Raw genomic sequence first — 57671 nt, forward strand, 5'->3', positions numbered from 1 at the left:
CACCTTCTTCACCCGTGGCGTCGCATAGGTGCGCACTTTCGACGTGCTCAGCCCCAGTCGCACCAGCGATTCGGCGATGGTCACCGCCGCACTCACGCCATCAACCACTGGCACGCCGGTACGCTGGCGAATCTGTTCGTCGAGCCCGGCCATGCCGCCGCAGCCCAGGCAGATCACCTCGGCCTTGTCGTCACGCACGGCACGCTCGGCCTGTTCGACGATGGCCTCCACGGCGCGCTGCGGATCAGCTTCCAGCTCCAGCACCGCCAGACCGCTGGCCCGCACCGAGGCGCAGCGGTCATACAGTCCGGACAGCTTCAGGCGATCCTCGATCAGCGGCACGGTGCGGTCCAGCGTGGTGACTACCGAGTAGGCATGGCCCAGGTACATCGCGGTGCTGGCGGCGGCATCGGTGATGTCCACCACCGGTACATTGAGCAACTCCTGCAAACCTTCGCGGCCGTGCTCGCCGTACCCGGCCTGGATCACCGCGTCGTAGGGCTGGTCGTAGGCCAGCACCCGGTCCATCACGGCGATGGCGGCCAGATAGCTCTCGAAATTTCCCTCCACCGACTCTGCGCCGAACCAGGGCGTCAGCCCGACGATCTCGGTGCCGGGCGCTGCAACGCTGCGCGCCTGTTCGGCAATGGCCTCGGTGATGGCTTCGGTGGTGTTGACGTTGACGATCAGAATACGCATCAAAGAACTTCCCTTGATCAATGGCTGCTGTGGTCGACGGCGATGGCTTCGCCGCTGACGTCGAGGTATTGGCGATTGCGCGGTGCGATCAGCAGGTAGAGCGCGGCCGCGGTACCTGCACCGATCAGCCAGGAGAATGGCGCGACGCTGTGGAAGTGCGGTACCAGTGCCAGCACGATCGCCAGCAGGGCCGATGGAATGAACGCCGCGAGTGCGCGCAGGTTGACGCCCCGCGAATAGTGGTAGGCACCGGCCGGGTTCTCGCTGTACAGCTCCGGCACGTTGATCCGGCCTTTGCGCAACAGCCAGTAGTCGGACATGATCACCCCGTACAGCGGGCCAAGCAGGGCGCCCAGGCCGGACAGGAAGTACACGATCACCAGCGGGCTGTTGTACAGGTTCCACGGGAGGATCAGCACCGCCACGGTGGCACTGATCAGCCCGGCGCGGCGGAAGTTCAGGTGGCGTGGTGCCAGGTTGCTGAGCACGAAGGCCGGGGCGACGAAGTTGGCCATGATGTTCACCGCAACGGTGACGATCAGGAAGGCCATGCAGCCCAGGACCAGGAACAGGGTGTTGGGGATGGTAGCGACGATCTGGGTCGGGCTGTCGATCACCTGCCCGTTGATCTGGAACTGTGCGCCGCACAGCACCACGGTGATCACCGCAAATACCAGGATGTTCACTGGCAGGCCCCAGAAGTTGCCGACACGGATGGTCCTGCGGCATGGCGAGGACCGGGCGAAGTCGCAGAAGTTGAGCACCAGGGTGCCGTAGATTGCCAGCCAGAGCGCGCCGCCGGCAAAGATGTTGCGCCACATCTCGTAGCCGGTCAGCGGATCGGCCACCGACCAGGCGATGCGCGCATCGTTCTTGAAGAACATCCAGGCGGCCAGGCTCGCCACGGTCAGCAGGATCACCGGCCCGGCGAAACCTTCGTAACGGCGCACCATCTCCATGCCGTAGGCGAGGATCACCAACTGCACGATCCAGATCGCCACGAAGCATACCCAGCCCAGGCTCGACAATCCGAGAATGCTGTCGTGGTCATAGGCGGCTACCTGTGGCCACACGGCGGTGAGCAGCACGCGCAGTACCACCGAGGCCAGGTAGGTCTGGATACCGAACCAGGCGATCGCGATCACCGCGCGGATCAGCGCGGGAATCTGCGCGCCATGGATACCGAAGGCGATGCGGCTCATGACCGGGAACGGTACGCCGGTCTTCTGGCCCATGTAGCCGGAGAGGTTCATGAAGAAGTAGACAAGCGCGGCACCGATCGCCAGAGAGACCAGAATCTGCCAGCCGCCAAGGCCCAGGGCGAACAGCCCCATGGCGAAAGAGTAGTTGGCGATGTTGTGCACATCGTTGGTCCACAGGGCGAAGATGCTGTAGCCACCCCAGCGCCGACCCTCGATGCGGGTTGGCGCAAGATCACGGTTGTGCAGGCGTGGACTCAGCTCGTACGGTCCGGCGGGGTTTTCCAGCGTGGTGGCGGTGGGGCTGGTGCTGGCAACGGAAAGTTCAGGGGCAAGGTCGAGACTGCTACTCATTCCGGCGGCTCCTGATGCGCTAGGACTGCGATGAGGCGGGCTTGCGCACGGGCTCGCCTTCTCGTCTGTGCAGCATTGGCATCACTGGGTTCTGGGCGCTAGCGGCCTGCGGGGCAGGCGCTGCGTGTTCTTGTGTATTTATGTTTTGTTTAAGTTGTATACAAAACACAAGTTCACTTAAGCCAGTTCCATGCCAGAGAGGGCACAGTTTATGAGTTGCTATTGCTTTGACTTTCTCCTTTTGTTTGGTAACTTTATGAAAATAAAGAACTATAAATTGACCATTTGATCAGTATTTATTTTGCATTCGCTTATTAGTTGATTTTAGAGTCAATTTTTATCGGCTTTCCGGTGTAACGTGTTGGGGCATGTCCGTAACCAGTGCACACAAAAATGGCACTCTAGGTGACATTCTTGTGTACAAGTCTTGGGTCATGCCATCGGCGGCAGGCGCCGCTTGACCGGTGTCTTCTTGATGATCGCGGTGTTGGTCTCGGCGAGGGTGTTGAGCCGGTCAAGCAGGGTGTCCAGCTGTTCCATCGAGCGCACATGCAGGCGGGCGATGAAGCAGTCCTCGCCGGTAACCTTGTCGCATTCGGTGAACTCGGGAATGGCGACGATCTGCCGCTCGACTTCCTGCAATTGCCCCGGCAGCGGCCGGATTCGCACGATGGCCTGTAACTGGTAACCGAAACAGCGTGGGTCGATTTCCACGGTGTAGCCGCGAAGCACGCCGCGTTCCTCCAGGCGGCGCAGCCGCTCGCTGACGCTGGGGGCGGAGAGGCCGCTGATCTGCGCCAGGGCCTTGAGCGAGCGGCGCGAATCCTCCATCAGGGCATTGATCAGCAGTTGGTCGATATCGTCGGTCATACTTGCCTCGTCAGGTAAAAGTGCAAATCTGCCTTGATAGTAAAGGCGATTGGTGATTCTGGCCTTGTTTATCCGCTGGAGTGCCCATGTCCGCGCCAGCATACTGTTGCCATCTTCGACAGGAGGCATGAGATGGACAGTTCGATTCGTCGCGGCTCGCTGGAAATGGTCGCCGCCATGCTGATTTCCGGAACCATTGGCTGGTTCGTGCTGGTGTCCGGGCAGCCGGTGCTGGACGTGGTGTTCTGGCGCTGCGTCCTGGGCGCTGGCACCTTGCTGCTGATTTGTGCGGTCATGGGCTTCCTCAAGCCGGGTATCCTGAGCCGCACCACCTTCCTGTTGGCGGTGCTCAGCGGGGTCGCCATCGTCGGCAACTGGTTGTTGCTGTTCGCCTCTTATTCGCGCGCCTCGATCGCCATCGGCACGGCCGTGTACAACGTCCAGCCGTTCCTGCTGGTGGGCCTGGCGGCGGTGTTTCTTGGCGAGCGGATTACCGCAGCCAAGCTGACCTGGCTGACACTGGCCTTCCTCGGCATGCTGGCGATCGTCAGCGCTCACGGGCAAGGGCAGGGCGGCGATGAGTACCTGCTGGGTATCGGCCTGGCATTGGGGGCGGCGCTGCTCTATGCCGTGGCGGCATTGATCATCAAGCGCTTGAGCGGGACCCCGCCGCACCTGATTGCCTTGATCCAGGTAAGTACCGGCGCACTGCTGCTGGCCCCTTGGGTCGGGTTCGGCGGGCTGCCGGCAGCGCCTGCTGCGCTGGGTAGTCTGGTGACACTGGGGGTGGTGCATACCGGGTTGATGTACGTGCTGTTGTACAGCGCCATCCAACGCCTACCCACGGCGCTGACCGGCGCCCTGTCGTTCATCTATCCGATTGCCGCGATCCTGGTGGACTGGGTAGCCTTCGGTCATCGCTTGGCACCGCTGCAGTGGCTGGGCGTGGCGCTGATCCTGCTGGCGGCGGCAGGGATGCAGCAGGGCTGGTGGTTCAGGTCGCGCAGGGCGGCCTCGGCCTCACAAAGCAGGTAGAATGGCGGTTTTTCGCTATGCGGCCCGCCATGACCTCCCCGATCCACACTCTGGAGCAGCACCTGCTCACCGCCCTCGACCCCGCGCCTGTCGAAACCCGTCGTCTGTTCCATGGGCGTGGCCGTTGCTGGCCGGGCCTGGAGCAGATCACCGTCGACTGGCTCGACGGGGTGCTGTCGGTCGCGCTGTTCCGCGAGCCGCCCGATGGCCAGTTGGCCGAGCTCGAGGCGATGCTGCGTGCCCTCGCCGAGCGCCCGCAATGGAGCGGCCAGGCGATCCTGCTGCAGCACCGCTACCTGCCCGACAGCCCTGGTCAGTGGCTGCTCGGCGAGCCCTGCCTGCAGCGCGAGGTGATCGAGGACGGCTTGAAGTACCTGCTGGATCTGGGCGTTCGCCAGAACAACGGATTGTTCCTGGACATGCGCTACGGTCGCCGCTGGGTGCGGGAGCAGGCGGCGGGCAAGCGGGTGCTGAATCTCTTCGCCTACACCTGCGGGTTCTCTGTGGCGGCCATCGCCGGTGGCGCACAGCAGGTGGTGAACCTGGACATGGCCAAGTCGGCGCTGTCGCGTGGGCGCGAGAACCACCGCCTCAATGGCCATGATGCGTCATGCGTCGCTTATCTCGGGCATGAGCTGTTCAAGTCGTGGGGCAAGGTGCGCAAGTACGGCCCGTACGACCTGATCATCATCGACCCGCCGACCTTCCAGCGTGGCAGCTTCGTGCTCACCCAGGACTACGCCAAGATCCTGCGTCGTTTACCCGAACTGCTGAGTGAGGGCGGGACAGTGCTGGCCTGCGTGAACGATCCGGCGATCGGCCCGGAATTTCTCATCGACGGCATGGCGCAGCAGGCGCCGCAGCTGGCGTTTGTCCAGCGTCTCGAGAATCCACCGGAGTTTCCCGATGCCGACCCACAAGGCGGGTTGAAGGCGCTGGTCTTCCAACGGCAGGGCTGAACCCGAGGACTCGGGTTCGGCCTGGTCGCTGATCAGTATTCGGACAGCGAAAACTCGGTCAGGCAGAAAGTCGGCACCCCGGCGGCTTGCAGGCGGCGCGAGCCTTCGAGTTCGGGCAGGTCGATGATCGCTGCAGCTTCGAATACCTTGGCACCGGTACGGCGCACCAGGTTGGCGGCCGCCAGCAGGGTGCCGCCGGTGGCGATCAGGTCATCGAAGATCAGCACCGAATCGCCGTCGCACAGGCTGTCGGCATGCACTTCCAGGAAGGCTTCGCCGTATTCGGTCTGGTAGGGCTCCGAGAGTACGTCGGCCGGCAGTTTGCCCTGCTTGCGGAACAGGATCAGCGGCTTGTTCAGTTGGTGGGCGATGATCGAGCCGATCAGAAAACCCCGTGCATCCATGGCACCGATGTGGCTGAACTCGGCCTCGACATAGCGCTCGATGAACTGGTCGGCGACATAGCGCAGCCCGCGTGGCGACTGGAACAGCGGAGTGATGTCACGAAAGATCACGCCCGGCTTGGGGAAGTCCACTACCGGGCGGATCAGGGCTTTGAGGTCGAAGGTGTCGCTGTGCATGGGGCGGGTATCCTGGAAAAACGTGGCGTCAGTATACCTTGCCGTGGCAGCGATCAGACCTCCATCGCACCACCGGCCAGCGCGCACAGTTGGATCGGGTCGAGGATGTGCACTTCCTTGCCTTCGGCCTTGAGCAGGCCGTTCTGCTGGAAGCGGGTGAACACGCGCGACACGGTTTCCACCGCTAGGCCCAAATAGTTGCCGATCTCGTTGCGCGACATGCTCAGGCGGAACTGGTTGGCCGAATAACCGCGGGCGCGGAAGCGTGCCGAGAGGTTGACCAGGAAGGTGGCGATTCGCTCGTCGGCGGTCTTTTTCGACAGCAGCAGCATCATCTGCTGGTCGTCGCGGATCTCGCGACTCATCACCCGCATCAGTTGGCGGCGCAGTTGCGGCAGTTGCACCGAGAGCTCATCGAGGCGTTCGAAGGGGATTTCGCAGACCGACGTGGTTTCCTGGGCCTGGGCCGAGACCGGATAGGCTTCTGTGTCCATGCCCGATAGCCCGACCAGTTCGCTGGGCAGGTGGAAGCCGGTGATCTGCTCTTCGCCGGCATCGCTGAGGCTGAAGGTCTTGAGGGCGCCGGAGCGTACAGCGTAGACCGAGCCGAAATTGTCACCCTGGCGGAACAGGAACTCGCCCTTCTTCAGTGGGCGACCGCGCTTGACGATTTCATCCAGTGCGTCCATGTCCTCGAGATTGAGCGACAGGGGCAGGCACAGAGGGGCCAGGCTGCAATCCTTGCAATGGGCCTGGCTGTGAGGGCGCAGTTTGACTGGCTCGGACATTTCTTTCGATCCTTGTGATAAAGCACACATAAGCTGTAAGGGTAACCTACAGCTGGACTAGAGGCCAGCCTGCACTTTTTTGGTGCGGCTTGGCGACGCCCTGCGTGGATGACTTCGGGCGCCTTCTACCAATCCATGGTGTGCCTGACAAGGCGGACTGTCCATGCGGTGTAACGTCTCGGAAAAACGACTAGATGACCCGGGAAAAACGTTGGCGATTGTGCAGGTCCAGGTAGGCATCGAACACCATGCAGACCGAGCGCACCAGCAGCCGACCTGCCGGCAGCACCTTGATACCGCGGCTGTCGAGAGTGATCAGGCCGTCGCGCTGCATGCCCTGCAGTTGCGGCCAGAGCCCTTTGAAGTAACCACGAAAGTCCAGGGTGAAAGCCTGCTCGATCTGCTCGAAGTCCAGTTCGAAATGACAGATCAGTTGCTGGATCACGGCCCTGCGCACACGGTCATCCTGATTGCACAGCAGGCCACGCTGGGTCGCCAGTTGGGCGCTGGAGAGGGTGTCCTGGTAGGTGTTCAGGTCGCTGCTGTTCTGGCAGTAGAGATCGCCGATCTGACTGATGGCCGAAACCCCCAGCCCCACGAGGTCGCAATGACCGTGGGTGGTGTAGCCCTGGAAGTTGCGTTGCAGGGTACCTTCCTCCTGGGCGATGGCCAGTTCATCGTCGGGCAGGGCGAAGTGGTCCATGCCGATATAGCGATAGCCGGCGGCGGTGAGTTGCTCGATGGTGTTGTGCAGCATTTCCAGCTTGGCGGCCGGAGCTGGCAGCTCGGCGGCGTCGATGCGGCGCTGGGGCATGAAGCGTTCGGGCAGGTGCGCATAGTTGAACACCGACAGGCGGTCCGGCTGCAGGCGGATCACTTCATCGACGGTGCGGGCGAAGCCTTCCGGGGTCTGGCGTGGCAGGCCGTAGATCAGGTCGAGGTTGACCGAGCGGAACTGCAGGGTGCGTGCGGCTTCAACCAGGGCGCGGGTCTGCTCCAGGCTCTGCAGCCGGTTGATCGCTCGCTGCACCGCCGGGTCCAGGTCCTGCACGCCGAGGCTGACGCGATTGAAGCCCAGTTCGCGCAACAGGCCCATGGTCGACCAGTCGGCCTCGCGCGGGTCGAGCTCGATGCCGTAGTCACCCGAATCGTCATCCAGCAGGTTGAAATGCTGGCGCAGGCAGGTCATCAGCTGGCGCAGTTCCACATGGCTGAGAAAAGTGGGGGTGCCACCGCCGAAATGCAGTTGTTCGACCCGTTGCTTGGGGTCGAGGTGACAGGCGATCAGCTGGATCTCCTGCTCCAGGCGCTGCAGGTAGGGCGCGGCGCGGGCGCGGTCTTTGGTGATGACTTTGTTGCAGGCGCAGTAGTAGCAGATGTTGGCGCAGAACGGCACGTGCACGTACAACGACAGCGGGCGCACCGCACGGCGGCTTTCGCGCAGGGCATGCAGCAAGTCGAACGAACCCACTTCGCCATGCAATTGCACGGCGGTCGGGTAGGAGGTGTAGCGTGGTCCGGCCAGATCGTAGCGACGGATCAGGTCGGCATCCCAACGTAGGTCGTCGAGCATGTGGGCAGTCCCCGGATAGAGCAGCAGTGCCCGGAGTCTAGATATGTCTGTAGGAAGGGGTCTTGACTTGTATCAAGCCGAGTCGGCAGTCACCTGGTGCAACACTCTCAGGCGATCAATGCCCCATCAGCCAGTGCTGGTGCGGCCCAGGTAGCGTCCACAGGCCGAACAGCATCACCAACACTCCGCCCGCCATGCGCACGCTGCGCCGTCGTAGCAGCGAGTTGGCCCGTTCTGCGGCCAGGCCCGTGGCCAGCAACACTGGCCAGGTGCCGACACCGAATGCCAGCATCAGCGCCGCGCTGTACGCGGCGTTGCCCTGGCTCGTCGCCCACAGCAAGGTACTGTAGACCAGCCCGCAGGGCAGCCAGCCCCACAGTGCGCCGAGCAGCAGGGCCCGCGGCAGGCTCGAGACCGGCAGCAGACGCGACGCCAGCGGCTGGATGTGTCGCCACAAGCCTCGGCCCAGGGCCTCGATACGGGTCAGCCCGCTCCACCAGCCGGCCAGGTACAAGCCCATGGCGATCAGCAGCAAGGCTGCCACCACTCGCAGCAGTTGGGCGGCAGGGCTGCTGGCCAGGGCCCAGCCGGCCAGGCCCAGCAGCAGACCAGCGGCCGCATAGCTGAGTACGCGGCCGAGGTTGTAGGCGACCAACAGGCGCAGGCGGCGGGCGCGCTGTTCGGGCGGGATGGCCAGGGTCAGGGCGCCCATCAGGCCGCCGCACATGCCCAGGCAGTGGCCGCCGCCCAGCAGGCCGAGCACCAGGGCGGAACCGAGCAGCGGGAGCAGGTCAGACACGCGGGGTGGGATCCTTGTCGTCGGGCTGTTCGGGCTTGGCTTCTTCGGGTTTCACGGCGGCCTGGTGGCGCGGGTCCTGATCGTCGAACAGGATGCTGTGGGCAGGGCCCTCGAGGTCATCGTACTGGCCGCTGTCCACGGCCCAGAAGAAGATGTACACGGCCACGCCGACGAGCAGCAGGGCGGCGGGGATCATCACATAGAGGGCGGGCATCGGCGATTCCTGCTCAGGCCATGACGGGACGAGGGACAGCATTGGCAGCCTGCACGGTTGGCATGCGCGTCAAGCGCAGGGCATTGAGCACCACGATCAGCGAGCTTACCGACATGCCGACCGCCGCCCACACCGGCGTGATCCAGCCCAGCGCGGCAAAGGGCAGCATGAGGCCATTGTACAGCGTTGCCCAGAGCAGGTTCTCGAGGATGTTACGGCGCGTGCGGCGCGCCAGGTCGAAAGCCTGTGCCAGTGCCTGCAGGCGGTTGGACAGCAGCACGGCGTCGGCGCTGGTCTTGGCCAGATCGGTGGCCGAGCCCATGGCGATGCTGATGTCGGCGGCGGCCAGCACCGGCACGTCGTTGACGCCGTCACCGAGCATCAGCACCTTGCGTCCTTCACTCTGCAGGGCCTTGACCCTGGCCAGCTTGTCGTCCGGACGCAGGCCGCCGATGGCCTGGTCGATGCCCAGTTGCGCGGCGACTTCCCCGACCATCGGCGAGCTGTCGCCCGACAGCAGCAAGGTCTGCCACCCGCGCGCCCTGCACGCGGCCAGCAACTCGCTGGCATCGTCACGCAGGCGATCGTCAAGGCTGAACCAGGCCAGGGGGCCCATGCGGTCACCCAGGAGCAGCCACTGCCCGCGTGGCTCTGGTACCGCCGGCACTTCGGCGCCGCTCAGGGCGCAGACGAAGGCGGCCTGCCCGATGCGCAGCCGCTGCTGGTCGACCTGGCCCTCAAGGCCCAGCCCAGGTACGGCCTGGACATCGTCGGCAGGTTCGGCACTGTGGCCGAAGGCACGGGCGATGGGATGTTCCGAGCGGTTCTCCAGGGCGGCTGCCAGGGCCAGGCAGCGGTCAGGCGCAAGGCTGCCCAGCGGGCGGATGCTGCGCAGGGCCAGGCGTCCTTCGGTCAGGGTGCCGGTCTTGTCGAACACCACGGTATCGATCTGGTTCAGCCCTTCGAGCACGTGGCCGCGGGTCACCAGCAGGCCAAGTTTGTGCAGGGTCCCGGTGGCCGTGGTCAGGGCGGTCGGGGTGGCGAGCGAGAGCGCGCAGGGGCAAGTCGCGACCAGCATCGCCAGGACGATCCAGAACGCGCGCTCGGCATCCAGATGCCACCACCACAGGCCGATGGCCAGCGCGGCAGCCAGGCTGAACAACAGGAACCACTGCGAGGCGCGGTCGGCGATCTGCGCCAGTCGTGGCTTTTCCGATTGCGCGCGCTCGAGCAGGCGCACGATGGCCGACAGGCGCGAATCCTGGCCGAGGGCGTCGACCTCTACGGTCAACGCGCTCTCGACGTTGAGCGTGCCACCGGTGACCCGCTCGCCAGCCCGTCGGGCCTGGGGCAGGTATTCACCGGTGAGCAGCGATTCGTCGATGCTCGAACGGCCTTCGAGGATGCGACCGTCAGCGGGAATCACGGCGCCCGGCAGGACCTGCACGTGGTCGCCGCGGACCAGCTCGGCCAGCAGGATGCGTTCGGCACGCCCCTGCTCGTCGAGGCGCAGGCACGAGGCCGGCAGCAGGTTGACCAGTTGCGCGGTAGCCGCTGCCGTGCGTTCGCGGGCGCGCCGCTCCAGGTAGCGGCCGGTGAGCAGGAACAGGGCGAACATGCCCACGGTATCGAAGTACAGCTCGCCGCTGCCGGTGATCGCGGTCCAGATCCCGGCGCCATAGGCCAGGGCAATGGCCAGCGATACCGAGACATCCATTGTCAGATGGCGGGTGCGCAGGTCACGAGCAGCCCCTTTGAAGAACGGTGCGCAGCTGTAGAACACGATCGGCGTGGTCAGGAACAGCGCAACCCAGCGCAGGATGGTGTGCAGTTCGGGCGATAGGTCGATGTTGAATTCCGGCCAGGTCGCCATGGTCGCCATCATCGCCTGGAACCACAGCAGGCCCGCCACGCCCAGGCGTCGCAGCGCCGTGCGGTTTTCCCGGGCCAATTGCTCGGCGGCCTGGTCGGGCTGGTAGGGGTGGGCGGCGTAGCCGATGCCGCGCAGTTCGGCGATCAGCCGCGAGAGCGGCAGTTGCCCGTCGTTCCAGCTGACGTGCAGGCGGTGGTTGGACAGGTTCAGGCGCGCCTCGCCAACGCCTTCGAGATTGCGCAGGTGCTTCTCGATCAGCCAGCCGCAGGCCGCGCAACTGATGCCTTCGATCATCAAGGTGGTTTCGGCCAGGGCGCCCTGGTGCTGCACGAAGTTCTGCTGGACGTCGGCGCGGTCGTACAGCGCCAGTTCGTCCTGCAACTGCCGCGGCAGTGCCTCAGGGTTGGCACTGGTCTCGCTGCGGTGCTGGTAATAGTGCTCGAGCCCGCCTGCGACGATGGCTTCGGCGACTGCCTGGCAGCCAGGGCAGCAGAACTGCCGGGGCTGGCCGAGTACCACAGCGCTGAAGCGGTTGCCGGCGGGGACGGGCAGGGCGCAGTGGTAGCAGGGGGTGGGTTGGGTCATCGGGGTCATGCCTGGCCGTGGGCAACAGCGCAAAACCTGTGGGAGCGGGGGGGGGGGGGGGCCGGGGGGGCGGGGGGGGGCGGGGGGGGGGGGGGGGGGGGCAACAGCGCAAAACCTGTGGGAGCGGGCTTGCCCCGCGATGGCGATCACCTGGGCAACATCATTGCCTGGGCTGACGCTATCGCGGGGCAAGCCCGCTCCCACGGGGTCGGTGCTGTTGCAGCGGTTCATTCTTGATGCTCGGCGCCTTGCAGGGCTTCGTCGCCCAACTGCAAGGTCACGCCATGCTCGACCTTCTCTTCCTCGAACAGGCGCCATACCTGGCCGTTCTCGGTACCCAGCAACTCGACGAAGCGCCGGCCCTCGACCTTGTCGTCGAGCTGACCGACATAGCGCCCGGTTTCGCTACGGGCAAGCTGGACCTTGCGGTCCTTGTCCGGCTGGGTCGGCGAGATCAGGTTCAGCTCCAGGGTCTGTGGATCGCTGTTGCCGGTCAGGCGCAGTTCCACCTCGCCGGTCAGGTCGTCCAGATGCACGCTGGCCTTGAGACCAAGCGTCTGGGCCAGCAGCTCTCGGTCCAGCGAGCGGTTGATGCCTTTGCCTGCCTCGTAGTAGTTGTCGTTGACCAGGTTGTCCGGGTTGCGCACGGCGATGCTGACCATGGTCAGGCTCAGGCACACCGAGGTGGTGAGGATGCCGATGATGATCCAGGGCCAGAGGTGCTTGTACCAGGGGCTGTTGGCGGTGGCGGCAGTCATTGTCGAACGTCTCTCTCAGCGGATCTGTGGGCCGATGAAGCGGCTCTTGGCTTCAACCTGGGTGCCGTTGTCGTCGGCATCCTTGAGGATGAAGGTGATGTCGTTGGTGCTCGAGGGCAGTTTCTCGGGGGCGACCGACAGCTGCACCGGCAGGCTGACGATATCGCCGGCGGCCACGCGGATCTCGCGTTGCCCGGACAGCTGTAGGCCAGGCAGGCCGGCGGCATCGAGCACGTAGACGTGGTCGCGCTGGTCCTTGTTCATCACCTTGAGGCTGTAGACGTTCTCGATCCAGCCTTGGGCGTTCTCGCGGTATAGCACGCGGTCCTTGCTGACGTCGAAGCCGACCAGCGAGCGGGTGGCGAAGGCGGTGGCCAGTGCACCGATCATCACCAGCAGCACCAGGGCGTAGCCAATCAGGCGCGGGCGCAGCATGTGGGTCTTCTGCCCGGAAAGGTTGTGCTCGGTGGTGTAGCTGATCAGCCCGCGCGGGTAGTCCATCTTGTCCATGATGCCGTCGCAGGCGTCGATGCATGCCGCGCAGCCGATGCATTCGATCTGCAGGCCGTCGCGGATGTCGATGCCGGTGGGGCAGACCTGCACGCACATCGTACAGTCGATGCAGTCGCCCAGGCCCTGGGCTTTATAGTCGACGCCTTTCTTGCGCGGGCCACGGGCTTCGCCGCGGCGCGGGTCGTAGGAGACGATCAGCGTGTCCTTGTCGAACATCACGCTCTGGAAGCGCGCGTAGGGGCACATGTACACGCACACCTGTTCGCGCAGCCAGCCGGCGTTGCCATAGGTGGCGAGGGTGAAGAAGCCGACCCAGAAATAGGCCCAGCCATCGGCCTGGCCGGTGAAGAATTCGATGGCCAGTTCGCGGATTGGCGAGAAGTAACCCACGAAGGTCAGGCCGGTGACGAAGCCGATCAGCAGCCACAGGCTGTGCTTGGCCAGCTTGCGCAGGAACTTGTTGCCGCTCATGGGCGCCTTGTCGAGCTTCATGCGCTGGTTGCGGTCGCCCTCGGTGACTTTTTCGCACCACATGAAGATCCAGGTCCACACGCTCTGCGGGCAGGTGTAGCCACACCAGACACGGCCTGCGTACACGGTGATGAAGAACAGGCCGAAGGCGGCGACGATGAGGATGCCCGACAGCAGGATGAAGTCCTGTGGCCAGATGGTGGCGCCGAAGATGTAGAACTTGCGTTCGGGCAGGTTCCACCAGACGGCCTGGTGCCCGCCCCAGTTCAACCATACGGTGCCGAAGTAGAGCAGGAACAGCAATGCGCCGCCGACCATGCGCAACCTGCGGAACACGCCGGTGAAGGCGCGGGTGTAGATTTTCTCTCGGGCGGCGTAGAGGTCGACGGAATCCTTTCCTTTGTTGGCAGGCGGGGTGACGTCATGTACCGGAATCTGCTTGCTCATCATCAAGTCCCACGGCAGTGGAGAAATGCCAGGGCCAGTGCATGCCGGCCGTGGTCGCGCGCCTGTGTTGGCGCTCTGCGGCCCATGATACGCCTGTGATGGCAGGGTAGGGCTTGGCTGCGACGTTTAGTCGCGTTGGGTGGTCGTTTGAATCGTGTTATGGCGAGTGTCAATTGATCCAGGTCAGCCAGTGGTGCATTTGCCGGCCTCATCGCGGGCAAGCCCGCTCCTACAAGTACTGCACCAGCCTTGTGGGGGCGGGCTTGTCCCGCGATGAGGCCAGCCCAGGCTTACTCAGCCGGTTGAGCCGGATCCGCCTGCTGCGACAGGCTGTACACATAGGCCGCCAGCAGGTGCACCTTGTCGTTGCCCTGGATTTCGGCCTGGGCGGGCATCTGCCCCTGACGACCGTAACGAATGGTCTGCTGCAGCTGGGCGAAGCTCGAGCCGTAGATGAACGCCTGCGGGTGAGTCAGGTTGGGTGCGCCCATGGCGGGGGTGCCCTTGCCTTCAGGGCCGTGGCAGGCCACGCAGTTGGCGGCGAAGAGTTTCTGCCCGTTGGCCGCGTCGGCCTTGATGCCCTCGGGCAGGCTGCGCCCGTCCAGGTTGGTCAGCACGAAGGCGGCAACGTCCGCCACGCCCTGCTCGCCGATCACCTCGGCCCAGGCCGGCATCACACCATGACGGCCATTCATGATGGTGGTCTTGATGGTTTCCGGTTCGCCGCCCCAGCGCCAGTCGCTGTCGGTCAGGTTGGGGAAGCCGTACGCTCCCTTGGCGTCCGAACCATGGCACACCGAGCAGTTGGAGGCGAACAGGCGTGCGCCCATCTTGAGGGCCTGCGGATCCTTGGCGACGTCTTCCAGCGGCATGGCCGCGAACTTGGCGAAGATCGGCCCGAAGCGCGCATCGGCCTTGGCCATTTCCTTTTCCCATTCGTGCACGCCGGTCCAGCCCGACTGGCCATTGCTGAATTCGGTCTGCTTGTCGTTATCCAGGTACGTGTAGCCTGGCAGGATGCCTTTCCAGTTGCCCAGGCCCGGATACAGCGCCAGGTAGCCGAGGGCGAATACGATGGTGCCGACGAACAGCCAGAACCACCATTTGGGCAGCGGGTTGTCGTACTCCTCGATACCGTCGAACGCATGGCCGACGGTTTCGTCGGTGATCTCTTCGCGCTGGCCCTTGCGGGTCGACAGCAGCAGCCAGGTCAAGGCGAAGATGGTGCCCAGGGTCAGGACGGTGACGTACAGACTCCAGAAGGTTGTCATTGTTGTTTGCTCCCAGAAGCATTCTTTTGCGCGTGCTCGACATGCCGGCTGGCCTCGGGATCATCCGCGAAGGGCAGTTGCGTGGCCTCGTCGAAATCCTTCTTGCGCCGCGGGCTGAACACCCACAGCGCCAGGCCCACGAAGGCCACCAGCACGACGACGGTGCCCAGGCCGCGAATCATCCCGATATCCATCAGCGTCACCGTTTGCTCTTGATGAGGGTGCCAAGGCCTTGCAGGTACGCCACCAGGGCGTCCATCTCGGTCTTGCCCTTGACCGCATCGCGGGCACCGGCGATATCTTCGTCGGTGTAGGGCGTGCCGAGGGTGCGCAGCACTTCGAGCTTCTTGGCCGTATCCTTGCCATCGAGGTGGTTTTCCACCAGCCATGGGTAAGCGGGCATCTTCGATTCCGGCACCACGTTGCGCGGGTTGTACAGGTGTGCGCGGTGCCAGTCGTCGGAGTAGCGTCCGCCGACGCGGGCCAGGTCCGGGCCGGTGCGCTTGGAGCCCCAGAGGAAGGGGTGGTCCCACACGCTTTCACCGGCCACCGAGTAGTGGCCATAGCGTTCGGTCTCGGCACGGAACGGACGGATCATCTGCGAATGGCAGCCTACGCAGCCTTCGCGGATGTAGATGTCGCGCCCTTCGACCTCCAGCGCGGTGCGCGGCTTCATGCCCTCGACCGGCTTGTTGGTGACGTCCTGGAAGAACAGCGGGACGATTTGCGTCAGGCCGCCGATGCTCACGGCGATGACCATGAAGAAGGCCAGCAGGCCTATGTTCTTCTCGACTGCTTCATGCTTCATCAGTGCGCTCCCACGACGACGATCTTGGCGGCTTCATCGGCCTGCGCCGGATTGGCAGCGCGTACCGTGCGCAGCACGTTGTAGGCCATCAGCAGCATGCCCGAGGCGAAGAAGGCGCCGCCCAGTGCGCGGACGATATAGCCCGGATGGCTGGCCTGCAGCGCTTCGACGAAGGAGTAGGTGAGGGTGCCGTCATCGTTGATCGCGCGCCACATCAGGCCTTGGGTAATGCCGTTGACCCACATCGAGGCGATGTACAGCACGGTGCCGATGGTCGCCAGCCAGAAGTGCGCGTTGATCAGGCCGACGCTGTGCATCTGCTCGCGGCCGTACAGCTTCGGAATCATGTGGTAAACCGCGCCGATGGAGATCATCGCCACCCAGCCCAGGGCGCCGGCGTGGACGTGGCCGATGGTCCAGTCGGTGTAGTGCGACAGCGAGTTGACCGTCTTGATCGCCATCATCGGCCCTTCGAAGGTCGACATGCCGTAGAACGCCAGCGACACCACCAGGAAGCGCAGGATCGGGTCGGTGCGCAGTTTGTGCCAGGCACCGGAGAGGGTCATCATGCCGTTGATCATGCCGCCCCAGCTCGGGGCCAGGAGAATGATCGACATCACCATGCCCAGCGACTGCGCCCAGTCGGGCAGGGCGGTGTAGTGCAGGTGGTGGGGGCCGGCCCAGATGTACAGGGTGATCAGCGCCCAGAAATGCACGATCGACAGGCGGTAGGAGTAGATCGGACGTTCGGCCTGCTTGGGCACGAAGTAGTACATCATCCCCAGGAAGCCAGTGGTAAGGAAGAAGCCCACGGCGTTGTGGCCATACCACCACTGGATCATCGCATCAGTGGCACCGGCGTAGGCCGAATACGACTTGAACAGGCTGACCGGCAGCGAGATGTGGTTGACGATGTGCAGCATCGCGGTGACCACGATGAAGGCGCCGTAGAACCAGTTGCCCACGTAGATGTGCTTGGTCTTGCGCTTGACGATGGTGCCGAAGAACACCACTGCGTAGGTGACCCAGACGATGGCCAGCAGGATTGCGATGGGCCATTCGAGCTCGGCGTATTCCTTGGTGGTGGTGTAGCCCATCGGCAGGGTGATCAGCGCGCCGAGGATCACCGCCTGCCAGCCCCAGAAGGTGAAGGCGGCCATGCCGTCGGAGATCAGCCGGGTCTGGCAGGTGCGCTGCACCACGTAGTAGCTGGTGCCGAACAGTGCACAGCCGCCGAAGGCGAAGATCACCAGGTTGGTGTGCAGCGGTCGCAGGCGTCCGAAGCTGGTCCAGGGCAGGTCGAAGTTGAGCTGCGGCCACACCAGCTGCGATGCGATAAAGACGCCGAGGCCCATGCCAAGGATCCCCCAGACCACCGTCATGATGGCGAACTGGCGGACGACCTTATAGTTATAAGCAGTCGGACTGATTGCTGTGCTCATGCTAAGGTTCCACGGTTTAGGTGTTCTTGTTGGTGGAAAAATCGGCGCCAGTCTCGATAGCCGCAATGGCTATGGCAACGCAAGGTACCCTGCGCCGACCCGTGTCCATACCCTTCCCACCACCGTCCCGTGGCGTTTCGGGTCGAACGATTGTACACAAATAAATATCTGTAATGTGTACCGTTTTTCACCTTTTTCTGATCGATCGGTCAAGCTTTTTTTTCGATGTCTTTTTAACGCGCGGCGTCAGGCAATGCGCCGCGTCGAGGCCATCGCTGCAACGCGCGGCCACTGTGGCAACAAGCTTAGTTCCGTTCGGAGGGGGTGCAAGGGAGGGGGAGCGGCGCGCCCCTGTGGGAGGGCGAGTCGCCGCTCCCACAGGAGGGTTTTGCGGGGTATTACTGGGCTGTCAGCGTTTCAGCGTTTTCATCATGGGACAGGCTGTACACGTAAGCCGCCAGCAGGTGCACCTTGTCGCTGCCCTGGATCTCGGCCTGGGCCGGCATCTGGCCTTGGCGACCATAGCGGATGGTCTGCTGCAACTGGGCGAAGCTCGAACCGTAGATGAACGCCTGCGGGTGAGTCAGGTCGGGTGCGCCCATGGCGGGGGTGCCCTTGCCTTCCGGCCCATGGCAGGCCACGCAGTTGCTGGCGAAGATCTCCTTGCCCTTGGCCACGTCGGCCTTGGCCCCTTCAGGCAGGCTGCGGCCATCGAGGTTGGTGAGCACGAAACCTGCGACATCCGCCACGCCCTGTTCGCCGATGACCTCGGCCCAGCCTGGCATCACGCCATGGCGGCCGTTCATGATCGAGGCCTTGATGGTCTCGGGTTCACCGCCCCAGCGCCAGTCCTTGTCAGTCAGGTTGGGGAAACCATAGGCCCCTTTGGCGTCCGAGCCATGGCACACCGAGCAGTTGGAGGCGAACAGGCGTGCGCCCATCTTCAATGCCTGCGGATCCTTGGCCACTTCCTCCACCGGCATGGCGGCGAACTTGGCGAAGATCGGCCCGAAGCGGGCGTCGGCCTTGTCCATTTCTTTCTGCCATTCGTTGACCTGGGTCCAGCCATTCTCGTAGCCAGGCAGGATGCCTTTCCAGTTGCCCAGGCCCGGGTAGAGGATCAGGTAGCCGACCGAGAACACCAGGGTGCCGACGAACAGCCAGAACCACCATTTGGGCAGCGGGTTGTCGTACTCCTCGATGCCGTCGAAGCTATGGCCCATGGTCTGGTCGGTGGTGTTGTTGCTCTGGCCCTTGCGGGTGCCGAGCAGCAACCAGGTCAGGCCGATCAGGCTGCCGATGGTCAGTACGCTGATGTACGTACTCCAGAAGGTGGTCATTGCCCGTTACTCCTCATGGCAGGTTCCTGCCCGGCAGGGGGCAGGCGGTCGTCGTCGAAGGGCAGCAGGCGCGCTTCGGCGAAATCACGGTCGCGGCGGCGGTTGAACACCCAGAGCGACAGGCCGATGAAGGCGATCATCACCACCAGGGTGCCGAGGCCGCGGATCATGCCGATGTCGAATTCCATCGTGCTTACCTCTTGTTCTTGATCGAGGTGCCCAGCACCTGCAGGTAGGCGACCAGCGCATCCATCTCGGTCTTGCCCTTGACTGCGTCGCGGGCACCGGCGATGTCTTCGTCGGTGTAGGGCACGCCGAGGGTGCGCAATACGCGCAGCTTGGTGTCGGTGTGGCTGTTGTCGACCGGCTGTGCGACCAGCCACGGGTAGGCCGGCATCTTCGATTCCGGTACCACGTTGCGCGGGTTGTACAGATGCGCGCGGTGCCAGTCGTCGGAGTAGCGTGCGCCGACGCGGGCCAGGTCCGGGCCGGTGCGCTTGGAGCCCCAGAGGAAGGGGTGGTCCCACACGCTTTCACCGGCCACCGAGTAGTGGCCATAGCGTTCGGTCTCGGCGCGGAATGGGCGGATCATCTGCGAATGGCAGCCCACGCAGCCTTCGCGGATGTAGATGTCGCGGCCTTCCAGTTGCAGCGCGGTGTAGGGCTTCATGCCCTCGACCGGCTTGTTGGTGACGTCCTGGAAGAACAGCGGGACGATCTGCGTCAAGCCGCCGATGCTGACGGCGAACACCATCAGCAAGGCCAGCAGCCCGACGTTTTTCTCGATGACTTCATGTTTCATCAGGCGTGTCTCCTCAAGCCAGCTGGGCGTTCGCAGGGGCGGCGTCAAGCGCTGGCGAACGTACGGTGCGCCAGGTGTTCCAGGCCATCAGGAACATGCCGCTGAGGAAGATCGCCCCGCCGACGAAGCGCACGATGAAGCCGGGGTGGCTGGCCACCAGGGTTTCGACGAACGAGTAGGTGAGCGTGCCGTCGCTGTTGACCGCACGCCACATCAGGCCCTGGGCGATGCCGTTGACCCACATCGAGGCGATGTAGAGCACGGTGCCGATGGTTGCCAGCCAGAAGTGCGCGTTGATCAGGCCGATGCTGTGCATCTGCTGCTTGCCGAACACCTTCGGAATGGTGTGGTACAGCGCGCCGATGGAGATCATCGCCACCCAGCCCAGGGCGCCGGCGTGGACGTGGCCGATGGTCCAGTCGGTGTAGTGGGAGAGGGCGTTGACGGTCTTGATCGCCATCATCGGGCCTTCGAAGGTCGACATGCCGTAGAACGCCAGCGACACCACGAGGAAGCGCAGGATCGGGTCGCTGCGCAGTTTGTGCCAGGCACCGGAGAGGGTCATCATGCCGTTGATCATCCCGCCCCAGCTCGGTGCGAGCAGGATCAGCGACATGATCATGCCCAGTGACTGGGCCCAGTCGGGCAGGGCGGTGTAGTGCAGGTGGTGCGGGCCGGCCCAGATGTACAGGGTGATCAGCGCCCAGAAGTGCACGATCGACAGGCGATAGGAATACACCGGACGCTCGGCCTGCTTGGGCACGTAGTAGTACATCATCCCCAGGAAGCCTGCGGTCAGGAAGAAGCCTACGGCGTTGTGGCCGTACCACCACTGCACCATGGCGTCGGTGGCCCCGGCGTAGACCGAGTATGACTTGGTCAGGCTGACTGGCATCTCCAGGTTGTTGACGATGTGCAGGATCGCCACGGTGAGGATGAAGGCACCGAAGAACCAGTTGCCCACGTAGATGTGCTTGGTGGTGCGCTTCATCAGCGTGCCGAAGAACACGATGGCGTAGCAGACCCAGACGATGGTGATCAGGATGTCGATCGGCCATTCCAGTTCGGCGTATTCCTTGGAGCTGGTGTAGCCCAGTGGCAGGCTGATCGCTGCCAGCAGGATCACCAGTTGCCAGCCCCAGAAGGTAAAGGCCGCCAGTTTTGGCGCGAAGAGGATGGTCTGGCAGGTACGCTGCACCGAATAATACGAGGTGGCGAACAGGGCACAGCCACCGAAGGCGAAGATCACCGCGTTGGTGTGCAGCGGTCGCAGACGACCGAAGCTGGTCCACGGAAGGTCGAAGTTGAGGCTCGGCCAGACGAGTTGCGCGGCGATGAAGACGCCGAGCCCCATGCCGACGATGCCCCACACCACCGTCATGAGGGCGAATTGGCGGACCACCTTGTAGTTGTAGGCGGTACTGCTGGTTGTGTTCATGTATGGGTTCCCATCCACGGTTATAGGCAGGCTAAACAGCGAGGCAAGCATGAAAGATGGGCAATGTGCCGGTATTGACGGGGATCAATGGGCCCAAGTGGGAAATGTCCCAGGCTTGCGCGTCGATCCGCCGCAAATCCGGGGCGATCAGGGGCGTTCCTGCAGCCTGATCCTGGCCCACGGCGCCGGTGCGCCGATGGACAGCGCGTTCATGGACGAGATCGCGCAAAGGCTGGCGGGGCTTGGGGTCGGGGTGATCCGCTTCGAATTTCCCTACATGGCCGAGCGCCGGATAAACGGCGGCAAGCGTCCGCCCAATCCGCAGAAGGTGCTGCTCGAGTGCTGGCGCGAGGTGTATGGGCAGGTGCGACCATTGGTCACGGGCACCTTGGCCATCGGCGGCAAGTCGATGGGCGGGCGCATGGCCAGTTTGCTGGCCGATGAGCTGGAGGTCGATGCGCTGGTGTGCCTGGGGTATCCGTTCTATGCCGTGGGCAAGCCGGAGAAGCCGCGGGTCGAGCATCTGGCCGAGCTGAAGACGCCGACGCTCATCGTCCAGGGCGAGCGGGATGCGCTGGGGAATCGGGAGGCGGTGCGAGGGTATGCGCTGTCACCGGCGATCGAGGTGAACTGGCTGGTGGCGGGGGATCATGATCTGAAGCCGCTGAAAGCTTCAGGGTTCAGCCATGAGCAGCATCTGCAGGCGGCGGCTGAGAAGGTGGCGGGGTTTCTGAAGGGTTAGCGCTGGATTCTTCGCGGGCAAGCCCGCGAAGAGCCTGATGCTTAGTCGCGATACTCGCACAGGTAGGCGGTATCGACCTTGACCTGCAGCTGGAACTTGCTGTCGGCAGGTACATTGAATTTGTCGCCAGCGTTGAAGGTTTCCCAGTTGTCGCTGCCTGGCAGCTTGACGATCAGGGCGCCGGAGACCACGTGCATGATCTCGCGCTTGGCGGTGCCGAACTCGTATTCGCCCGGGGCCATCACGCCCACGGTGGCCGGACCTTCTTCGCCTGCGAAGGCGATCGACTTGACGGTGCCGTTGAAGTACTCGTTGACCTGGAACATGGGCGACTCCTGAACAGAAGGGCTGAAAAAAGGCTGGCCAGTATGCCCAAGCCCTGCGCGGCCGTCATCTGCTTTCAGGTGAGGCTCAAGGGCAGCAACCGCGCTGTATTGCGTGCATCCTCCAGCGCCCGGTGCTGCTGGCCGACGAACTGCATGCCCGCCAGTTGCAGCGCACCATTCAGGCCGGTGGGGCGCTGCAGGTGGCGGGCCTTGGCGAAGCGCTGCTTGAGGTTGATGTGCGGCAGCTGCGCCAGCAGGCTGCTGACCTGATGCTGCTGCCATTCCTGCAACAACTGCTGGCGGTCGTAGTCGCCCCAGCTGACCCAGGCCTGCAATTGCGCCTGGTGATGACCCAGCCAGCGCTCGAACTGCGCCCAGATTTCGGCGAACGGCGCCGCGCTGTCGATACTGGCCTGGCCGATGTGCGTCAGCTCGCGGCAGAACGGTGTCAACTGCGGACGCCGCCGCGGCTTGACGAAGCGCTGGAAGTGATCGACCTCGCGGCCTTCGCGGGTGACCAGGCTTGCGCCGATTTCAATGATTTCCATCTCGGTGACCGGCCAGCCACCGTCGTCGGTCGTGGCTTCCAGGTCGATGACCAGCCAATGGCCCATACCAGGCTCCCTTGCAAGACGCTGTGGTCCGCGGCGTCAGGCATGGGCCAGGGCCGCGGGCCCTTAGGGTCTGTCTGAGATGTATCTGCACTCGCGCAGACACATTTCAGACAGACCCTAGAGCGTAGCCAATCCAGAACCCTTACGGCATCCCCTGGCATAATGCCGCTATTTTGGCATAACCAGCGGTTGTACCCTGACAGGAAAACGCCTAGCTTAGGCGCATCAAGGTCCACCCCCGTGATTTGAGTGCCTCACTTGACGCCACTGCCCGCCCTCAAGGCCCTGTCATCCCTGATGATGCTCGCTGCACTGTGGCTGGCGGGCTCGGCCTGTGCCGCCGAAATGGTGGAGGTGCGGATCGGGGCCGCGCATTTTCCGCCTTATACGGTGCGTCCGGAGCAGGGTGCCGATACGGGCCTGTTGCCGCAGCTCGCCGAGGCACTGAACCAGCTCCAGGCCGGTTACCGTTTCGTTCTGGTGCCGACCTCGATCCCGCGTCGTTTTGGTGATTTCCAGCAGGGGCGCACCGACATGGCGATCTTCGAGAACCCGCAATGGGGTTGGCAGCAGATCCCACATACGGTAGTCGACATGGGTCTGGAAGATGCCGAGATCTTCGTCGCCCATCGTCAGGCAGGGCGTGATCAGCATTATTTCGATGACCTCAAAGGCAAGCGCCTGGCGTTGTTCAATGGCTATCACTACGCGTTTGCCGATTTCAATCCCGACCCTGAGTACTTGAAGAAGACCTTCCGGGCCATCCTCTCCTATTCCCACGACAGCAACCTGTCGATGGTGCAACGCGAGCGTGCGGACATTGCCCTGGTGACCCGCTCGTACCTGAGTGACTACCTCAAGCGCAACCCGGCCAAGGGCGGCGAGCTGATGGCCTCGGATCGGGTCGATCAGGTCTACCATCACTACGCGCTACTGCGTCCTGGCGCGCCGATCCGCGCCGAAGTCTTCACCCAGTTGATGCAGCGCCTGCGCGACAGCGGTGAGCTGGCAGCGCTTTTCGGCCCTTATCGGATCACCGTGCAAACGCCGAACAATTAAATTCGCGGGCTGCGATCACGTTCAGACACTTGAGTGTGATTCCTTTTTTCCGTGAGCCATGACCATGCCTTTCGACGCTGCTTCGACGCCGCTTTCCCTTCCTCGATGGCACAGCCTGCAAGGCGACGAGACCGGTTCCCGGTTGAGTCTGACCCTGGAGGGGCGCCCGCTGATCCAGGTACGCCTGGTGCCCGCCGACCCTGTGCAGGTTCACCTGGAAACCGTCTGCACGGATCGCGGCGCCCAGGCCCTGTGGGCTGCCTGCTACTGGCTGCTGTCGCGCGATCCCGCCTGCCAGCGCCTGGCCTGGCATGTGCCGAAGGCGCCAGCGTGGGTACCGTCGTTGCTGGCGAGCGGCCTGCTGGTGCCCAGCGAGCAAGCGCACGTGTTGATCTGCGAGCGAGCGCTGTTCTGGCAGTTGCCGCAGCCCTGGCTTGGCGAGGTACAGAGCGGTGTCTACCCGCAGCAGATGCAGATCAGCAACGGCAAGCGCCATCCACGCCGCCCACCCAAACCCCGGGGCGAGGTGTATCGCCGTTTCGATGTGCGCCTGGGGGCGTGGGTGTCGCTACGCACCCTGGAAGTCGAGCAGGACCTGGCGCGTTTCAACCGTTGGCAGAACGAGCCCCGGGTCGCGCACTTCTGGCAGGAACAGGGCAGCCTGGAGCAGCACCGCGAATACCTGAGCAAGCTCGAGGCAGACCCGCACACCCTGACACTCATCGGCTGTTTCGACGATGAGCCGTTCGCCTACTTCGAAGCCTACTGGGCCAAGGAAGACCGCATCGCGCCGTTCTATCCGGCCGACGACTACGACCGCGGTATCCATATGCTCGTGGGCGAACAGGCGCATCGTGGCCCGCACAAGGTGGCGAGCTGGATGTCGGCGCTGGTGCACTACCTGTTCCTCGACGACCCGCGCACCCAGCGCGTCGTCGCCGAGCCGCGCGCCGACAACGGCAAGATGATCGGCTACATGCACGATCAGTGCTTCCACTGCGACAAAGAGTTCGATTTCCCGCACAAGCGGGCGGCGCTGATGATCCTGGGGCGTGAGCGTTTCTTCGATCGTTGCACGCTGGTCTAGCGGCGCGCAGGGCGTGGGCCGCTGTGCGGCCCGATCACGCTGACAGGTGCCGTGCGATGCGCGCGGTACCTGTGAGGCGGTCAGCCCTCGGCCTGGCGGCTGTTCTTGCGGCAGTGGATCAGCGCGTCGCGGATCATGAAGTTGACCAGCGTTGGCGAGACCCCGAGCTCCTTGGCGATGTCTTTTTGCGGCACGCCGTGCAGGCGGTACATCTCGAACGCGTAGCGAGTGCGCTGGGGCAGCTCGTTGAGCGCTTCGGCGATGTGCTCGAGGGTCGCCAGGTTGATGTGGGTGGCTTCTGGCGAGGCATTCTGGATCACCACGTTCATGCCTTCTTCCTCGCTGCCCGAGTACTTCAGCTCCATCGCCTGCTTGCGGTAGTGGTCGATGGCCAGGTTGCGCACGATCTGGAACAGGTAGCTGAGCTGGGCCTTGAACGATGACGTGATCTGCGGCGCGGAACCGAGCCGGAAGAAGGCATCCTGCACCACATCCTCGGCGCGCGACCGACAGCCCGTGATACGGGCGGCAATCTTGACGAGGATGCTGCGATTGTCGACGAACGCCTGGAGTAATGGTGAATCGCACTTACTTGTGGATAGTTGTTCCGCCATGGAAATCACCTTGTCTCTGTGAGGAAAGGGAGCACACCGATTGGTCATGCTTCCTACGACGTGCGACAAACTATTCAGAATGATAATGATTGTCAAATACAGAAGTAAGTGAGTCTCTATTCGATTGTGGTCTAAGCTGCACGCCCCCCATGACCACTGTGTGAACGTCGTTCGCAGGCCCGCGACGTTTCTAATTATTTCTCCGGCCCATCCGTTCCCCTGTGTACATCCGGCCGCCGACTGCCGCCCGCCCGACGTGCCTTGCGCACCTGGCCCGGCCCCGGCCCGACTTACCCAGACACTGGCAGGAACACTCCATGACGGACGCCTTCGAACTCCCGCTCACGCTGGTCCAGGCCCTGGCGCAACGCGCCGCGGCGACCCCGGACCGGATCGCCTTGCGCTTTCTTGCCGACGATCCCCGCGAACAGGCGGTGCTCAGCTACCGCGAGCTGGACTTGCGCGCCCGTACCATCGCCGCCGCCCTGCAGGCCCGCGCCACGTTCGGTGATCGGGCGATCCTGCTGTTTCCCAGCGGTCCGGACTATGTCGCGGCATTCTTCGGCTGCCTGTATGCCGGGGTGATCGCAGTGCCGGCCTATCCGCCGGAGTCTTCGCGCCAGCACCATCAGGAGCGGCTGCTGTCGATCATCGACGATGCCCAGCCGCGTCTGCTGCTGACGGTAGAAGCGCTTCATGACAGTTTGCAGGGCCTTGATGCTCTGGCGACGGATGCCGCCCCGGGCCTGCTGGCGGTGGACGGTCTGCCCCCTGAGCTGGCCGACGACTGGCGTGAACCGGCGCTGGCCGGCGAGCACATCGCCTTCCTGCAGTACACCTCTGGCTCCACCGCGCTGCCCAAGGGTGTGCAGGTTACCCACGGCAACCTGGTGGCTAACGAGCAGCTGATCCGCCAGGGTTTTGGCATCGATCTCAACCCTGACGATGTGATCGTCAGCTGGCTACCGCTTTACCACGACATGGGCCTGATTGGGGGCCTGCTGCAACCGATCTTCAGCGGTGTGCCCTGTGTGCTGATGTCGCCGGGCTACTTCCTCGCCCGGCCCCTGCGCTGGCTGCAGGCGATCAGCGAATACGGTGGCACCATCAGTGGCGGCCCGGATTTCGCTTACCGCCTGTGCAGCGAGCGGGTCAGCGAGGCGGCCTTGGCCGGGCTCGACCTCAGCCGCTGGCGGGTGGCCTACTCCGGTTCCGAGCCGATCCGCCAGGACAGCCTCGAGACGTTCGCCAGCAAGTTCGCCGCTTGCGGCTTCCAGGCGAGCAGCTTCTTCGCCAGCTACGGGCTGGCCGAAGCCACTCTGTTCGTCAGCGGCAGCCGACGCGGCCAGGGCATTGGCGCGCTGGAGCTCGATGCCGAGGCCTTCGCCGCCAACCGCGCCGAGCCTGGCAAGGGCAGCGTGCTGATGAGCTGCGGCTATCCGCAGCCGGGCCATGCGGTGCGCATCGTCGAACCGCAGCAACTGGCGGTGTTGGGCGATAACCGGGTGGGCGAAATCTGGGCCGGCGGCCCGAGCATTGCGCGGGGCTACTGGCGCAACCCCGAGGCCACGGCGCGTACCTTTGTCGAGATGGACGGCCAGACCTGGCTGCGCACCGGCGACCTGGGCTTCATGCGCGATGGCGAGGTGTTCGTCACCGGGCGGTTGAAGGACATGCTGATCGTGCGCGGCCAGAACCTCTATCCGCAGGATCTGGAGAAGACCCTCGAGCGTGAAGTCGATGTGTTGCGCAAAGGGCGCGTGGCGGTGTTCGCCGTGGATGATCGCGGCGAAGAGGGCATCGGCGTGGCAGTGGAAGTCAGCCGCAATGTGCAGAAAGCGGTGCCTGCGCAAGCGCTGATCAAGACCCTGCGCCAGGTCATCGCCGACGCGTGCCGCCAGGCGCCGGCCGTCGTCTTGCTGCTCAACCCGGGGGCGCTGCCCAAGACCTCCAGTGGCAAGCTGCAGCGTTCGGCCTGCCGTCTGCGCATGAGCGACGGCAGCCTCGATTGCTATGCTCGCTTCCCGGCAGATGCCGCATCCTCCGAGCAGGGTGCCAGCGGCGATGCCCTGCAAATGCGCATCGCGGCGGTATGGCGCGACCTGCTCAAGGTCGAGGCGGTGACGGCGGACGATCATTTCCTGCTGCTGGGCGGCAACTCCATCGCTGCCGCCCAGGTCACCGCGCGGCTGTCCGACGAGCTGGGTATCACGCTTAGCCTGCGTACCCTGTTCGAGGCGCCGGTACTGGCCGACTACAGCGCCGCGGTGGCCTGCGTGCTGGAGCAGGGCGGGCAGGGCACCGGCGCCATCGCCACCCTCGACCGTGCCAAGGCATTGCCGCAGTCGCTGGCGCAGAACCGCCTGTGGTTGCTGTGGCAACTGGAGCCGCAGTCCGCGGCCTACAACATTCCGGCCGGCCTGCACCTGCGTGGCGAGCTGGACGAGGCGGCGCTGCAGGCGAGCTTCCAGGCGCTGGTCGAGCGTCACGAATCCTTGCGCACGCGCTTCAGCGAAGTGGATGGCGAGGCCCTGCAGCATGTGCTGGCGCATGCCGACTTTGCCTTGCAGCGTGTCGATCTCGAAGGGGTGGACGCCAGCGAGGTCGCCAATCGTCGCGAGCATGAGGCCCGCCAACCCTTCGACTTGCTCCAGGGGCCGTTGCTGCGGGTGACCCTGGCGCGCCTGGACGATGAAGAACACCAGTTGTGGGTAACCCTGCACCATATCGTCGCCGACGGCTGGTCGCTGAATATCCTGCTCGAGGAGTTCGCCCGACTCTACGCCGCCCACTGCCAGGGCCAGCAACCCAATCTCGCGCCCCTGGCGCTGGGCTACGCCGACTACGGCACCTGGCAGCGCCAGTGGCTGGCAGAAGGTGAGGCTGCACGTCAGCTGGAATACTGGACGGCGCAACTGGGCGACGAATTGCCGGTACTCGACCTGTGCACCGACCATCCACGCTCGGCGCTGGGCGAGCAGCGCGCTGCGCGCCTGAACATGAAGGTGCCCGCCAAGCTCGGCGAAGCCCTCAAGGGCCTGGCCCGTGACCAGCAGGCCAGCCTGTTCATGGTCCTGCTGGCGGGCTGGCAAGCCTTGCTGCAGCGCTACAGCGGCCAGTCCGACATCCGCGTCGGCGTCCCCAACGCCAACCGCCCGCGCCTGGAAACCCAGGCCATGGTCGGCTTCTTCATCAACACCCAGGTCATGCGTGCCGAGTTCGACGGCCGTACGCCGTTCGACCAGTTGCTGGCCCAGGTGCGTGAGCGCACCCTTGGCGCCCAGGCGCACCAGGACCTGCCGTTCGAGCAACTGCTCGAAGCGCTGCCCCAGGCCCGTGAGCAGGGCCTGTTCCAGGTCATGTTCAACCACCAGCAGCGCGACCTGTCCGCGCTGCGCCGCCTGCCCGGGCTGCTTGCCGAAGAGCTGCCGTGGCACAGCCGCGAGGCCAAGTTCGACCTGCAGCTGCACAGTGAGGAAGACCACCAGGGCCGGCTGACACTGGCCTTCGATTACGCCGCCGAGCTGTTCGATGCGAGCACCATCAAACGCCTGGGCCAGCACCTGCTGGCGCTGCTCGAACAGGTCTGCGTGCAACCGCAGCTGGCCGTGGGCGAAGTGCAACTGCTGGATGAGCCAGGCCGCGCGCAATTGCTCGCCTGGGGGCAGGCCCCTGCCGAGCCCGCCAGAGCCTTGCTGGTCGAGCAGCTCAACGAGCAGGCACGCCTGACACCGGAGCGCGTCGCCCTGGTGTGGGAGGGCGGTCAGCTCGACTACGCCAGCCTGCACCAGCAGGCCAACCGCCTGGCTCACTACCTGCGCGACAAGGGCGTCGGCCCGGACACCTGCGTGGCCATCGCGGTCGAGCGCTCGCCGCAACTGCTGGTCGGCCTGCTGGCGATCCTCAAGGCGGGCGGCGCCTATGTACCGCTGGATGTCGACTACCCGGCCGAACGCCTGGCCTACATGCTCGCCGACTGTGGTGCGGGCCTGCTGCTGAGCCAGAGCACCCTGCTCCAGCGCCTGCCCCAGGTCGAGGGCGTCAGTACCATCGCGCTGGACCAGTTGCACCTGGACACCTGGCCCAGCCAGGCCCCGGGCCTGCGCCTGGAAGGCGAGCACCTGGCCTATGTGATCTATACCTCCGGCTCCACCGGTCAGCCCAAGGGCGTGGGCAACACCCATGCTGCCCTGGCCGAACGCCTGCAATGGATGCAGGCCACCTATGCGCTGGACGACCGCGACGTGCTGATGCAGAAGGCACCGATCAGCTTCGACGTGTCGGTGTGGGAATGCTTCTGGCCGCTGGTCACCGGCTGCCGCCTGGTACTGGCAGGCCCTGGTGAGCACCGCGATCCGCAGCGCATCGCCGCACTGGTGCAGCAGCATGGAGTGACCACGCTGCACTTCGTGCCGCCGCTGTTGCAGGTGTTTGTCCAGGAGCCGCTGGCCGCAGGTTGCACCAGCCTGCGTCGGCTGTTCTCCGGCGGCGAGGCGCTGCCTGCCAGCCTGCGCGACCGGGCCCTGGCCTTGCTCCCCCAGGTGCAGTTGCACAACCGTTATGGCCCGACCGAGACCGCGATCAACGTCACCCACTGGCACAGCCAGCGCGAGGATGGCGAGCGCTCGCCCATCGGCCGTCCGCTGGCCAATGTGCTGTGCCGTGTGTTGGATGATGAATTCGAACTGACCGCACCGGGCGTGCCGGGCGAACTGTGCCTGGGCGGCGCGGGCCTGGCCCGTGGCTATCTGGGACGTCCGGGACTCACCGCCGAGCGTTTCGTGCCGCAACCCGATGGCGACGGTCAGCGCCTGTACCGCAGCGGCGACCGCGCGCGCTGGCTGGTGCACGACGGTGCGCTGGAATACCTCGGGCGCCTCGACCAGCAGGTCAAGGTGCGCGGCTTCCGTGTCGAGCCTGAAGAGGTCCAGGCCGTGCTGCTGGCCCAGCCAGGTGTCGAGCAGGCGCTGGTGCTGATCCACCGCGACGCTGTCGGCGCGCAGTTGGTCGGTTACTACAGCGGCGTCGAGCAGAGCGCCGCCTTGCTGGCGACCCTCGGCGCGCAACTGCCCGCCTACATGGTGCCAGCGCAGTTGGTTCACCTCGCGCAGATGCCCTTGGGCCCGAGCGGCAAGGTCGATCGCAAGGCGCTGCCGGCGCCGGTCTGGCAGCAACGCCAACACGTCGAGCCGCAGTCCGCGCTGGAGCAGCAAGTGGCGGCGATCTGGCGCGAGGTGCTGAACCTGCCCCAGGTAGGCCTGCAGGACGACTTCTTCGCCCTCGGTGGCCACTCGCTGCTGGCCACCCAGATCGTTTCGCGCTGCCGCCAGGCCTGTGACGTCGAGCTGCCGCTCAAGGCGCTGTTCGAGGCCAGTGAGTTGGGTGCCTTCTGTGCCGAGATCGCGCGGATCCGCGCCAGCGGTGGGTGCAACCTGCAGGGCGCGATCACCCGTGTCGATCGCCGTCAGGCCGTGCCGCTGTCGTACTCGCAGCAGCGCATGTGGTTCCTCTGGCAGATGGAGCCGGACAGCCCCGCGTACAACGTCGGCGGCATGGCGCGTCTATGCGGCGCGCTGCATGTGGACGCTTTCGAGCGTGCCCTGCAGGCGTTGATCGTACGCCACGAGACCCTGCGCACCACCTTCCCCAGCATCGATGGCAAGCCCTACCAGTGCGTGGCCGACGACAGCGGCCTGCACCTGGACTGGCAGGACTTCAGCGCGCTGCCGGCCGACAATCGCCAGCAGCGTCTGCAGCAGCTGGCCGACGAGCAGGCGCACCAGCCGTTCGACCTGGAGCGTGGTCCGTTGCTGCGTGCCTGCCTGGTCAAGGTGCAGGAGCGTGAGCACTATTTCGTCCTGACCCTGCACCATATCGTCACCGAAGGCTGGGCGATGGACATCTTCGCCCGTGAGCTGGGCGAGCTTTACGAAGCCTTCGTCGACGAGCGCGAATCGCCGCTGCAGCCGCTGCCAGTGCAGTATCTGGACTACAGCGTCTGGCAGCGTCAGTGGCTTGAAGGCGGGGAGGGCGCGCGCCAGCTCGACTACTGGAAAGCGCGCCTGGGCGACGAGCATCCGGTCCTGGCACTGCCGACGGACCGCCCGCGCCCAGCGGTGCAGAGCCATCGCGGCGAGCTGTACCGCTTCGACCTCGACCCGGCGCTGGTCGAGCGTGTGCATGCGTTCAACAGCCAGCGCGGGCTGACCCTGTTCATGACCATGACCGCCACGCTGGCCGCACTGCTGCACCGCTACAGCGGCCAGCGCGACCTGCGTATCGGCGCGCCGGTGGCCAACCGCATCCGTCCGGAAAGCGAGGGGCTGATCGGTGCCTTCCTCAACACCCAGGTGCTGCGCTGCGAACTGGATGGACAGATGAGCGCCGCCGCGCTGCTCGAGCAGATGCGTCAGACCATCATCGACGGCCAGTCGCACCAGGACCTGCCATTCGAACAACTGGTCGAAGCCCTGCAGCCGCCGCGCAGCAGTGCCTACAACCCGCTGTTCCAGGTGATGTGCAACGTGCAGCGCTGGGCCTTCCAGCAAAGCCGCACCCTGGCAGGCATGCAGGTGGACTACCTGGTCAACGACGCCAGCGCCACCAAGTTCGACCTGTACCTGGAAGTCACCGACCTGGACGGCCGGCTCGGCTGCTGCCTGACCTACAGCCGCGACCTGTTCGATGAGCCGCGCATCGCGCGCATGGCCGAACACCTGCAGCAGTTGCTGGCGGCGATGCTCGAAGATCCGCAGCAACGCCTGTGCGAGCTGCCGATGCTGTCAGGTGCCGAGCAGCAGGAACTGGTCGGGCAGCTTCAGGGCGAACAGGATTTCGATCTTGACCAGACCCTGCACGGGCTGTTCGCCGCCCAGGTGGAGCGCACGCCGCAGGCGCGAGCCTTGACCTTCGCCGGCCAGCACCTGAGCTACGCCGAGCTCGATCAGCAGGCCAACCGCCTGGCCCGAGCCCTGCGTGAGCGCGGGGTTGGCCCGCAAGTGCGGGTGGGCCTGGCGCTGGAGCGCTCGTCGCAGATGGTGGTCGGCCTGCTGGCGATCCTCAAGGCCGGTGGCGCCTATGTGCCGCTCGATCCGGAGTACCCGCTCGAGCGCCTGCACTACATGATCGAGGACAGCCGCCTGGGCCTGCTGATCGGCCAGCGCGAGCTGCTCGCGACCCTTGGCGAACTGCCGGCCGGTGTCGTCACCTGGAGCCTGGAGGATGACGCAGCGTCGTTGTCCGCCTACAGCGATGCGTCACTGGACAACCTCAACCTGCCGCAGCACCAGGCCTACCTGATCTACACCTCCGGCTCCACCGGCAAGCCCAAGGGCGTGGTGGTCAGCCATGGCGAGATCGCCATGCATTGCCAGGCGGTGATCGCCGACTTCGGCATGCGCAGCGACGATTGCGAGCTGCATTTCTATTCGATCAACTTCGATGCTGCCAGCGAACGCCTGCTCACGCCGCTGCTGTGCGGGGCACGTGTGGTGCTGCGCGCCCAGGGGCAGTGGGGCGCCGAAGAGATCTGCGACCTGGTGCGCGAGCAGCAGGTGAGCATTCTCGGTTTCACCCCGAGCTATGGCAGCCAGCTGGCGCAGTTCCTGGCTGGACGTGGCGAGCAACTGCCTGTGCGCCTGGTGATCACCGGCGGCGAAGCGCTGACCGGCGAGCACTTGCAGCGCATCCGCCAGGCCTTCGCCCCGCAGCAATTCTTCAATGCCTACGGCCCGACCGAAACCGTGGTCATGCCGCTGGCGTGCCTGGCCCCCGATACCTTGTCGGCCGATGCGGGCAGCGTGCCGATTGGCCGCATGATTGGGGCGCGCACCGGCTACATCCTCGACGAGGACCTGGCGCTGTTGCCCCAGGGCGGCATCGGTGAGCTGTATGTCGGTGGCGCGGGCCTCGCCCAGGGCTATCACGACCGCCCGGGGCTGTCGGCCGAACGTTTCGTCGCCGACCCCTTCAGCCATGACGGTGGCCGGCTGTATCGCACCGGCGATCTGGTGCGCCTGCGCGCCGACGGGTTGGTCGAGTACATCGGCCGCGCTGACCAGCAGGTGAAGATCCGTGGTTTCCGCATCGAGCTGGGCGAGATCGAGAGCCGCCTGCAGGAGCACGCCGATGTCGAGGAGGCCGTGGTTCTGGCCCTCGACCTGCCGGGCGGCAAGCAACTGGTGGGCTACCTGGTCTGCCCTCAGGCCAAGGCGAGCAGTGATGCCCAGGCGCACCTGCGCGAGGCGGTCAAAGCCCATGCCCGGCAACATCTACCCGACTACATGGTGCCTGCGCACCTGGTACTGCTCGATCGCCTGCCGCTGATGGGCAATGGCAAGCTCGACCGTCGTGCGCTGCCAGCGCCGGATCTCGAGCAGGCACACCAGTTGTACCAGGCGCCGGCCAATGAGTTGGAGGCGCAGTTGGCGCAGATCTGGCGCGAGGTGCTCAATGTCTCGCGCGTGGGTGTGCAGGACAATTTCTTCGAACTTGGCGGTGACTCGATCCTGTCGATCCAGGTGGTCAGCCGCGCCCGTCAGTTGGGCCTGCAGTTCACCCCGCGCGACCTGTTCCAGCACCAGACCATCCAGACCCTGGCAACCGTGGTCAGCCATGGCGCGGGGCCAACGCATGTGGAGCAGGGGGCGCGTCAGGGCCGTATCGGCCTGACGCCGATCCAGCATTGGTTCTTCGACAGCGAAGTGCCACAGCCACAGCACTGGAACCAGGCTGTGCTGCTCGAAGCACGCAAACCGCTGCTCGCTGACCGGCTTGAGGCTGCGCTGGCGGCGCTGGTGCAGCATCACGACAGCCTGCGCCTGCGCTTCACCCAGGTGGCTGGCCGCTGGCAGGGGGAATACGACCAGGCCGGCGCCCAGCCGCTGCTGTGGACGGCGACCGTCGCTGCCTTCGACGATTGCCAGGCGCTCTATACCGACGTGCAGCGCAGCCTCGACCTGCAGCAAGGGCCCCTGTTGCGCGGCCTGTTGCTGACCGATGGCGCAGGCGCGCAACGCTTGCTGCTGGCCATCCATCACCTGGTGGTCGACGGCGTGTCCTGGCGTGTATTGCTGGAGGACCTGCAGGCGCTGTACCGCGGTGAAACCCTGGCGGCCAAGACCCATGCCATGGGCGACTGGTCGGCGCGCCTGGCCAGCTATGCCGGCAGCGACTCGCTGCGTGACGAGCTGGGCTGGTGGGAGGGACAGCTGGGGTGTGTGCGCCGCGAGCTGCCGTGCGATCACCCGCAGGGCGGCAACCTGCACCGGCATGCGCGCACCTTGGCCATCGAGCTCGACACCGAGCAGACCCGCCAACTGTTGCAGCAGGCGCCAGCGGCCTATCACACCCAGGTCAACGACCTGCTGCTGACCGCTCTGGCGCGCACCCTGAGCCACTGGAGCGGCGATGAGCAGGTGCTGGTACAGCTCGAGGGGCATGGGCGCGAAGGGCTGTTCGAAGATATCGACCTGACCCGCAGCGTCGGCTGGTTCACCAACGCCTATCCGCTGAGCTTGAACCCGGCAACCGGCGACGACGATGCCGCGCGCAGTGCGTCGATCAAGGGCATAAAGGAACAACTGCGCCAGGTGCCGCACAAGGGGCTGGGTTATGGTGTGCTGCGCTATCTGGCCGATTCTGCGGGGCGTGAGCGCATGGCGGCGTTGCCACAGGCGCGCATCACCTTCAACTACCTCGGGCAGTTCGACCAGCAGTTCGACGCCAACGCCGTGTTCCAGCCGCTGGATGCCCCTGCGGGGCTGGCCCATGACCCGGACGCGCCACTGCCCAACTGGCTGAGCGTGGATGGCCAGGTCTATGGCGGTGCCTTGCAACTGCGCTGGACTTTCAGTACAGAGCGCTACGACGAGGCGACCATCGCCGAGCTGGCCGAAGCCTATCGCCAGGAACTGCTGGCGCTGGTCGCCCACTGCCTGGTCGAGGGCAACGGCAGCTTCACGCCGTCGGACTTCCCGCTGGCCCAACTGACCCAGGAGCAGATCGACACGCTGCCGGTGCCGGCTGGCGAGATCGAGGATGTCTACCCGCTGACGCCAATGCAGGAAGGGCTGCTGCTGCACACCCTGCTGGAACCGGGCACCGGCATCTACTACATGCAGGACCGCTACCGCATCAACAGTGCGCTGGAGCCGGAGCGCTTCGCTCAGGCCTGGCAGGCAGTGGTGGCGCGCCACGAGGCCCTGCGCGCGTCGTTCAGCTGGAACGCCGGCGAAGCGATGCTGCAGATCATCCACAAGCCCGGCAAGACCGCCGTCGACTACCAGGACTGGCGCGACCTCGACGACGCCAGCCAGGAAGCCCGCCTGCAAGCCCTGCACAAACAGGAGCGTGAAGCCGGATTCGAGTTGCTGCGCGAGGCGCCGTTCCACCTGCGCCTGGTGCGCGTGGCCGATGAGCGCTACTGGTTCATGATGAGCAACCATCACATCCTCATCGATGCCTGGTGCCGCTCGTTGCTGATGAACGATTTCTTCGAGATCTACCAGGCGCTGGGCGAAGGCCGTGCCGCGCAGTTGCCGGTGCCGCCGCGCTACCGCGACTACATCGGCTGGCTGCAGCGCCAGGACCTGGACGAAGCACGCCAGTGGTGGCAGGCCAACCTGGCCGGCTTCGAACGCGCCACGGCGATCCCCAGCGACCGTCCGCTGCGCCATGACCACGCCGGGGACGGCATGATCGTCGGCGATTGCTACACCCGCCTTGAGGTGAGCGAGGGGGCGCGTCTGCGTGAACTGGCGCAGGCTCATCAACTGACCGTCAACACCTTCGCCCAGGCGGCTTGGGCACTGGTACTGGCCCGCTACAGCGGCGAGCGCGACGTGGTGTTCGGGGTGACCGTTGCCGGGCGCCCGGTGAGCTTGCCGCAGATGCAGCGCACGGTCGGGCTGTTCATCAACAGCATCGCCTTGCGCGTGCGATTGCCGGCGGCCGGCGAGCGCCAGAGCGTGCGTCAGTGGCTGCAAGGTCTGCTCGATCGCAACATGCAGTTGCGTGAATACGAGTACCTGCCGCTGGTGGCGATCCAGGAGTGCAGCGAGCTGCCCAAAGGGCAGGCGCTGTTCGACAGCCTGTTCGTGTTCGAAAACGCGCCGGTCGAGAGCAATGTGCTTGACCACGCCCAGCACTTGAACGCCAGCTCCGACTCGGGCCGCACCCACACCAACTTCCCGCTGACGGCGGTTTGCTACCCGGGCGACGACCTGGGCCTGCACCTGTCGTTCGACCAGCGCTACTTCGACTACCCGACCGTCGAGCGCCTGCTGGCCGAATTCAAGCGTCTGCTGCTGGCGCTGGTCGAAGGCTTCGAGGGTGAGGTCCAGGCACTGCCACTGCTGGGTGCCGACGAGCAGCGCTTCCTGCTCGAGGACTGCAACCGCACCGAGCACGCCTATACCCTGGAGCAGAGCTATGTCGAGCTGTTCGAGGCACGCGTCGTGGCGCACCCCGAGCGTATCGCCGCCCGTTGCCTGGAGGCGTCCTACGACTATGCCGGGCTCAACCTGGCCGCCAACCGCCTGGGACATGCGCTGGTCGCAGCCGGTGTGAGCATCGATCAGCCCGTTGCCCTGCTGGCCGAGCGTGGTCTGCCGCTGCTGGGGATGATCGTTGGCAGCTTCAAGGCCGGTGCGGGTTACCTGCCGCTGGATCCGGGCCTGCCCTCAGCGCGCCTGCAGCGTATCGTCGAGCTCAGCCGCACGCCGGTGCTGGTGTGCAGCGCCGCCTGTGCCGAGCAGGCGGGGCAGTTGCTCGACGAGCTGGGCGGGGCGGTACGGCCGAAGCTGCTGGTATGGGAGGATATCCAGGCTAGCCAGGTCGCTGGCCACAACCCGGGTATCCACAGCGGGCCGGACAACCTGGCCTATGTGATCTACACCTCTGGCTCCACCGGGCTGCCCAAGGGCGTGATGGTCGAGCAGCGCGGCATGCTCAACAACCAGCTGAGCAAGGTGCCGTACCTGGCGCTGGACGAACACGACGTGATCGCCCAGACCGCTTCGCAGAGTTTTGACATCTCGGTGTGGCAGTTCCTGGCGGCGCCGCTGTTCGGGGCCAGTGTCGAGATCGTGCCGAATGCCATCGCCCACGATCCCCAGGGCTTGCTGGCGCATGTCCAGGCCTGCGGCATTACCGTGCTGGAAAGCGTGCCATCACTGATCCAGGGCATGCTGGCCAACGATCATCAGGCATTGGATGGCCTGCGCTGGATGCTGCCGACCGGCGAGGCGATGCCACCGGAGCTGGCCGCCCAGTGGCTGGAGCGCTATCCGCAGATCGGCCTGGTCAACGCCTATGGTCCGGCCGAATGTTCCGACGATGTGGCGTTCTTCCGTGTCGATGCCGACTCGACCCGCGGCAGCTACCTGCCCATCGGCACCCCGACCGACAACAACCGCCTGTACCTCTACGGCGAAGAGCAGACGCTGGTACCGTTGGGCGCGGTGGGCGAGCTGTGCGTGGCCGGCACGGGTGTCGGTCGTGGTTATGTTGGCGACCCGGTGCGTACGGCCCTGGCCTTCATCCCGCATCCGCATGGCGCGCCGGGCGAGCGCCTGTATCGTACCGGCGACCTGGCGCGGCGCCGTGCCGATGGTGTGCTCGAATATGTCGGGCGTATTGACCACCAAGTGAAGATCCGCGGCTACCGTATCGAGCTTGGAGAAATCGAAGCGCGCCTGCACGAGCAGCCGCAGATTCGCGATGCGGCAGTCGGTGTCCAGGAGGGCGCCAATGGCAAGCATCTGGTTGGCTACCTGGTAGCCCATCAGGGCGTGGTAGCCGATGCCGGTCTGCTCGAGCAGATCAAGCAGCGTCTGCGTGCCGAGTTGCCGGAGTACATGGTGCCGCTGCACTGGGCCTGGTTCGATAACCTGCCGCACAATGCCAATGGCAAGCTCGATCGCAAGGCGCTGCCGGTCATCGAGATCGGTGGCCAGCACAGCCAGGATTACCTGGCGCCGCGCAGCGAGCTGGAAGAGATTCTGGCCGGTATCTGGGGCGAGGTGCTCAAGGCTGAGCGGGTCGGGGTGCGCGATAACTTCTTCGAACTGGGCGGGCACTCGTTGCTGGCCACGCAGATTGCCTCACGCGTGCAGAAGCGCCTGCAACTGAATGTGCCGCTGCGGGCGATGTTCGAGTGCAGCACCGTGGAAGAGCTGGCGGTGTATGTCGAAGGGTTGCAAGGCAGCGCGCTGGATGAGGATAAGGTGGATCGGTTGAGTGATCTGATGGCGGAGTTGGAGGGGTTGTAACAGGCCACGACACCCGCGCGGGCAAGCCGCGCGGGTGTCGTGCTGTATTTAACGCTGTGCGTTGTTGATGCTGTTTCTACGAGTGCTACGACCAGAGTCGCCCATTCTTTTTCTTACCGTCGACGGGTTACTTGACAGCGTCGAAGAGTTACTTGATAGGCTTGAGCGCCGGCTGGAGTTTGAATTGTCGTCGGTGGTGTCAGAAAACAGTGTCTGCAGGTTGAGAGTATTCTCATCGCTCGATGTACTGTGCGTGCGAGCTAGCGTCGTTACCTGTCGAGTCTCATTTGTATCTTGGCCGTCAATATTGATGGCGATGTGCTGCGGTGTAGGGGACACCTCTTCTGCGTCGGTATGTGCCGATGGACCGGGCAAGGCGGCCCTCTCTATAGCGTCGTGCGTATTCGGGCGCTGTTCCCCAAGTATGGGCGAGTGTGGTCTGCTAATGGGGTTTTGGTGAACGAATTTTCCGCCGCCTACGGAGTTGTGATTATCGGGTGATTGAGCATCATTTTCGGACGATGGAGCCTCTTCAGGCGCCAACTGAGCACGGCGAATTTGTTCTGCTTTACGATGTTTCATAAACAGCCGATATTGTGTAGGCGTTTCTCTCATCACCGATGTGGCGGCGCCAAATATGGTCAAATATATCGTGAGGGGATCATTGGGGGAGAGCCAGCCCCAGATCATTAAAACAATCGCATTAAGGATGTACAGTGTCCTTAGTGCGCTGGATCCAACATGGAGGCGGCCACCCGGTTCTCTCCAGTGTTTCCATAAGGGAGCTGTCAGTGATGTTCCGTTTCTCTCGGCATCTTTGACCTGGTAGTAGAGGGGCTGGTTGTGCGTAACAAGATTCGCGACGTTCATCAGAAGTAGCCACATGGCAAATATTTCTATGACGGTAGTCAAAACGGTCTCTGTTGGAAACATCCCTATAGCGTCACGAAAGCGCAGAGGATTATTTCTGTTCATCCGATACAGATTCGGGCCATCAACAAGCCCACCGGGATCGGCACTCAGCCATCGGCCCAACCCCGTCTGATAGTATCGCCAGCCGTAGTAGTAAAGACCGCTGGCATCGAGCTCCTTGCCGGCATGACGCGACGTACGTTGGGTTAATCCGTCGACTTCCGCTGCCTGCTCATCCAGGCCAACTGTTTCGCCATAGGGGCTGTATTCCTCACGCGAGACGATGTTTCCCGCCTCGTCCGTTTCTCCCGCACTGCTGCCCAGATGATCGCTAAATCCATAGCGCAGGTGAACCTCGGTACTCCGGCGATTTTCAATCCAACGCACCTGCTCGACTTCGCTGATCACCACCTGCTTGAGCGCCTGGGGCTGGCCTTCGAGCGTGCGCAGGCGTACCTCGCAGTCATCGATGTAGGTCGTCAGGGTGGTCTGGATTGCGTTGGCCATGCGCACCGAACTGATTTTGCGACGGCGGGTGCCGCCATTGGCGTAGCGGTACTGCTCGATATCATCCGCCGCTCCGTTGGTGCGTTTGATCAGCGACACCTGACCCAGCTGGTGATCGGCCAACCAAGCCAGCGCCCGGCCATCGACCAGTTGTTTCTGCAGGCCGCCAGGCAGGAAGCCGTTGTCTGGTGTCAGCCCGTGGCCCTCGGGCATTGCGCGGTTGCTTTGGGTCGACACACACAGGTGCTGTGTGCGCTTGCCGGCACCACCGTTGTGACTCAAGGTGATCAGGTTGTCACCGTCGTCGTATTCGTAGCGTTCGCTGTAAGGTGTCCAGACCCTGCCGCCCTTGCGGTCGGACGTTCCGAAGGAGGACGACCAGTAGGCGCCGACCGGGCTGCGCTCGCGCCCGCTGGCCTCGACCAGGCGGTAGAGGGTGTCGTAGGCGTATTCGCGCAGGCCGTCGGACTGTTGGTTGTCATGCCACTGAGGGTCGGCACCTTGGTCATCGAGGGCGAGGATGTTGCCTGCGGGATCGTAGCCATAGTGCAGGTCGCTGATCAGCAGATAGCCCAGCGCATGGTCACTTGGGCGCTGCGTACGATGTTGAATCAGGCGCTGACTGGTGGGCGAGTAGCCATAGAGGTCGACCACGCCATTGCCAGACGTCTGCGCCGTGACCATGCCATCGGCCCTGCGCGTGACTGCCGCGAGCGCCATGGCCTCCTTGGCACCCTGGCGCAAATGTATCTGGCGTACTGCGCCACTGACGTCCAGTGTCTTAGAGCTCGTGACCCCGGCTGCGTTGGTGCGTACCAGCACATCGCCCACTGCGTTGTATCGGTTAACGGTGATCAGTATGTTCTCTTCCAGATCACCCTCACTGCTGCCAGCCCAATCGGGTTGTTCGGCGTGAGGCTGCAACAGCTGTTGCCGGGTTTCGAGAGGTTTGCTGGTCAGCGATAGCAAGGCTGTGTGGGTCAGGCCTGCGTTGTCGAAATGCTTGAGCGTGGCACCTGCCAGGTTGCGCTGGCGGTCGGCAGCTGTGGCTGGCGCATACACCAGGCGCTCGCGCATACGTGCAATGCCAGCGGCCGGGTGCTCGAAGACCGCGCTCTTGCGTCGCCTTGTTCTGGGGTTTCATAGGTGTGCGTGTGGTGGGTGCCCTGTGCGTTGCAGGTCCACAGCGGCCGACCAGTGGCATCATCAAGCGACAGTGAAGTATCGCCGTCGGTGGTATGCAGCTTCAACTGTCGGCCGCCGAGGCTGGCGACCGTCGTGGCATCAGCCAGCGTCGTTGCGCCTGCCGATACCTGCAATGCTCGGGCACCGAACTGGCGGACGGTGCGGGTCAGTGCATCTGCATGGGTGCGGTTACGCAGCAGTTTTGCTGCGGGTATGTCTGCTCCATCCTGTGGGGAGCGCAGCAGGCGCAGCGTCACCGTAGCGCCTGCTGCACCGGAGAGCACCGTCACGTCCGGTGTTTCGGCATGGTAGCGTGCAGCCTTGATGGCAGGCATCTGCGATCCCTCTTCTCATCGCATCCTGTGCACCGATCGCGTGGCCGCGAGGGTGCGATAAGAGGAGTCTAGGGAGACTGCGTCGGTCTCGCACCTGACAGATTTATCAGGTCAGCGCTTGCCCAGGATCTTGCCGAGCATTTCCGGGCGTGGCGCGCCTTGTTGGCTTTGCAGTTGTCCCTGTTCATCCTGGTAGAAGATCGCAGGCGTTGCGCCCAGCCCCATTTCTTCCATCAACGCCTGGTTGGCTGCGAGTTGCTTCTGTGTGGGTTCGGGAATGGTGTCCAGTGCCTTGAGCGTGCTGGCCTTGCCAGCGCTTTCGTGTTCTTGCAGTGCCTTGGCAGGGTCTTTTGCCGACAACAGCGCGGCGGACTTGCCAGGGCTGTCCGGGCGGATGATGCCGACCATGATATGGCGCAATTGCACCTTGCCCGAGTCGACCCAGGGCCGCGCCTGTTGCCAGAACATGTTGCAGTAAGGGCAGTTGGGGTCGCTGAACAGGTAGACGATGCGTGGCGCATCGGCCTTGCCGTCCTGGATCCAGGCGGTCTTTTCCATCTTCGCCCAGATTTCCTTGCTCATCGGTGTGTAGACCAGCTTGTCCAATGGCTCGGCGCTCAGGTCCTGGCCTTGTTCATCGAACAGGCTGCCAACCAGCACGTGCTTGCCGTCGGGGGTCAGATACAGGGCGATGCCGTTGCTATGGTACTCGGCGGCATAGCCGCGCAGGCCATTGGGCGCGTCGAACGTGCCCTTGATCACCGCGCCCTTGGCCTCCATCTGCTGAATCGGCTTGGGCCAGGGCTCTGCTTGGGCCAGGGGCGCGACGAGCAGGGCCAGGGAGAGGGGCAGGAGAGCAGTCAGTCGCATGTCATTTTCCTTGTACGGCGGGGGCGGGCGCCACGGCCCGCTTTAAAGGTTCCAGGGCGTTGTGCAGGCTGGCGCGGGACAGCTCGCCGAGATGGCTGCCTACCAGGCGGCCCTCGGCGTTGTAGAACAAAGTGGTGGGCAGGGCCATGGAGCCGACCCGTTGCGCCAGTTGCCCACTGCCGTCGAACAGCACGTGGTTCAGGCTCAGGCCGGTCGTGGCAAGGAAGGTACTGACGCTTTCGGGTGTTTCGCCTTGGTTGACGAACAGGAAGGTCACGTCGGGGTAGTCGCTCTGGGCCTGCTGCAGCACGGGCATCTCCCGTCGGCACGGTGGGCACCAGGTGGCCCAGATGTTGATGACCAGGGGTGTGCCGCGGTAGCTGTGCAGGGCCACCGACTCGCCGCTGGCGTTGCGCAGGCTCAGATCGGGCAGTTCGGTGCCTTTGCTGTACAGGTGGCTGCCCAGGCTTGCCAGCCCCCAGAACAGGGCGCCGCTGAACAGTGCCCAGCCCAGTGGCCGGCGCAGGCCCGGACGGCGTCGACCTTGCCACAAGGCAGCAGCGACGATGCCCGCCAGGCCGCTCCAGAGTTGGAAGCCGCCATCGCGAATGTCGATGATCTGCAGTGGCTCGTCGCGGTACATCGCCCAGTACTCCAGGACGAAGCCCGCACGGGCGCTGAGGACTCCGACCAGAAACAGATTGAACAGTGCCGACTCGGGGCTTTCGCCGCCACGGCGGGCCACCCACCAGCCGACCAGGCAGGCGATGCCGAGTGCGCTGAGCAGCAGCAGGTGGTTCAGGGCCATGGTCAATGGCCCCAGGGTTACCGTCAGCATCAACCTTGACTCCTGGTCTGGGCCCAGTGTTGCAGGAACGCTGCCGCGTCGATTTCGCCGGTGATGCGCCGGGCACGGCGCTCGTCACCTTCCGGGCCGATCCAGATCAGGCTGGGCGGGCCTGGAACCTGGTAGCGCTGCAGCAATGCGCGGCTGGCGGGGGTGTCGGCAGTGACATCCAGGCGCAGCAACTGCACGCCGTCGAGGCTGGCCTGCACGTCGCTGCGGGCAAATACCTGCTTCTCCATCACTTTGCACGATACGCACCACTCGGCGTAGTAGTCGACTAACACCCATTGGTTGCGCGCCTTGGCGGCATCCAGTTCGCGCTGCAGGTCCTGCGGGTTGTCGATGGTGATAACCCGCTGGTCATGGGCGCTGCTCATCGGCGCGGCGCCACCACCGGTGAATGGCTGCAGCGGTTGCCACAGATCGTTGCCACCGGCGGCAGCACCGACCAGCAACAGGCCACCCCAGAGCGCACCCAGCAACGGCAGGGCTCGCAGCGCCGGCAGACGCTGCAGGGCAGGCCATGCAGCCCAGGCCAGGGCAATCAGCCAGGCGCCGACCAGTGCCAGCAGCAGTGGTTCTGGCAGCAGGCTGCGCAGGGTGTACAGCGCCATTGCCAGGAAGACGAAGCCGAACACGCCCTTGACCAGGTTCATCCAGGATCCAGGGCGTGGCAGGTAGCGGTTGCCCAGGGTGACCAGCAACAGCAGTGGAACGCCCATGCCCAGCCCCAGGCTGAACAGCACCAGCGCGCCCTGCACCACATCGCCGCTCTGGGCGATATAGAGCAGCGCACCGGCCAGTGGCGCGGTCATGCACGGCCCCATAAGCAGGCCCGAGAGCGCGCCAAGCAACGCTGCGCCATACAGGTTGCCGCCACGCGTGCCCTGGCCTGCACGATCGAGGCGGTCACGCACGGCGGCGGGCAGTTGCAGTTCGAAGGCCCCGAACATCGGCAGGGCGAGGATCACGAACAGGCCGGCCAGGCTGCCCAGCAGCCAAGGTTGCTGTAGCCAGGCCTGCAGGCTGGCGCCGAGCAGCGCGGCGACCACACCCAGTGCGGCGTACACCAAGGCCATGCTCAGAACGTAGACGCCGGCCAGAATCCAGCCACGTCGTGCACTGGCACCATTGCCCATGACCAACCCGGCGAGGATGGGCAGCATCGGTAGCGAGCAGGGGGTGAAGGCCAGCAGCAGACCCAGGCCGAAGAACGCCAGCAGGCTCCAGGCCAGGCTGCTGTGCTGCAGGCCGCTGGCCAGGGCCTGGTCGCTGGCTTGTCCGCCATCCGGTGCGGCTGGCGCAGCAGAAACCGCCTGGCCGCCCAGATCGATCACGGTGGTTTGCGGTGGATAGCACAGCCCGGCATCGGCGCAGCCCTGCCAGCCGAGTCGCAGTTCTCCAGTGGCGTTGGCGGGCAGCAGCAACTCGAGTTCGGTGCGATAGACGGCGCTGTCGCCGAAGAACTCGTCATGATGGTTGAGAGCCGCAGGCAGTTGCGGTTGCTGATCGACGGGAATGCCGTCGAACTTCAGGCGCTTCTGGTAGAGGTAGTAGCCATCCTTGATCTGGAAATACAGGCGCATCTGCCCGGAAGGCAAGCGGTCCTGGCTCAGGACGAAAGCCTGATTCACCGGCAGGAAGTCCGACTTGGGAGCGAAGGGATTGGCCTGGAGCGGGCCGGCGAGCAGGAATGTCAGGATGAGCAGGAGAACACGCATGTCGACGCCTTGGCAGTGCATTGAGTGCACCATGCTGGAGCAGACTGATTAACCGAAAGTTAACCCGGTCCGACATGAGGCCCTGTCGGTGCTCCGACAGGGCTTGGGCCGGATCACATGTCGTCGAAGTAGCGTTCGTGCCAGTCCACCAACGGTTGTGGTGCGTTCAGTTTCTGGCCATAGATCACCGAGTACGACAGCACGTTCTGCACATACTGACGTGTCTCATCGAACGGGATCGACTCGACCCAGACATCGAAGCTCAGGTGCTTGGCGCCCTTGAGCCACTGACGTACGCGACCGGGGCCTGCGTTGTAGGCGGCCGACGCCAGCACGCGGTTGCCGTTGAACTGGCCGTGCACCTGGCTCAGGTAGGCGGCGCCGAGCTGGATGTTCTTGTCCGGATCGAGCACCTGCGCAGGCGAGGCCAGCGGGATGCTGAACTTGCGCGCGGTCTCCTTGGCGGTTCCTGGCATCAGTTGCATCAGGCCGCTGGCGCCTACTGGCGAGCGGGCATCGTCCATGAAGGCACTTTCCTGACGGGTGATGGCGAATACCCAGCTCGAGTGCAGGCCGCGGACTTTGGCTTCGCGCACCAGGGTGTCGCGGTGGGCCATCGGGAAGCGGATGTCCAGGTCGTCCCAGTACTTGGCCTGGCTGATGGTGCGGATAGCCGGGAAGTACCAGCGCAGGTCGTAGGCCAGGCGGGCCTGGGCGACCATTTCGTCACGGTTGAAGTGGCGGCTGACGTGGTACCACTCGCGGCGCCCCTCGACAATCTGGCCACGGGCGTGGAACTCCAGGGCGCGGCGCACGCCGGGGGTGTTACGCACCTTGTTGATCAACTGCTGGCTCAGTACCAGGGGTTTGTTGTTGAGCTGGTACGGTGTTTGCGCGCGATCGGCAGCAAGAAAACCATAGAAGTCGCGCTCACGCGAGACGTTCTTGTAGAGCAGCGGGATCTGCGGGTTGTTGGGTTGTGCCAGCTCCAGGCTGCGTGCCTGCCAGTAGCGCCAGCGGCTGCTGTCGGCCAGATCCTGGGGCAGGCGGCGGCTCAGTTCGTAGGCTTCTTCCCAGCGCCCGAGACGCAGCAGCAGGCGCATGCGCCATTCGCTGACGGTGTTGTCGCGCAGTTCCGGGTCGTAGCGGGTCATCAGGTCGAGGGCACGCGGATCGTAGCGCCGTGCGAGCGTGAGGCCGATTTCGCGGGCGATGGCGACCTTCTCGTCGCGGGAGAAATGCATGCGCTGGGCGTAGTCGTCGAGCAGGGCCATGGCTTGCTCGGGATCCTGCCGCGCCAGGCGGCGCAGGCCGAGGCTGACCACATCGGACATCGCTTCGTTGACCGGCATGAAGCGCGAAGGCTGCTTGAGCAGCTCGGGTTTCTGCGCCACATCGATCAGCAGCTTGCCTTGCGGGCCGAGTGTGGTGAGCGTTTGCACCAGGTTGTTGGCCAGGCTGTAGTTGCGCGCCTCGGCCGCCAGTTTGGCACGCTGCCAGCGGCGGGCCTCGGTGAGCTGGCCTTCTGCGGCCCACAGGCCGAACAAGGTGTCGCAGGCCGCAGGTTGCGACTTGCCGACGTTCCACAGTTTTTCGGCAGTGGCGAAACCTTCGGCGCGCAGGCCGTTGGTCAACTGGTACTGGCCGTTGAGGCAATCCAGTTCGGTGAAGTTCAGCTTCGGGTCGTAGTATTTGACGAAGGTCTTCCATTCGCCGCGTTCGGCCTGCCAGCGCAACCAGCGCAGTTTCATCCAGTTGGCCTGGGGCAGGTCACCGTGTTTGGCGAGGAAGCCTTCGACTTCCTCGTTGCTGGCAGTCTTCAGCCGCGCGGTGAGCTCGTCGTAGGCCAGGTAGGGTGTGAGCGGATAGTCGCTGAGCGCTTGGGCATAGCGCAGGTAGGGACCCTTGTCGCCTTTGGCGAGGGCACGCTTGGCCTCGTCGTAGTACTGGCGCTGCTGGGTGATGTCGATGGCCTGTGCAGCACTCGCGGTCGTAGCGGTGAGCACCAGGCAGGAAACGAATTGGAACAGGCGGCTGCGCATGATACGTCCGGGCAGTTGAACCATGAAAAGTGACGGCGAAGCCAGCACTGTTGAAATCTAGTTTCCTTAGCTTAGCCGTTTGCCGGCGATGGATGAAAGCACTGTGCTTGTATCGAATCGTTAACACCGACCACGCGTCGCCAAGCGCTCGCTGCCATCGCACCCGGAATGTCACGCAGGGGCGAAGTAGGCGTGAAAGTCAGGTAGAATGCGCGCCCGGTTTTTGGAGATGATCATGACCCTGCTCAAATTCAGCGATGTGTCCCTTGCGTTCGGCGCCATGCCGCTGCTGGACAAGGTGTCCTGGCAGATCGCCCGTGGCGAGCGGGTGTGCATTATCGGCCGGAACGGCACCGGCAAGTCGAGCATGTTGCGCCTGGTCAAGGGTGAGCAGAAACCCGACGAAGGGGAAATCTGGCGTGCGCCGGCACTGAAGATCGGTGAGCTTCCGCAGGAATTGCCGGTGGCCGACGATCGCAGCGTGTTCGATGTGGTCGCCGAGGGCCTCGACGGCGTCGGTGCGCTGCTCGCCGAATATCACCACCTGAGCCAGAACATCCAGAATGATGCCGACCTGGACAAGCTGATGCATGTCCAGCATGAGCTGGAAGCCCGGGACGGCTGGCGCCTGCAACAGGTCGTGGAGAGCACCCTGAGCCGCCTGCAACTGCCGGCCGACAAGACCCTCGCCGAGCTGTCCGGCGGCTGGCGCCGTCGCGTGCTGCTGGCCCAGGCGCTGGTGTCCGAGCCTGACCTGCTGCTGCTCGACGAACCGACCAACCACCTGGACATCGGTGCCATCGCCTGGCTCGAAGAGGCCCTGAGCGGCTTCAACGGCGCCGTGCTGTTCATCACTCACGACCGCTCGTTCCTGCAGAACCTGGCCACGCGGATCCTCGAGCTGGACCGCGGCGGGCTGATTGACTGGAACGGCGACTACGCCAGCTTCCTGGTGCACAAGGAGGCTGCGCTGGCCGCCGAGGAAACCGCCAATGCGCTGTTCGACAAGCGCCTGGCCCAGGAAGAGGTCTGGATCCGCCAGGGCATCAAGGCCCGGCGTACCCGTAATGAAGGCCGTGTGCGTGCCCTCAAGGCCCTGCGCGTGGAGCGCAGCGAGCGTCGCGAGCGCCAGGGCAGGGCGAACATCCAGATCGAGGTCGCCGACAAGTCCGGCAAGCAGGTGATGGTGCTGGAAAACGTCAGCTTCGCGCACCCTCAGGGGCCGAAGCTGGTCAAGGATTTCTCCATGGTCCTGCAGCGCCAGGACCGTATCGGCCTGCTCGGCGCCAACGGCACCGGCAAGACCACCTTGCTCAAGCTCATGCTGGGTGACCTGGAGCCGACCGCCGGCAAGGTCGATCGCGGCACCAAGCTGGAGGTGGCCTACTTCGACCAGATGCGTCACCAGCTCGACCTCGAGAAGACGGTGATCGACAACCTCGCCGAAGGTCGCGACTTCATCGAGATCGATGGTCAGAATCGCCACGTGCTGAGCTACCTCGGTGACTTCCTGTTCAGCCCCCAGCGTGCACGCACGCCGGTCAAGGCGCTGTCTGGTGGTGAGCGTGCGCGTCTGTTGCTGGCCAAGCTGTTCAGCAAACCGGCCAACTTGCTGGTGCTGGACGAGCCGACCAACGACCTGGACGTCGAGACCCTCGAGCTGCTCGAGGAAGTGCTGTCCAACTTCAAGGGCACGGTACTGATGGTCAGCCACGACCGGGCCTTCCTCGACAACGTGGTCACCAGCACCCTGGTGTTCGAGGGTGAGGGCAAGGTGCGTGAGTACGTGGGTGGCTATGAAGACTGGATCCGCCAGGGGGGCTCGCCGAAGCTGCTGGGCGTGACCGAGAGCAAGGGCGGCAAGTCCGAGCTCAACAGTGCGGTGGTCGAGAAGGTTGCGGTCGAGGTCGCCCCGGAGCCCGTGGCGCCTGTGGTGGCCGACAGTAGCAAGAAAAAGCTGAGCTACAAACTGCAGCGTGAGCTGGAGATGCTGCCTGGGCAGATCGATGCGCTGGAGCAGAAGATGGCGGTGCTGCAGGAAGAGGTGAACGCGCCTGGCTTCTATCAGCGGCCGATTGGCGAAACGTCGGACGTGCTGGCCAAGCTCGAGAAGTTGCAGGCTGAGCTGGATGTGCTGGTCGAGCGCTGGGCCGAGCTGGAAGGTTGAGTCGATCGAGCCGGCCCTATCGCGGGACAAGTCCCAGCGATAGGGCCGGCTCGGGCTATATCATTCTTTCTTCTGCAAGCGCACCGCCAGTACATCGCACGGTGCCCCATGCAGCACGTCATTGGCCGTAGAACCCAGTAGCAGCGCCAGACCATGGCGGCCATGGCTGCCGACCACGATCAGGTCGCACTTCTGATCCTTGGCCAGTTGATGTATTTCCTGGCGCGGCTGGCCGTAGGTCAGGTGCGAATCGCCGCGCTGGATGTCTGGATATTTGTTGAACAGGCGATCCATGCGTTCCTTGGCCTGGTCGAACTGCTGTTGCTGCAGTTGCGACAGGTCCATCGGCACGTCGCCACCAAATGCCATGGCCATCGGCTCGACGATATGCACCAGGGAAACCTTGGCTCCGGTGGGTTCGGCGAGCTTCATGGCACGCTTGATCACCGGATCGCATTCTTCGGTCAGGTCGACGGCAACCAGAAGATGTTCGTAGGACATGAGCGGCACTCCTGACAATCGCAATAATGAAAGTATGGTCGCTTTCTGGCAGGTCTTGCGTGAAAAAGACTAACCCGCTCATTTGCAACGCTTTATGGGAACTACAGATATGACGGTATGGCTGGTGGTGTCAATCCTTGCGCTGATTCTCAGCCCGTTGGCCTGGTTGCGACCGTCCCGCAAGCAGAGCGAACAGATGAGCCTGCGCCTGGAGGGGCGGCGCATGGGCCTGGCCATGCAACTGGCGCCCCAACAGTGGCCGCACTGGCTGCAAAGCGAGCCGCCAAGCCCATGTCCGCAGTATCACCGAGGGCGGCGCAAAGGGCGTGAGGATAGCTGGTGCTATTGGCAGGTCAGCCCGGGAGTGTGGTGGAACAAATGGCGTGAACCCTGCGAGGAGCCTCGTCTGGCGGAGTGTTTTGCGCGGTTGCCGGCCAATGTCTACAAGGTGGAGGCCGATACGCGCATGATCGCCTTGTACTGGAGCGAGCGCGGCGAAAAATCTGTATTGCAGGATATTGCCCACACACTCGAAACCCTCGCCTGAGGCATGCGCAAAAAAAAGTGGGAGCAGGGCAACCCTGATCCCACAGTGGTGAAGCTGGCCAGGCAGGCCGGGAAAACATTCGATTCGAGGGCAGTGTAGACCCTTGTCTCGAATGTGCGCATGAAAAATCAGCAAGCTGGCAGCGCAACTAACCCCACCAGCCATTGGCCGATCGTCGATATGAATGATCGACAATCACTGTCATCATGTTTTATCCCCTGGTGTTACAAAATGACTGGAAAGTCGCGTTTTCCGGGTGCTTTCGAGCATTTGACAACGCCGACCTTTTCGGAGAATGTGTGCGTACCCAAATCAAACGGGCGTATGAATTGAGCGTTTGTATGTTCACATCGCTCGTACAGAATCCCGACTAGCGCGCTGACGGGTGTGCCTGGGGGAGGGCTTGAAGATGGCCTTCCTGTCAGTGATCGGCGTGTACAGTTCAGCTTCCATATCGTGGAGATCAGTTGATGATTTACGAAGGTAAAGCCATCACGGTTAAGGCTCTTGAAAGCGGCATCGTCGAACTGAAGTTCGACCTCAAGGGTGAGTCCGTCAACAAATTCAACCGCCTTACCCTGAACGAGCTGCGTCAGGCCGTGGATACCATCAAGGCCGACGCTTCCATCAAGGGTGTGATCGTCAGCAGCGGCAAGGACGTGTTCATCGTCGGTGCCGACATCACCGAATTCGTCGACAATTTCAAGCTGCCCGAGGCCGAGCTGGTGGCCGGCAACCTGGAAGCCAACCGTATCTTCAGCGACTTCGAAGACCTCGCGGTGCCGACCGTCGTGGCCATCAACGGCATTGCCCTGGGCGGCGGCCTGGAGATGTGCCTGGCGGCGGATTACCGCGTCATGTCCAGCAGCGCCAAGATCGGCCTGCCGGAAGTCAAGCTGGGCATCTACCCAGGCTTTGGCGGCACCGTTCGCCTGCCGCGTCTGATCGGCTCGGACAATGCCATCGAATGGATCGCCTCGGGCAAGGAAAACCGCGCTGAAGACGCCCTGAAAGTGGGTGCCGTCGATGCCGTGGTCGCGCCTGAGCTGCTGCAGGTCGGTGCTCTGGACCTGATCAAGCGCGCCATCAGCGGTGAGCTGGACTACAAGGCCAAGCGTCAGCCCAAGCTCGAGAAACTCAAGCTCAACGCCATCGAGCAGATGATGGCCTTCGAAACCGCCAAGGGTTTTGTCGCCGGTCAAGCCGGCCCGAACTACCCGGCCCCGGTCGAAGCCATCAAGACCATCCAGAAGGCTGCCAACTTTGGTCGTGACAAGGCCTTGGAAGTCGAAGCTGCCGGTTTTGCCAAGTTGGCCAAAACCTCGGTCGCCGAGAGCCTGGTCGGCCTGTTCCTGAACGATCAGGAACTCAAGCGCAAAGCCAAGGCCCACGACGAGATCGCTCGTGACGTGAAGCAGGCCGCCGTACTCGGCGCCGGCATCATGGGTGGCGGTATCGCCTACCAGTCGGCGGTCAAGGGCACGCCGATCCTGATGAAGGATATTCGCGAGGAAGCTATCCAGCTGGGCCTTAACGAAGCGTCCAAGCTGCTTGGCAAGCGCGTCGAGAAAGGCCGCCTGACCCCGGCGAAGATGGCCGAAGCTCTCAACGCCATTCGCCCGACCTTGTCGTATGGCGATTTCGCCAACGTCGACATCGTCGTCGAGGCTGTGGTCGAGAACCCGAAGGTCAAGCAGGCGGTGCTGGCCGAGGTGGAAGGGCAGGTCAAGGAAGACGCGATTCTGGCGTCGAACACCTCGACCATTTCGATCAACTTGCTGGCCAAGGCGCTCAAGCGTCCGGAAAACTTCGTTGGCATGCACTTCTTCAACCCGGTGCACATGATGCCGCTGGTCGAAGTCATTCGTGGCGAGAAGTCCAGTGAAGTGGCTGTCGCCACCACGGTGGCCTATGCCAAGAAAATGGGCAAGAATCCGATTGTGGTCAACGATTGCCCGGGCTTCCTGGTCAACCGCGTACTGTTCCCGTACTTCGGTGGCTTCGCCAAGCTGGTCAGCGCAGGCGTCGATTTCGTGCGTATCGACAAGGTCATGGAAAAGTTCGGCTGGCCGATGGGCCCGGCCTACTTGATGGACGTGGTCGGCATCGACACCGGCCACCATGGTCGCGACGTGATGGCAGAAGGCTTCCCGGACCGCATGAAGGACGACCGCCGCTCCGCCGTCGACGCCCTGTACGAAGCCAATCGCCTGGGTCAGAAGAACGGCAAGGGCTTCTATGCCTACGAGACCGACAAGCGCGGCAAGCCGAAGAAAGTCGCCGATGCGTCCGTGCTGGACGTGCTCAAGCCGGTGATCTTCGAGCAGCGTGAAGTCAGTGACGAGGACATCATCAACTGGATGATGGTGCCGCTGTGCCTGGAGACCGTGCGTTGCCTGGAAGATGGCATCGTCGAAACTGCCGCCGAGGCGGACATGGGCCTGGTCTACGGCATCGGTTTCCCTCCCTTCCGCGGTGGTGCGCTGCGCTACATCGATTCGATCGGTGTCGCCGAGTTCGTTGCCCTGGCCGACAAGTACGCCGATCTGGGTCCGCTGTACCACCCGACTGCGAAGCTGCGTGAGATGGCCAAGAACGGCCAGCGCTTCTTCAACTGAACGGCCACGAGCTAGAGCGAGATTATTGATATGAGCCTGAATTCAAGAGACGTGGTGATTGTCGACTTCGGTCGCACGCCGATGGGCCGTTCCAAGGGTGGCATGCACCGCAACACCCGTGCCGAGGACATGTCGGCGCACCTGATCAGCAAGCTGCTGGAGCGCAACGACAAGGTCGATCCGAAAGAGGTCGAGGATGTGATCTGGGGCTGCGTCAACCAGACCCTGGAGCAGGGGTGGAACATCGCGCGCATGGCGTCGCTGATGACCCCGATCCCGCACACTTCCGCTGCGCAGACCGTCAGCCGCCTGTGCGGCTCGTCGATGAGTGCGCTGCACACCGCTGCCCAGGCGATCATGACCGGCAACGGCGATGTATTCGTGATCGGTGGTGTCGAGCATATGGGGCACGTCAGCATGATGCACGGCGTCGACCCGAACCCGCACCTGTCCTTGCACGCTGCCAAGGCTTCCGGGATGATGGGCCTGACTGCGGAGATGCTCGGCAAGATGCACGGCATCACCCGTGAGCAGCAGGACCTGTTCGGCCTGCGTTCGCACCAGTTGGCCCACAAGGCCACGGTCGAGGGCAAGTTCAAGGATGAGATCATCCCGATGCAGGGCTACGACGAGAACGGCTTCCTCAAGGTCTTTGACTACGACGAAACCATTCGCCCCGAGACCACCCTCGAGGGCCTCGCTGCGCTCAAGCCGGCGTTCAACCCCAAGGGTGGCACTGTCACCGCTGGCACCTCGTCGCAGATCACCGACGGTGCCTCGTGCATGATCGTCATGTCCGGCCAGCGTGCCATGGACCTCGGCATCCAGCCATTGGCCGTGATTCGTTCGATGGCAGTAGCCGGTGTGGATCCGGCGATCATGGGTTATGGGCCGGTGCCTTCGACTCAGAAAGCCCTCAAGCGCGCGGGTCTGACCATCGCCGACATCGATTTCTTCGAGCTCAACGAAGCCTTCGCCGCACAGGCCCTGCCAGTGCTGAAGGATCTGAAAGTGCTCGACAAGATGGATGAGAAGGTTAACCTGCACGGCGGCGCCATCGCCCTGGGTCACCCGTTCGGTTGCTCCGGTGCGCGGATTTCCGGCACTCTGCTCAACGTCATGAAGCAGAATGGCGGTACGCTGGGTGTTGCGACCATGTGTGTCGGCCTGGGTCAGGGTATCACCACTGTCTTCGAACGCGTCTGATCGCTTCGCAGGACAGCAGCCGGGGCCTTGTGCCCCGGTTTTTGTTTTTTACAGGATTTGTTCAAGAGGGTGGGCAGCATGCAGATACAACCAGGCGTATACCGGCATTACAAAGGGCCTGAGTACCGTGTCTTCAGCGTTGCGCGGCACTCGGAGAGCGAAGAGTGGATGGTGTTCTACCAATGCCTGTATGGTGACTATGGGTTTTGGGTGCGGCCACTTTCGATGTTCCAGGAGTCGGTCGAGGTTGACGGCGAGCAGGTGCCACGCTTTGCTTTGGTCAAGGCCGAAGAGGGGCTTGCGGCACTGGCCGGGAAGCCTCGCGAGTGAACGACCGCGCTTGACCTCACTCTTTTGCCACTATATATAGCGGTGCCGCGTCCGGCACCTGACGCGTTTTTCATCTTCAGATTCAGGAATACTCCGATCCATGGGCAAATCGCTGGTCATTGTGGAATCCCCGGCCAAGGCCAAGACCATCAACAAGTACCTGGGCAGCCAGTACGTGGTGAAGTCGAGTATCGGCCACATCCGAGACCTCCCCACCAGCGGTTCGGCCAGTACGGCCAAGGAACCGGCGGCCAAGCGCGGCAAGACCGCGAGTGAGGCTCCGGCGCTGACGCCGAAGGAGAAAGCCCGGCGCCAACTGGTGGCGCGCATGGGTGTCGACCCAGAGGCCGGCTGGAAGGCCAAGTACGAGATCCTTCCCGGCAAGGAGAAGGTGATCGACGAGTTGCGTCGTTTGGCCAAGGATGCCGACACCATCTATCTCGCAACCGACTTGGATCGCGAGGGGGAAGCCATTGCCTGGCACCTGCGCGAAGCCATCGGGGGAGACGACAGCCGCTACAAGCGCGTGGTGTTCAACGAAATCACCAAGAAGGCCATTCAGGAGGCGTTTTCGCAGCCTGGGGACCTGGATATCGCCCGGGTCAATGCCCAGCAGGCGCGGCGCTTCCTCGACCGCGTGGTGGGCTACATGGTTTCGCCGCTGCTTTGGTCCAAGATCGCCCGTGGCCTGTCCGCCGGCCGTGTGCAATCGGTGGCTGTGAAGCTGGTGGTCGAGCGGGAGCGCGAGATCCGTGCGTTCAATCCCGAAGAATACTGGGAGGTCCATGCTGACCTGGGCACGGCGAAGAACGCCAAGGTGCGCTTCGAAGTGGCGCGCGAGAACGGTGAAGCCTTCAAGCCGTTGAACGAAGCGCAGGCCATGGCGGCGCTGGAGAAGCTCAAGACTTCCAGCTACAGCGTGATCAAGCGTGAAGATCGCCCGACCAGCAGCAAGCCATCGGCGCCCTTCATCACCTCGACCTTGCAGCAGGCGGCAAGCAACCGCCTGGGCTTCGGGGTGAAGAAGACCATGATGATGGCCCAGCGTCTGTATGAAGCCGGCTACATCACATACATGCGTACCGACTCGACCAACCTGTCGACCGATGCCGTTGAAATGGCGCGCAGCTACATCGAAAGCGAGTTCGGCAAGCAGTACCTGCCGGCCGCTCCGGTCGTCTACGGCAGCAAGGAAGGCGCACAGGAGGCGCACGAAGCGATTCGTCCCTCCGACGTCAACACCCACCCGAGCAAGCTCAGTGGCATGGAGCGTGATGCCGAGCGCCTGTACGAGCTGATCTGGCGCCAGTTCCTGGCCTGCCAGATGCCACCGGCGCAGTACCTGTCCACGAGCGTCACCGTGGCGGCTGGCGATTTCGAGTTGCGTGCCAAGGGCCGTATTCTCAAGTTCGACGGTTACACCCGTGTGCTGCCACAACAGGCCAAGCCGGGCGAGGACGATGTGCTGCCGGAAATGGGGCAGGGCGAGACGCTCAAGTTGATCCAGCTCGACCCAAGCCAGCACTTCACCAAGCCGCCGGCGCGTTTCACCGAGGCGAGCCTGGTCAAGGAAATGGAAAAACGTGGTATTGGTCGTCCGTCGACCTATGCAGCCATCATTTCCACCATCCAGGACCGCGGCTATGTGACCCTGCACAACCGCCGCTTCTATTCCGAGAAGATGGGCGACATCGTGACCGAGCGCTTGTCCGAAAGCTTCTCCAACCTGATGGACTACGGCTTCACCGCCGGCATGGAAGAGAATCTCGATGACGTGGCCCAGGGCGAGCGTGACTGGAAAAACGTGCTCGACGAGTTCTACGGTGATTTCAGCAAGAAGCTGCAGACAGCAGAGTCCAGCGAAAACGGCATGCGAGCCAATCAGCCGACCTTGACCAACATTGCCTGCAAGGAATGCGGTCGGCCGATGATGATCCGCACCGCCTCGACCGGGGTGTTCCTGGGCTGCTCGGGTTACAGCCTGCCGCCCAAGGAGCGCTGCAAGGCCACCGTCAATCTGGTGCCGGGTGACGAGATCGCAGCTGACGACGAGGGTGAATCCGAGTCGCTGGTGCTGCGTGGCAAGCACCGCTGCCCGATCTGCTCGACGGCGATGGACGCCTACCTGCTCGACGAGAAGCACAAGCTGCATATCTGTGGTAATAACCCGGATTGCCCTGGCTACGAGATCGAAGAGGGTAGCTACCGCATCAAGGGCTACGAGGGGCCGAGCCTGGAATGCGACAAGTGCGGCAGCGAGATGCAGCTCAAGACTGGCCGTTTCGGCAAGTTCTTCGGTTGCACCAACCCGGCGTGCAAGAACACCCGCAAGTTGCTCAAGAGCGGCGAGGCTGCGCCACCGAAGATGGACAAGGTGGACATGCCGGAGCTCAAGTGCGAGAAGGTCGACGACACCTACGTGCTGCGTGACGGCGCTTCGGGGTTGTTCCTGGCGGCCAGCCAGTTCCCGAAAAATCGCGAGACCCGTGCGCCGCTGGTGCTGGAAATCATCCCGCACAAGCATGAGATCGATCCGAAGTATCACTTCCTCTGCGATGCACCGCAGAAGGATCCGGACGGTCGTCCGGCGGTGATTCGCTACAGCCGCAAGACCAAGGAGCAGTACGTGCAATCCGAGGTCGATGGCAAGCCGACAGGCTGGAAGGCGTTCTACGACGGCAAGGCGTGGAAGGTCGAAGACAAGCGCTGATTCGTCGGTGTTGCAATTGGGGCCGCTTTGCGGTCCCAATCATTTATGATGCAGCTATTCGCCTTGCTGCCCATGGGAGGTCATCCGAAATGGCCCAGGAACTCTACACCCGCACCAACCAGAAACTGTTCTTTGCAGGCCTGGCTCTTGAGTCCATGGCCAAGGCCGAGCAGAGCCAGGCCATGAATGCCCAGGGCCTGATCCAGGCTGAGCGCGAGGCGGCGGTGTTCCATTTGTATGGGGCGTTGCTCGGGCTGTGCCATGAGATTGCCGGCTTCTATCGTCTGCCCCAGGCGAACGCCGCGCGTGCAGAGCTGTTGCTTGACGATGACACGCTGAAGACCGTCGCCATTCCGGAAATGGCCGAGATGCTTGAGCTGGCACGCCAACCGCAGACCTGGCTGGCGCAGTTGATCAAGGCTTATGCCGATTTGTTCCAACCACCGGTCGCGAAGAAAGTCGCCAAGACAGATGTCACCCAGCCGTTGATCCAGGCTGTCAATCTCGATGAAGTCGAGGATGTCGTGCTGTCTCGGGCGGAGTTGGAGCGCTGGCGGCAGGACCTAAAAGGGCTTGTAAGACGTTTCCGAGAAGCGTTGAGTGAGTGCTGACAGTCGGCGTGGCTGGTACACTACTCGCCT

The 57671-nt window shown here is 63.8% G+C and carries 42 protein-coding genes (1 of these 42 cut by a window edge); 13 read left to right on the plus strand and 29 right to left on the minus strand.

All coding sequences use genetic code 11. The features are described 5' to 3' along the window. The 3 genes from IAE40_RS05405 to IAE40_RS05415 form a co-directional block, all read right to left on the minus strand. Positions 1–699, minus strand: the 5' portion of a protein-coding gene (locus tag IAE40_RS05405) for an aspartate/glutamate racemase family protein (RefSeq protein ID WP_054894753.1). It extends 30 nt beyond the left edge of the window; 699 of the gene's 729 nt are visible here — the first part of the coding sequence; it begins with the start codon at positions 697–699; the stop codon falls past the left edge of the window. A 17-nt stretch (positions 700–716) separates the two neighbouring features. Continuing rightward, positions 717–2252, minus strand: a complete 1536-nt coding sequence (locus IAE40_RS05410; RefSeq protein ID WP_200602789.1) for an NCS1 family nucleobase:cation symporter-1 — start codon at positions 2250–2252, stop codon at positions 717–719. A gap of 432 nt (positions 2253–2684) precedes the next feature. After that, positions 2685–3122 (minus strand): Lrp/AsnC family transcriptional regulator, encoded by a 438-nt coding sequence (locus IAE40_RS05415; RefSeq protein ID WP_063545655.1) that lies wholly within the window; start codon positions 3120–3122, stop codon positions 2685–2687. Between the two features lie 132 nt (positions 3123–3254). Between IAE40_RS05415 and IAE40_RS05420 the strand changes: the two genes are divergently transcribed. Together IAE40_RS05420 and IAE40_RS05425 are read left to right on the plus strand one after the other, a co-directional pair. Continuing rightward, entirely contained in the window at positions 3255–4157 is a 903-nt protein-coding gene (locus IAE40_RS05420; protein ID WP_054894756.1) for a DMT family transporter, read from the plus strand. Positions 4158–4186: 29 nt separating this feature from the next. Next, a complete protein-coding gene (locus tag IAE40_RS05425) occupies positions 4187–5116 on the plus strand; it encodes a class I SAM-dependent methyltransferase (protein ID WP_200602790.1) in 930 nt (309 codons plus the stop codon). A gap of 32 nt (positions 5117–5148) precedes the next feature. On the opposite strand, the gene IAE40_RS05430 is transcribed toward IAE40_RS05425, so the two are convergent. The 16 genes from IAE40_RS05430 to ccoN (IAE40_RS05505) form a co-directional block, all read right to left on the minus strand. After that, positions 5149–5697 carry an adenine phosphoribosyltransferase gene (locus tag IAE40_RS05430; protein WP_063545653.1) on the minus strand — a complete coding sequence of 183 codons (549 nt, stop codon included), beginning with the start codon at positions 5695–5697 and terminating at the stop codon, positions 5149–5151. Between the two features lie 53 nt (positions 5698–5750). After that, on the minus strand, positions 5751–6485 hold the full coding sequence (gene fnrA, locus IAE40_RS05435; RefSeq protein ID WP_054894758.1) for a Crp/Fnr family transcriptional regulator FnrA: 735 nt from the start codon (positions 6483–6485) through the stop codon (positions 5751–5753). Between the two features lie 190 nt (positions 6486–6675). Beyond that, positions 6676–8058 (minus strand): oxygen-independent coproporphyrinogen III oxidase, encoded by a 1383-nt coding sequence (hemN, locus tag IAE40_RS05440; RefSeq protein WP_200602791.1) that lies wholly within the window; start codon positions 8056–8058, stop codon positions 6676–6678. Between the two features lie 115 nt (positions 8059–8173). Beyond that, positions 8174–8857: a sulfite exporter TauE/SafE family protein gene (locus IAE40_RS05445; protein WP_200602792.1), complete on the minus strand. Its 684-nt coding sequence runs from the start codon at positions 8855–8857 to the stop codon at positions 8174–8176. Then, a complete protein-coding gene (gene ccoS / locus IAE40_RS05450; RefSeq protein ID WP_054894761.1) occupies positions 8850–9071 on the minus strand; it encodes a cbb3-type cytochrome oxidase assembly protein CcoS in 222 nt (73 codons plus the stop codon). Before ccoS ends, IAE40_RS05445 begins: the two co-directional genes overlap by 8 nt. A gap of 13 nt (positions 9072–9084) precedes the next feature. Continuing rightward, on the minus strand, positions 9085–11529 hold the full coding sequence (locus tag IAE40_RS05455) for a heavy metal translocating P-type ATPase (RefSeq protein WP_200602793.1): 2445 nt from the start codon (positions 11527–11529) through the stop codon (positions 9085–9087). Between the two features lie 227 nt (positions 11530–11756). Next, positions 11757–12287, minus strand: a complete 531-nt coding sequence (locus IAE40_RS05460) for a FixH family protein (protein ID WP_054894763.1) — start codon at positions 12285–12287, stop codon at positions 11757–11759. Between the two features lie 15 nt (positions 12288–12302). After that, a complete protein-coding gene (gene ccoG, locus IAE40_RS05465) occupies positions 12303–13718 on the minus strand; it encodes a cytochrome c oxidase accessory protein CcoG (protein ID WP_151925603.1) in 1416 nt (471 codons plus the stop codon). Positions 13719–14008: 290 nt separating this feature from the next. After that, positions 14009–14989, minus strand: coding sequence for a cytochrome-c oxidase, cbb3-type subunit III (gene ccoP / locus IAE40_RS05470; protein ID WP_197891584.1), 981 nt, complete (start codon positions 14987–14989; stop codon positions 14009–14011). Beyond that, positions 14986–15183: a CcoQ/FixQ family Cbb3-type cytochrome c oxidase assembly chaperone gene (locus IAE40_RS05475; RefSeq protein WP_054894780.1), complete on the minus strand. Its 198-nt coding sequence runs from the start codon at positions 15181–15183 to the stop codon at positions 14986–14988. The genes ccoP (IAE40_RS05470) and IAE40_RS05475 overlap by 4 nt, the downstream gene beginning before the upstream one ends. Positions 15184–15188: 5 nt before the next feature. Next, entirely contained in the window at positions 15189–15797 is a 609-nt protein-coding gene (gene ccoO / locus IAE40_RS05480) for a cytochrome-c oxidase, cbb3-type subunit II (protein WP_054894766.1), read from the minus strand. Then, entirely contained in the window at positions 15797–17239 is a 1443-nt protein-coding gene (gene ccoN, locus IAE40_RS05485) for a cytochrome-c oxidase, cbb3-type subunit I (RefSeq protein ID WP_054894767.1), read from the minus strand. The genes ccoO (IAE40_RS05480) and ccoN (IAE40_RS05485) overlap by 1 nt, the downstream gene beginning before the upstream one ends. 398 nt (positions 17240–17637) lie before the next feature. Beyond that, positions 17638–18579 (minus strand): cytochrome-c oxidase, cbb3-type subunit III, encoded by a 942-nt coding sequence (ccoP, locus tag IAE40_RS05490; protein ID WP_197891586.1) that lies wholly within the window; start codon positions 18577–18579, stop codon positions 17638–17640. Beyond that, on the minus strand, positions 18576–18767 hold the full coding sequence (locus tag IAE40_RS05495; RefSeq protein ID WP_054894769.1) for a cbb3-type cytochrome oxidase subunit 3: 192 nt from the start codon (positions 18765–18767) through the stop codon (positions 18576–18578). The genes ccoP (IAE40_RS05490) and IAE40_RS05495 overlap by 4 nt, the downstream gene beginning before the upstream one ends. A 5-nt stretch (positions 18768–18772) precedes the next feature. After that, the gene (gene ccoO, locus IAE40_RS05500) at positions 18773–19381 is read right to left on the minus strand and encodes a cytochrome-c oxidase, cbb3-type subunit II (protein WP_054894770.1); all 609 of its coding nucleotides are present in this window, start codon (positions 19379–19381) and stop codon (positions 18773–18775) included. Between the two features lie 13 nt (positions 19382–19394). Then, positions 19395–20819 (minus strand): cytochrome-c oxidase, cbb3-type subunit I, encoded by a 1425-nt coding sequence (gene ccoN, locus IAE40_RS05505; RefSeq protein WP_063545645.1) that lies wholly within the window; start codon positions 20817–20819, stop codon positions 19395–19397. A gap of 49 nt (positions 20820–20868) precedes the next feature. Between ccoN (IAE40_RS05505) and IAE40_RS05510 the strand changes: the two genes are divergently transcribed. After that, complete coding sequence (locus IAE40_RS05510; RefSeq protein WP_200602794.1) at positions 20869–21561, plus strand: alpha/beta family hydrolase; 693 nt, start codon at positions 20869–20871, stop codon at positions 21559–21561. A 41-nt stretch (positions 21562–21602) separates the two neighbouring features. On the opposite strand, the gene ppnP is transcribed toward IAE40_RS05510, so the two are convergent. Together ppnP and IAE40_RS05520 are read right to left on the minus strand one after the other, a co-directional pair. Next, positions 21603–21887, minus strand: a complete 285-nt coding sequence (gene ppnP, locus IAE40_RS05515) for a pyrimidine/purine nucleoside phosphorylase (RefSeq protein WP_054894773.1) — start codon at positions 21885–21887, stop codon at positions 21603–21605. A gap of 74 nt (positions 21888–21961) precedes the next feature. Continuing rightward, on the minus strand, positions 21962–22501 hold the full coding sequence (locus IAE40_RS05520) for an exonuclease domain-containing protein (RefSeq protein WP_063545644.1): 540 nt from the start codon (positions 22499–22501) through the stop codon (positions 21962–21964). Positions 22502–22759: 258 nt separating this feature from the next. On the opposite strand from IAE40_RS05520, the gene IAE40_RS05525 reads away from it, so the two are divergent. After that, positions 22760–23560, plus strand: a complete 801-nt coding sequence (locus IAE40_RS05525; RefSeq protein ID WP_197891592.1) for a substrate-binding periplasmic protein — start codon at positions 22760–22762, stop codon at positions 23558–23560. A 64-nt stretch (positions 23561–23624) separates the two neighbouring features. After that, positions 23625–24647: a GNAT family N-acetyltransferase gene (locus IAE40_RS05530; protein ID WP_200602795.1), complete on the plus strand. Its 1023-nt coding sequence runs from the start codon at positions 23625–23627 to the stop codon at positions 24645–24647. A gap of 80 nt (positions 24648–24727) precedes the next feature. Here the strand turns inward: IAE40_RS05530 and IAE40_RS05535 are convergent, their stop codons facing one another. Further along, entirely contained in the window at positions 24728–25261 is a 534-nt protein-coding gene (locus IAE40_RS05535; protein ID WP_054894776.1) for an RNA polymerase factor sigma-70, read from the minus strand. Between the two features lie 317 nt (positions 25262–25578). Between IAE40_RS05535 and IAE40_RS05540 the strand changes: the two genes are divergently transcribed. Continuing rightward, complete coding sequence (locus IAE40_RS05540) at positions 25579–38532, plus strand: non-ribosomal peptide synthetase (protein ID WP_200602796.1); 12954 nt, start codon at positions 25579–25581, stop codon at positions 38530–38532. 48 nt (positions 38533–38580) lie between these two features. Here the strand turns inward: IAE40_RS05540 and IAE40_RS05545 are convergent, their stop codons facing one another. The 6 genes from IAE40_RS05545 to IAE40_RS05570 form a co-directional block, all read right to left on the minus strand. Continuing rightward, positions 38581–41028, minus strand: a complete 2448-nt coding sequence (locus IAE40_RS05545; protein ID WP_200602797.1) for an RHS repeat-associated core domain-containing protein — start codon at positions 41026–41028, stop codon at positions 38581–38583. Beyond that, positions 40932–41471 (minus strand): hypothetical protein, encoded by a 540-nt coding sequence (locus tag IAE40_RS05550; protein ID WP_200602798.1) that lies wholly within the window; start codon positions 41469–41471, stop codon positions 40932–40934. The genes IAE40_RS05545 and IAE40_RS05550 overlap by 97 nt, the downstream gene beginning before the upstream one ends. A gap of 111 nt (positions 41472–41582) precedes the next feature. Then, entirely contained in the window at positions 41583–42341 is a 759-nt protein-coding gene (gene dsbG / locus IAE40_RS05555; protein WP_200602799.1) for a thiol:disulfide interchange protein DsbG, read from the minus strand. A 1-nt stretch (position 42342) separates the two neighbouring features. Further along, positions 42343–43179 carry a TlpA disulfide reductase family protein gene (locus IAE40_RS05560; RefSeq protein ID WP_063545640.1) on the minus strand — a complete coding sequence of 279 codons (837 nt, stop codon included), beginning with the start codon at positions 43177–43179 and terminating at the stop codon, positions 42343–42345. Continuing rightward, complete coding sequence (gene dsbD, locus IAE40_RS05565) at positions 43179–44909, minus strand: protein-disulfide reductase DsbD (RefSeq protein ID WP_200602800.1); 1731 nt, start codon at positions 44907–44909, stop codon at positions 43179–43181. The genes IAE40_RS05560 and dsbD overlap by 1 nt, the downstream gene beginning before the upstream one ends. A gap of 113 nt (positions 44910–45022) precedes the next feature. Further along, the gene (locus tag IAE40_RS05570) at positions 45023–46951 is read right to left on the minus strand and encodes a transglycosylase SLT domain-containing protein (RefSeq protein WP_200602801.1); all 1929 of its coding nucleotides are present in this window, start codon (positions 46949–46951) and stop codon (positions 45023–45025) included. A 235-nt stretch (positions 46952–47186) separates the two neighbouring features. On the opposite strand from IAE40_RS05570, the gene IAE40_RS05575 reads away from it, so the two are divergent. After that, a complete protein-coding gene (locus IAE40_RS05575) occupies positions 47187–49118 on the plus strand; it encodes an ATP-binding cassette domain-containing protein (protein ID WP_054894454.1) in 1932 nt (643 codons plus the stop codon). A gap of 60 nt (positions 49119–49178) precedes the next feature. Here the strand turns inward: IAE40_RS05575 and IAE40_RS05580 are convergent, their stop codons facing one another. Beyond that, positions 49179–49619: a universal stress protein gene (locus IAE40_RS05580; RefSeq protein WP_054894453.1), complete on the minus strand. Its 441-nt coding sequence runs from the start codon at positions 49617–49619 to the stop codon at positions 49179–49181. A 109-nt stretch (positions 49620–49728) separates the two neighbouring features. Between IAE40_RS05580 and IAE40_RS05585 the strand changes: the two genes are divergently transcribed. The 6 genes from IAE40_RS05585 (at position 49729) to IAE40_RS05610 (ending at position 57641) form a co-directional block, all read left to right on the plus strand. Beyond that, positions 49729–50166: a hypothetical protein gene (locus tag IAE40_RS05585; RefSeq protein WP_063545637.1), complete on the plus strand. Its 438-nt coding sequence runs from the start codon at positions 49729–49731 to the stop codon at positions 50164–50166. Between the two features lie 470 nt (positions 50167–50636). Then, positions 50637–52784 carry a fatty acid oxidation complex subunit alpha FadB gene (gene fadB, locus IAE40_RS05590; protein ID WP_200602802.1) on the plus strand — a complete coding sequence of 716 codons (2148 nt, stop codon included), beginning with the start codon at positions 50637–50639 and terminating at the stop codon, positions 52782–52784. Positions 52785–52814: 30 nt separating this feature from the next. Continuing rightward, a complete protein-coding gene (gene fadA / locus IAE40_RS05595; RefSeq protein WP_200602803.1) occupies positions 52815–53990 on the plus strand; it encodes an acetyl-CoA C-acyltransferase FadA in 1176 nt (391 codons plus the stop codon). 78 nt (positions 53991–54068) lie between these two features. Continuing rightward, positions 54069–54320 (plus strand): DUF1653 domain-containing protein, encoded by a 252-nt coding sequence (locus IAE40_RS05600; RefSeq protein WP_054894449.1) that lies wholly within the window; start codon positions 54069–54071, stop codon positions 54318–54320. Positions 54321–54420: 100 nt separating this feature from the next. Next, the gene (topA, locus tag IAE40_RS05605; protein WP_112898835.1) at positions 54421–57030 is read left to right on the plus strand and encodes a type I DNA topoisomerase; all 2610 of its coding nucleotides are present in this window, start codon (positions 54421–54423) and stop codon (positions 57028–57030) included. Between the two features lie 89 nt (positions 57031–57119). Beyond that, complete coding sequence (locus IAE40_RS05610; RefSeq protein ID WP_200602804.1) at positions 57120–57641, plus strand: DUF6586 family protein; 522 nt, start codon at positions 57120–57122, stop codon at positions 57639–57641. Positions 57642–57671 lie beyond the last annotated feature (30 nt).

It is taken from the genome of Pseudomonas sp. S44 (assembly GCF_016624805.1).
Classification (GTDB): Bacteria; Pseudomonadota; Gammaproteobacteria; order Pseudomonadales; family Pseudomonadaceae; genus Aquipseudomonas; species Aquipseudomonas machongensis.

Coding starts and splice junctions, on each gene's coding strand:
- IAE40_RS05410 (WP_200602789.1), bottom strand. CDS start 2,252: ATGAGTAGCAGTCTCGACCTTGCCCCTGAACTTTCCGTTGCCAGCACC.
- IAE40_RS05415 (WP_063545655.1), bottom strand. CDS start 3,122: ATGACCGACGATATCGACCAACTGCTGATCAATGCCCTGATGGAGGAT.
- IAE40_RS05420 (WP_054894756.1), top strand. CDS start 3,255: ATGGACAGTTCGATTCGTCGCGGCTCGCTGGAAATGGTCGCCGCCATG.
- IAE40_RS05425 (WP_200602790.1), top strand. CDS start 4,187: ATGACCTCCCCGATCCACACTCTGGAGCAGCACCTGCTCACCGCCCTC.
- IAE40_RS05430 (WP_063545653.1), bottom strand. CDS start 5,697: ATGCACAGCGACACCTTCGACCTCAAAGCCCTGATCCGCCCGGTAGTG.
- fnrA (WP_054894758.1), bottom strand. CDS start 6,485: ATGTCCGAGCCAGTCAAACTGCGCCCTCACAGCCAGGCCCATTGCAAG.
- hemN (WP_200602791.1), bottom strand. CDS start 8,058: ATGCTCGACGACCTACGTTGGGATGCCGACCTGATCCGTCGCTACGAT.
- ccoS (WP_054894761.1), bottom strand. CDS start 9,071: ATGCCCGCCCTCTATGTGATGATCCCCGCCGCCCTGCTGCTCGTCGGC.
- IAE40_RS05455 (WP_200602793.1), bottom strand. CDS start 11,529: ATGACCCAACCCACCCCCTGCTACCACTGCGCCCTGCCCGTCCCCGCC.
- IAE40_RS05460 (WP_054894763.1), bottom strand. CDS start 12,287: ATGACTGCCGCCACCGCCAACAGCCCCTGGTACAAGCACCTCTGGCCC.
- ccoG (WP_151925603.1), bottom strand. CDS start 13,718: ATGAGCAAGCAGATTCCGGTACATGACGTCACCCCGCCTGCCAACAAA.
- ccoP (WP_197891584.1), bottom strand. CDS start 14,989: ATGACAACCTTCTGGAGTCTGTACGTCACCGTCCTGACCCTGGGCACC.
- IAE40_RS05475 (WP_054894780.1), bottom strand. CDS start 15,183: ATGGATATCGGGATGATTCGCGGCCTGGGCACCGTCGTCGTGCTGGTG.
- ccoO (WP_054894766.1), bottom strand. CDS start 15,797: ATGAAGCATGAAGCAGTCGAGAAGAACATAGGCCTGCTGGCCTTCTTC.
- ccoN (WP_054894767.1), bottom strand. CDS start 17,239: ATGAGCACAGCAATCAGTCCGACTGCTTATAACTATAAGGTCGTCCGC.
- ccoP (WP_197891586.1), bottom strand. CDS start 18,579: ATGACCACCTTCTGGAGTACGTACATCAGCGTACTGACCATCGGCAGC.
- IAE40_RS05495 (WP_054894769.1), bottom strand. CDS start 18,767: ATGGAATTCGACATCGGCATGATCCGCGGCCTCGGCACCCTGGTGGTG.
- ccoO (WP_054894770.1), bottom strand. CDS start 19,381: ATGAAACATGAAGTCATCGAGAAAAACGTCGGGCTGCTGGCCTTGCTG.
- ccoN (WP_063545645.1), bottom strand. CDS start 20,819: ATGAACACAACCAGCAGTACCGCCTACAACTACAAGGTGGTCCGCCAA.
- IAE40_RS05510 (WP_200602794.1), top strand. CDS start 20,869: ATGAAAGATGGGCAATGTGCCGGTATTGACGGGGATCAATGGGCCCAA.
- ppnP (WP_054894773.1), bottom strand. CDS start 21,887: ATGTTCCAGGTCAACGAGTACTTCAACGGCACCGTCAAGTCGATCGCC.
- IAE40_RS05520 (WP_063545644.1), bottom strand. CDS start 22,501: ATGGGCCATTGGCTGGTCATCGACCTGGAAGCCACGACCGACGACGGT.
- IAE40_RS05530 (WP_200602795.1), top strand. CDS start 23,625: ATGCCTTTCGACGCTGCTTCGACGCCGCTTTCCCTTCCTCGATGGCAC.
- IAE40_RS05535 (WP_054894776.1), bottom strand. CDS start 25,261: ATGGCGGAACAACTATCCACAAGTAAGTGCGATTCACCATTACTCCAG.
- IAE40_RS05540 (WP_200602796.1), top strand. CDS start 25,579: ATGACGGACGCCTTCGAACTCCCGCTCACGCTGGTCCAGGCCCTGGCG.
- IAE40_RS05545 (WP_200602797.1), bottom strand. CDS start 41,028: ATGCGCGAGCGCCTGGTGTATGCGCCAGCCACAGCTGCCGACCGCCAG.
- IAE40_RS05550 (WP_200602798.1), bottom strand. CDS start 41,471: ATGCCTGCCATCAAGGCTGCACGCTACCATGCCGAAACACCGGACGTG.
- dsbG (WP_200602799.1), bottom strand. CDS start 42,341: ATGCGACTGACTGCTCTCCTGCCCCTCTCCCTGGCCCTGCTCGTCGCG.
- IAE40_RS05560 (WP_063545640.1), bottom strand. CDS start 43,179: ATGCTGACGGTAACCCTGGGGCCATTGACCATGGCCCTGAACCACCTG.
- dsbD (WP_200602800.1), bottom strand. CDS start 44,909: ATGCGTGTTCTCCTGCTCATCCTGACATTCCTGCTCGCCGGCCCGCTC.
- IAE40_RS05570 (WP_200602801.1), bottom strand. CDS start 46,951: ATGCGCAGCCGCCTGTTCCAATTCGTTTCCTGCCTGGTGCTCACCGCT.
- IAE40_RS05575 (WP_054894454.1), top strand. CDS start 47,187: ATGACCCTGCTCAAATTCAGCGATGTGTCCCTTGCGTTCGGCGCCATG.
- IAE40_RS05580 (WP_054894453.1), bottom strand. CDS start 49,619: ATGTCCTACGAACATCTTCTGGTTGCCGTCGACCTGACCGAAGAATGC.
- IAE40_RS05585 (WP_063545637.1), top strand. CDS start 49,729: ATGACGGTATGGCTGGTGGTGTCAATCCTTGCGCTGATTCTCAGCCCG.
- fadB (WP_200602802.1), top strand. CDS start 50,637: ATGATTTACGAAGGTAAAGCCATCACGGTTAAGGCTCTTGAAAGCGGC.
- fadA (WP_200602803.1), top strand. CDS start 52,815: ATGAGCCTGAATTCAAGAGACGTGGTGATTGTCGACTTCGGTCGCACG.
- IAE40_RS05600 (WP_054894449.1), top strand. CDS start 54,069: ATGCAGATACAACCAGGCGTATACCGGCATTACAAAGGGCCTGAGTAC.
- topA (WP_112898835.1), top strand. CDS start 54,421: ATGGGCAAATCGCTGGTCATTGTGGAATCCCCGGCCAAGGCCAAGACC.
- IAE40_RS05610 (WP_200602804.1), top strand. CDS start 57,120: ATGGCCCAGGAACTCTACACCCGCACCAACCAGAAACTGTTCTTTGCA.